At 69.7% G+C, this 57,671-nt stretch carries 52 protein-coding genes and 1 pseudogene (1 of these 53 running past the window's edge); 20 read left to right on the top strand and 33 right to left on the bottom strand.

Features of this window, described 5'->3' with window-relative positions; genetic code table 11:
- On the bottom strand, positions 1-70 hold the start of the coding sequence (gene dxr, locus MB1_RS20485) for a 1-deoxy-D-xylulose-5-phosphate reductoisomerase (protein ID WP_066912043.1). 1,169 nt of this gene lie to the left of the window's left edge; only the first 70 of its 1,239 coding nucleotides appear in the window; the start codon lies at positions 68-70; its stop codon lies off the left edge, out of view.
- A 174-nt stretch (positions 71-244) separates the two neighbouring features.
- On the opposite strand from dxr, the gene MB1_RS20480 reads away from it, so the two are divergent.
- From MB1_RS20480 to MB1_RS20465, 4 genes are all read left to right on the top strand, one after another.
- Positions 245-511: a DUF2631 domain-containing protein gene (locus MB1_RS20480; RefSeq protein WP_066911892.1), complete on the top strand. Its 267-nt coding sequence runs from the start codon at positions 245-247 to the stop codon at positions 509-511.
- A 206-nt stretch (positions 512-717) separates the two neighbouring features.
- Positions 718-1,938, top strand: a complete 1,221-nt coding sequence (locus MB1_RS20475; protein WP_066911889.1) for an inorganic phosphate transporter — start codon at positions 718-720, stop codon at positions 1,936-1,938.
- A gap of 14 nt (positions 1,939-1,952) precedes the next feature.
- A complete protein-coding gene (locus tag MB1_RS20470) occupies positions 1,953-2,252 on the top strand; it encodes a hypothetical protein (protein ID WP_066911885.1) in 300 nt (99 codons plus the stop codon).
- A 33-nt stretch (positions 2,253-2,285) separates the two neighbouring features.
- Positions 2,286-2,621, top strand: a complete 336-nt coding sequence (locus MB1_RS20465) for a DUF3349 domain-containing protein (RefSeq protein WP_066911880.1) — start codon at positions 2,286-2,288, stop codon at positions 2,619-2,621.
- Between the two features lie 91 nt (positions 2,622-2,712).
- Here the strand turns inward: MB1_RS20465 and rlmN are convergent, their stop codons facing one another.
- The 6 genes from rlmN to rpsB form a co-directional block, all read right to left on the bottom strand.
- Positions 2,713-3,894: a 23S rRNA (adenine(2503)-C(2))-methyltransferase RlmN gene (gene rlmN, locus MB1_RS20460; protein ID WP_066911875.1), complete on the bottom strand. Its 1,182-nt coding sequence runs from the start codon at positions 3,892-3,894 to the stop codon at positions 2,713-2,715.
- Positions 3,895-3,996: 102 nt separating this feature from the next.
- Positions 3,997-5,097, bottom strand: coding sequence for a phosphatidate cytidylyltransferase (locus MB1_RS20455; RefSeq protein WP_084352323.1), 1,101 nt, complete (start codon positions 5,095-5,097; stop codon positions 3,997-3,999).
- Positions 5,094-5,651, bottom strand: a complete 558-nt coding sequence (frr, locus tag MB1_RS20450; RefSeq protein WP_066912037.1) for a ribosome recycling factor — start codon at positions 5,649-5,651, stop codon at positions 5,094-5,096. Before frr ends, MB1_RS20455 begins: the two co-directional genes overlap by 4 nt.
- 115 nt (positions 5,652-5,766) lie before the next feature.
- Complete coding sequence (pyrH, locus tag MB1_RS20445) at positions 5,767-6,507, bottom strand: UMP kinase (RefSeq protein WP_066911873.1); 741 nt, start codon at positions 6,505-6,507, stop codon at positions 5,767-5,769.
- Positions 6,508-6,743: 236 nt separating this feature from the next.
- Positions 6,744-7,571, bottom strand: coding sequence for a translation elongation factor Ts (gene tsf / locus MB1_RS20440; protein WP_066911870.1), 828 nt, complete (start codon positions 7,569-7,571; stop codon positions 6,744-6,746).
- Between the two features lie 77 nt (positions 7,572-7,648).
- Positions 7,649-8,530, bottom strand: a complete 882-nt coding sequence (gene rpsB, locus MB1_RS20435; protein WP_066911867.1) for a 30S ribosomal protein S2 — start codon at positions 8,528-8,530, stop codon at positions 7,649-7,651.
- Positions 8,531-8,959: 429 nt separating this feature from the next.
- Here rpsB and MB1_RS20430 point away from each other — a divergent pair, with 429 nt between their 5' ends.
- The gene (locus tag MB1_RS20430; RefSeq protein WP_066912030.1) at positions 8,960-9,493 is read left to right on the top strand and encodes a M23 family metallopeptidase; all 534 of its coding nucleotides are present in this window, start codon (positions 8,960-8,962) and stop codon (positions 9,491-9,493) included.
- 103 nt (positions 9,494-9,596) lie between these two features.
- Here MB1_RS20430 and MB1_RS27055 read toward each other — a convergent pair whose 3' ends face one another.
- The 10 genes and pseudogenes from MB1_RS27055 to MB1_RS20385 all read right to left on the bottom strand — a co-directional run bounded on the left by MB1_RS27055 (position 9,597) and on the right by MB1_RS20385 (position 19,422).
- On the bottom strand, positions 9,597-10,235 hold the full coding sequence (locus MB1_RS27055; RefSeq protein WP_439646965.1) for a MinD/ParA family ATP-binding protein: 639 nt from the start codon (positions 10,233-10,235) through the stop codon (positions 9,597-9,599).
- A 61-nt stretch (positions 10,236-10,296) separates the two neighbouring features.
- Positions 10,297-10,509: pseudogene (locus MB1_RS27050) on the bottom strand (ParA family protein); the annotation flags it as partial.
- A gap of 946 nt (positions 10,510-11,455) precedes the next feature.
- Positions 11,456-12,367 (bottom strand): tyrosine recombinase XerC, encoded by a 912-nt coding sequence (locus MB1_RS20420; RefSeq protein ID WP_174531987.1) that lies wholly within the window; start codon positions 12,365-12,367, stop codon positions 11,456-11,458.
- Positions 12,368-12,591: 224 nt separating this feature from the next.
- Complete coding sequence (locus MB1_RS20415; protein WP_066911864.1) at positions 12,592-13,350, bottom strand: siderophore-interacting protein; 759 nt, start codon at positions 13,348-13,350, stop codon at positions 12,592-12,594.
- A 125-nt stretch (positions 13,351-13,475) separates the two neighbouring features.
- Complete coding sequence (locus MB1_RS20410; RefSeq protein ID WP_066911861.1) at positions 13,476-13,820, bottom strand: histone-like nucleoid-structuring protein Lsr2; 345 nt, start codon at positions 13,818-13,820, stop codon at positions 13,476-13,478.
- Between the two features lie 445 nt (positions 13,821-14,265).
- Complete coding sequence (dprA, locus tag MB1_RS20405) at positions 14,266-15,411, bottom strand: DNA-processing protein DprA (RefSeq protein WP_066911858.1); 1,146 nt, start codon at positions 15,409-15,411, stop codon at positions 14,266-14,268.
- Positions 15,404-16,906: a YifB family Mg chelatase-like AAA ATPase gene (locus MB1_RS20400; protein WP_066911855.1), complete on the bottom strand. Its 1,503-nt coding sequence runs from the start codon at positions 16,904-16,906 to the stop codon at positions 15,404-15,406. Before MB1_RS20400 ends, dprA begins: the two co-directional genes overlap by 8 nt.
- The gene (locus MB1_RS20395; RefSeq protein ID WP_245650289.1) at positions 16,906-17,319 is read right to left on the bottom strand and encodes a YraN family protein; all 414 of its coding nucleotides are present in this window, start codon (positions 17,317-17,319) and stop codon (positions 16,906-16,908) included. Before MB1_RS20395 ends, MB1_RS20400 begins: the two co-directional genes overlap by 1 nt.
- A 107-nt stretch (positions 17,320-17,426) precedes the next feature.
- Positions 17,427-18,635 (bottom strand): Nramp family divalent metal transporter, encoded by a 1,209-nt coding sequence (locus MB1_RS20390; protein WP_066911852.1) that lies wholly within the window; start codon positions 18,633-18,635, stop codon positions 17,427-17,429.
- A 67-nt stretch (positions 18,636-18,702) separates the two neighbouring features.
- Positions 18,703-19,422 (bottom strand): carbon-nitrogen hydrolase family protein, encoded by a 720-nt coding sequence (locus tag MB1_RS20385; RefSeq protein ID WP_066911850.1) that lies wholly within the window; start codon positions 19,420-19,422, stop codon positions 18,703-18,705.
- 309 nt (positions 19,423-19,731) lie between these two features.
- Between MB1_RS20385 and MB1_RS20380 the strand changes: the two genes are divergently transcribed.
- Positions 19,732-21,150, top strand: coding sequence for a DUF2252 domain-containing protein (locus MB1_RS20380; RefSeq protein ID WP_245650293.1), 1,419 nt, complete (start codon positions 19,732-19,734; stop codon positions 21,148-21,150).
- A 94-nt stretch (positions 21,151-21,244) separates the two neighbouring features.
- On the opposite strand, the gene MB1_RS20375 is transcribed toward MB1_RS20380, so the two are convergent.
- From MB1_RS20375 to rpsP, 9 genes are all read right to left on the bottom strand, one after another.
- Positions 21,245-21,550: a DUF2469 domain-containing protein gene (locus tag MB1_RS20375; protein WP_066912010.1), complete on the bottom strand. Its 306-nt coding sequence runs from the start codon at positions 21,548-21,550 to the stop codon at positions 21,245-21,247.
- Positions 21,547-22,329, bottom strand: a complete 783-nt coding sequence (locus tag MB1_RS20370) for a ribonuclease HII (RefSeq protein ID WP_084352320.1) — start codon at positions 22,327-22,329, stop codon at positions 21,547-21,549. The genes MB1_RS20375 and MB1_RS20370 overlap by 4 nt, the downstream gene beginning before the upstream one ends.
- 63 nt (positions 22,330-22,392) lie before the next feature.
- Entirely contained in the window at positions 22,393-23,163 is a 771-nt protein-coding gene (gene lepB / locus MB1_RS20365) for a signal peptidase I (RefSeq protein ID WP_066911842.1), read from the bottom strand.
- Positions 23,164-23,203: 40 nt separating this feature from the next.
- Entirely contained in the window at positions 23,204-23,545 is a 342-nt protein-coding gene (gene rplS / locus MB1_RS20360) for a 50S ribosomal protein L19 (RefSeq protein ID WP_066911839.1), read from the bottom strand.
- 231 nt (positions 23,546-23,776) lie between these two features.
- Positions 23,777-26,302 (bottom strand): Tex family protein, encoded by a 2,526-nt coding sequence (locus MB1_RS20355; RefSeq protein ID WP_066912007.1) that lies wholly within the window; start codon positions 26,300-26,302, stop codon positions 23,777-23,779.
- A 177-nt stretch (positions 26,303-26,479) separates the two neighbouring features.
- Positions 26,480-27,226, bottom strand: a complete 747-nt coding sequence (trmD, locus tag MB1_RS20350) for a tRNA (guanosine(37)-N1)-methyltransferase TrmD (RefSeq protein WP_084352339.1) — start codon at positions 27,224-27,226, stop codon at positions 26,480-26,482.
- An 11-nt stretch (positions 27,227-27,237) separates the two neighbouring features.
- Entirely contained in the window at positions 27,238-27,795 is a 558-nt protein-coding gene (gene rimM / locus MB1_RS20345) for a ribosome maturation factor RimM (RefSeq protein ID WP_066911836.1), read from the bottom strand.
- A gap of 11 nt (positions 27,796-27,806) precedes the next feature.
- Positions 27,807-28,049, bottom strand: coding sequence for an RNA-binding protein (locus MB1_RS20340; RefSeq protein WP_066911834.1), 243 nt, complete (start codon positions 28,047-28,049; stop codon positions 27,807-27,809).
- Positions 28,046-28,501 (bottom strand): 30S ribosomal protein S16, encoded by a 456-nt coding sequence (rpsP, locus tag MB1_RS20335; RefSeq protein ID WP_066911831.1) that lies wholly within the window; start codon positions 28,499-28,501, stop codon positions 28,046-28,048. Before rpsP ends, MB1_RS20340 begins: the two co-directional genes overlap by 4 nt.
- Positions 28,502-28,903: 402 nt before the next feature.
- Between rpsP and MB1_RS20330 the strand changes: the two genes are divergently transcribed.
- The 14 genes from MB1_RS20330 to MB1_RS20265 all read left to right on the top strand — a co-directional run bounded on the left by MB1_RS20330 (position 28,904) and on the right by MB1_RS20265 (position 47,522).
- Entirely contained in the window at positions 28,904-30,277 is a 1,374-nt protein-coding gene (locus MB1_RS20330; RefSeq protein WP_066911828.1) for a GntR family transcriptional regulator, read from the top strand.
- 14 nt (positions 30,278-30,291) lie between these two features.
- Complete coding sequence (locus MB1_RS20325; protein ID WP_218000288.1) at positions 30,292-32,175, top strand: ABC transporter ATP-binding protein; 1,884 nt, start codon at positions 30,292-30,294, stop codon at positions 32,173-32,175.
- The gene (locus tag MB1_RS20320) at positions 32,172-34,040 is read left to right on the top strand and encodes an ABC transporter ATP-binding protein (protein WP_084352314.1); all 1,869 of its coding nucleotides are present in this window, start codon (positions 32,172-32,174) and stop codon (positions 34,038-34,040) included. The genes MB1_RS20325 and MB1_RS20320 overlap by 4 nt, the downstream gene beginning before the upstream one ends.
- Positions 34,041-34,233: 193 nt before the next feature.
- The gene (locus MB1_RS20315; protein WP_066911825.1) at positions 34,234-35,292 is read left to right on the top strand and encodes an aldo/keto reductase; all 1,059 of its coding nucleotides are present in this window, start codon (positions 34,234-34,236) and stop codon (positions 35,290-35,292) included.
- 47 nt (positions 35,293-35,339) lie between these two features.
- Positions 35,340-36,656, top strand: coding sequence for an NtaA/DmoA family FMN-dependent monooxygenase (locus tag MB1_RS20310; RefSeq protein ID WP_066911822.1), 1,317 nt, complete (start codon positions 35,340-35,342; stop codon positions 36,654-36,656).
- Between the two features lie 90 nt (positions 36,657-36,746).
- Entirely contained in the window at positions 36,747-37,478 is a 732-nt protein-coding gene (locus MB1_RS20305; protein WP_066911819.1) for an NAD(P)H-binding protein, read from the top strand.
- On the top strand, positions 37,475-38,581 hold the full coding sequence (locus MB1_RS20300; protein WP_066911817.1) for a DUF7405 family protein: 1,107 nt from the start codon (positions 37,475-37,477) through the stop codon (positions 38,579-38,581). Before MB1_RS20305 ends, MB1_RS20300 begins: the two co-directional genes overlap by 4 nt.
- Positions 38,578-39,279 carry a hypothetical protein gene (locus MB1_RS20295; RefSeq protein ID WP_157084193.1) on the top strand — a complete coding sequence of 234 codons (702 nt, stop codon included), beginning with the start codon at positions 38,578-38,580 and terminating at the stop codon, positions 39,277-39,279. Before MB1_RS20300 ends, MB1_RS20295 begins: the two co-directional genes overlap by 4 nt.
- 159 nt (positions 39,280-39,438) lie before the next feature.
- Entirely contained in the window at positions 39,439-41,067 is a 1,629-nt protein-coding gene (locus MB1_RS20290; protein ID WP_066911812.1) for an ABC transporter substrate-binding protein, read from the top strand.
- 1 nt (position 41,068) lies between these two features.
- Positions 41,069-42,076, top strand: a complete 1,008-nt coding sequence (locus tag MB1_RS20285; RefSeq protein ID WP_066911809.1) for an ABC transporter permease — start codon at positions 41,069-41,071, stop codon at positions 42,074-42,076.
- Complete coding sequence (locus MB1_RS20280) at positions 42,073-43,020, top strand: ABC transporter permease (RefSeq protein WP_084352310.1); 948 nt, start codon at positions 42,073-42,075, stop codon at positions 43,018-43,020. The genes MB1_RS20285 and MB1_RS20280 overlap by 4 nt, the downstream gene beginning before the upstream one ends.
- Entirely contained in the window at positions 43,013-44,803 is a 1,791-nt protein-coding gene (locus MB1_RS20275; protein WP_084352308.1) for a dipeptide ABC transporter ATP-binding protein, read from the top strand. Before MB1_RS20280 ends, MB1_RS20275 begins: the two co-directional genes overlap by 8 nt.
- Before the next feature lie 125 nt (positions 44,804-44,928).
- Entirely contained in the window at positions 44,929-46,077 is a 1,149-nt protein-coding gene (locus MB1_RS20270) for an acyl-CoA dehydrogenase family protein (protein WP_066911995.1), read from the top strand.
- Between the two features lie 47 nt (positions 46,078-46,124).
- Positions 46,125-47,522, top strand: a complete 1,398-nt coding sequence (locus tag MB1_RS20265; protein WP_066911806.1) for an acyl-CoA dehydrogenase family protein — start codon at positions 46,125-46,127, stop codon at positions 47,520-47,522.
- Between the two features lie 2 nt (positions 47,523-47,524).
- Here MB1_RS20265 and MB1_RS20260 read toward each other — a convergent pair whose 3' ends face one another.
- The 7 genes from MB1_RS20260 to MB1_RS20230 all read right to left on the bottom strand — a co-directional run.
- Entirely contained in the window at positions 47,525-48,607 is a 1,083-nt protein-coding gene (locus tag MB1_RS20260; protein ID WP_245650288.1) for a metal-dependent hydrolase family protein, read from the bottom strand.
- A 7-nt stretch (positions 48,608-48,614) separates the two neighbouring features.
- Complete coding sequence (gene ffh / locus MB1_RS20255; RefSeq protein WP_066911803.1) at positions 48,615-50,171, bottom strand: signal recognition particle protein; 1,557 nt, start codon at positions 50,169-50,171, stop codon at positions 48,615-48,617.
- A 126-nt stretch (positions 50,172-50,297) separates the two neighbouring features.
- A complete protein-coding gene (locus MB1_RS20250; RefSeq protein ID WP_084352304.1) occupies positions 50,298-52,907 on the bottom strand; it encodes a [protein-PII] uridylyltransferase in 2,610 nt (869 codons plus the stop codon).
- Positions 52,897-53,235: a P-II family nitrogen regulator gene (locus tag MB1_RS20245; protein WP_066911797.1), complete on the bottom strand. Its 339-nt coding sequence runs from the start codon at positions 53,233-53,235 to the stop codon at positions 52,897-52,899. Before MB1_RS20245 ends, MB1_RS20250 begins: the two co-directional genes overlap by 11 nt.
- Positions 53,236-53,315: 80 nt before the next feature.
- Positions 53,316-54,572, bottom strand: coding sequence for an ammonium transporter (locus tag MB1_RS20240; RefSeq protein WP_066911794.1), 1,257 nt, complete (start codon positions 54,570-54,572; stop codon positions 53,316-53,318).
- A 198-nt stretch (positions 54,573-54,770) separates the two neighbouring features.
- Entirely contained in the window at positions 54,771-56,372 is a 1,602-nt protein-coding gene (gene ftsY / locus MB1_RS20235; RefSeq protein WP_066911791.1) for a signal recognition particle-docking protein FtsY, read from the bottom strand.
- 82 nt (positions 56,373-56,454) lie between these two features.
- The coding region (locus tag MB1_RS20230; protein WP_157084192.1) for an AAA family ATPase at positions 56,455-57,671 on the bottom strand (1,217 nt) is incomplete at its 5' end.

Here is a 57,671-nt window from a genome sequence, read left to right as displayed (position 1 = left end):
GGATCCGGTCCGTCGCACCGGCGTGCCGGGAGGTGCCGGCGTTCACATCGCCCACGTTCACATCGCCCATTGTGCAGGCCGACCCGCCCGCGGCGACCACGACCGGGCCCGGACGGGCCGCCGATGGCGCTCGGCACGCGCCGAATATCGCGCCGAGTCGTTACGACGCACTGTCGTATGCCACGATGGTCCCGACAGAACCTCGGCGGTGTCCGGCACCGCCCCGGCGACAGGAAGGTCCGCCATGTCCGGTGCAGACACCGAACCCCGGTCCCCGCGTCCCCTCGGCTGGAAGGCCGACGCCGCCGACGTGCCCTCCACCGAGTGGGGTTGGAGCGGCGAGAACCACACCTTCTTCCGCATCGCCGGATTCGTGACCGCGCTGTTCCTGCTCGTGATGATGATCGGCAATCACGAGAGCCGTATCGAGGATCTGTACCTGATCGGGTTCGCGCTCAGCATCGTCGGGTTCATCGGGATCGACTGGCTGCGTCGCCGCCGCAAGGGCTGACCCGCTCGCACGTTCCGCATCGACCCGCAGGCGCACGCCTGCGGGTCGGTTTGCGTTGGGACACATCCGAGTTGGGCGGCCGACATCGGGCAACCGGGACATACAGGATGATCCGACCGGACGGAAGTATCACCGGCTCGAATAGCTGGTGAACAGCGGGAGCCGACTCTATCGCGGGGTCCGGTATCGGGTGGAGCGTTGATCCCGTGAGTCCCGAATTCATCATTCTGGCGCTCGTGGTCGTGACCGCCTTGGGTTTCGATTTCACCAACGGCTTCCACGACACGGCCAATGCGATGGCGACCTCGATCGCCACCGGCGCCCTGAAACCGAAGGTCGCGGTGGCCCTGTCCGCGGTCCTGAACCTCGTGGGCGCGTTCCTGTCGGTCGAGGTGGCCCTGACGGTCACCAACGCCGTGATCAACATCCAGTCCTCCGACGGCAGCCCCCGGCCGGAACTGCTGGCCGACAACGGTTATGCGCTACTGCTGATCGTGCTGGCCGGGCTCTGCGGCGGTGTCACCTGGAATCTGTTGACCTGGTTGCTCGGCCTGCCGTCCAGTTCCTCGCATGCGCTCTTCGGCGGCCTGATCGGCGCCGCGATCGCCGCCATGGGCATCCACGGGGTCAACTGGAACGGCGACGGTACCCACCTCGACGGGGTGATCGGCAAGGTGATCCTGCCCGCCCTGGCCAGCCCGATCATCGCCGGCGTCGTCGCGATGGTCGGCACCTGGTTGGTGTACCGGATCACCGCCGGTGTCGCGGCACGCTTCACCGATACCGGTTTCCGGTGGGGGCAGATCGGTTCCGCTTCCCTGGTCTCCCTCGCACACGGCACCAACGACGCACAGAAGACGATGGGTGTGATCACCCTGGCCCTGATCGCGTCCGGCCACTGGAGCGACACCACCAACATCCCCGTCTGGGTGAAGGTTTGCTGCGCGACGGCGATCGCACTCGGCACCTATATCGGCGGCTGGCGTGTCATCCGCACCCTCGGCAAGGGACTGGTGGAGATCTCGCCGCCGCAGGGCATGGCGGCGGAATCGAGTTCGGCGGCGGTGATCCTCGCCTCGAGCCATCTGGGCTTCGCCCTGTCGACCACCCACGTCGCCACCGGATCGATCCTCGGTTCCGGGGTCGGTCGGCGCGGCGCCGAGGTCCGCTGGGGTGTGGCCCTGCGGATGGCGACCGCTTGGCTGATCACCCTGCCCGCCGCCGCCGTCGTCGGTGCGGCGATGTGGTGGCTCGGTCATCTGCTCGGCGGTCTTGCCGGAGCGATCGCCGTCTTCACCGTCCTGGTTCTCCTGGCGACGTACATCTACATGCGTTCGCGCATCAATCCCGTCAGCCACGAGAACGTCAACGACCACTGGGACGACACCACCCGGACCGAGTCGTCGTCCGACCCGGCGAACGTCTGAAAGGTCGCACCGATATGCACACTGTCGCACTCGCGCTCGACGGTTCCTGGCGCGTCCTGCTCGTGAGCCTGGTTCTGGGTGCCGGTCTACCGGCCCTGTTCGCACTCGGGGTTCGATCGCTCGCCTTCGGGATCGGCGGCTCGGCCGAAGCCGATATCGCCGCCCGGCCGCATCCGATCGGTCGCCTGCTCGCCGCCCTCTGCTTCGGCCTGGTGGTGCTCTTCGTCGCCCTCGGGATCACCGTGGTGGTCGCCTCCGGCTTCGGCAAGCAGGTCAGCTTCGAGCACGTATACCCGACGGTCGTCGACAAGTAGTCGGCGACCGGCAGACACGGAAGGACCCCGATCATGGCGACCACCGACAGTCGTTCGATCACCACCCGCGTGCTCGACTGGTTGCGGGCGGGCTATCCGGAGGGGGTGCCGCGCCAGGACTACCTCCCCCTGCTCGGTGTCCTGCGCCGCTCCCTGACCGAGGAGGACATCAGCGCGATCACCGACGATCTCGTCCTGGACACGGCCTCCGGCGACGACCCGATCTCCCGTGCGGAGATCGCTCGGATGATCCAGCGAACGGTGATTCAGTCGCCGTCGGCGGAGGACATCGCGCGGGTATCCGCGCGGCTGGCGGCCGGCGGCTGGCCGTTGGTCAGCTACGCACCGCACGAGGCGCCGTCCCTCTGATACCGGCCCGCGGACCCGGCCGTCCTCCCCCGCTCGGGGCGAGCGCGGCCGGGTCCCGCGTTATCGAGACGGCGCGATCACCGCGGCTCTGTCAGGTGCGCGCTTCGCCGGCGAGCTGACCGCACGCCGCCGCGATCTCCTGGCCGCGGGTATCGCGCACGGTGCACGCCACCCCGCCCTCGCGGACCAGTCGCACGAACTCCCGCTCGACCGGCTTGGGGCTGGCATCCCATTCGCTACCCGGTGTCGGGTTCAACGGGATCAGGTTGACGTGGACGCGGGACCCGAGATGCTGACGCAGCCGGCGGGCGAGCAGCTTGGCCCGCCACGGCTGGTCGTTGACGTCGCGGATCAGCGCGTATTCGATCGAGACGCGGCGACCGGAGGTATCGAGGTAGTAGCGGGCGGCGGAGAGCACCTCATCGATCGACCACCGGTTGTTGACCGGCACCAGGGTGTCGCGCAGTTCGTCGTCCGGGGTGTGCAGCGAGACCGCGAGCCGGACCGACATGTTCTCGTCCGCCAGCTTGCGGATCGCCGGGGCCAAGCCGACGGTCGAGACGGTGACCGATCGCTGGGAGATGCCGAAACCGCCGGGCGCGGGGTCGGTGATGCGGCGAATGGCGGTCACCAGACGCTTGTAGTTGGCCAGCGGCTCGCCCATGCCCATGAACACGATGTTGGAGAGCCGTCCGGGCTGCTGGTCGGTGGGCCCCTCGTCGTCGCCGTCCGGGTCGCCCGCCGAGTAGGCGGCGTCCGGGTGCGCGGGTTCCGGCAGATCGCCATCGCGCACCGTCGCCGCGGCCATGCGCACCTGCTCGACGATCTCCCCCGCCGACAGATTCCGATCCAGGCCGCCCTGTCCGGTCGCGCAGAAGGGGCACGCCATCCCGCAGCCGGCCTGACTCGAGACACACAGCGTGGTGCGACCCGAGTAGCGCATGAGCACCGATTCGATCAGCATGCCGTCGTGGGTGCGCAGCAGCGCCTTGCGGGTGGCACCGTCGTCGCAGGAGACCGCACGCAGCTCGGTCAGCAAGGTGGGCAGCAACGCCCCGGCGACCTGCTCGCGGACGGCGGCCGGCAGATCGGTCATCTCGGCCGGATCGGCGGTCAGCCGGGAGAAGTAGTGATGGGCGACCTGCTTGGCCCGGAAGGCCGGCTGGCCGAGGTCGCGCACGACGGCAGCCCGCTCCTCCGGGGACAGATCGGCCAGATGTGCGGGCGGCATTCCACGGCGCGGCGCGGAGAAAACGAGGTCGACGGCAGTCATGACCGGTCGATTGTCCCACGACCGGCCGGGTTGACCCGAATCGGCGCCGATCCCGCTCCGTCCGGCCCCCGCCGGCGCGGACGAGGCCGGCCCGATCGGGGCTCAGACCAGCGCCGCGAGGACCAACCAGGACACGAAGGCCGACGGCAGCACCGAGTCGAGCCGGTCCATCAGACCGCCGTGGCCCGGCAGCATGGTGCCCATATCCTTGATGCCCAGGTCGCGCTTGACCTGGGATTCGATCAGGTCGCCGAAGGTGGCGCTCAGGGCGACCACGGCGCCGAGCGCGATGCCGATGAAGGAGTGCACGCCGAGGATCAGGGTCACCGACAGGACGCTGCCGATGATGCACAGCAGCATCGAACCGGCCAGCCCCTCCCAGGACTTCTTGGGACTGATCGCCGGGGCCATCGGATGCCGGCCGAACAGGACACCCGAGACGTAGCCACCGACGTCGGAGCAGACCACCGCGATCAGGAAGACCAGCACACGCTGGGGTCCGAGCGGCTGGGTGACCATCAGCACCGCGAACGACGCCAACAGCGGAATCCACGCCAGCACGAAGATCGCGATCGACACATCGCGCAGGTAGTTCTGTGGCGGGTTCTCCAGACCTTCGGACACCAGTCGCCACAGCAGGGTGATCACCGCGGTGGCACCGAGCGCACCGACCGCACCGATCGCGCCGAATCGCCAGGCCATCCACAGGATCGCCTGGCCGCCGACCAGCAGCGGAATCCACGGCACGACCACCTGGGCCTGCCGCAGCCGCCGGATCACCTCGAGGGTCGCGATACCGATGGCCACCGACGCGACCGCCACGAAGACGATCGGCAGGAAGATCAGGCTCAGGATCATCATGACCCCGAGGCCGAGGCCGACACCGATCGCGGCGGGCAGGTCACGGCCGGCGCGCGAGGTCTTCACGCGGTCCTCGGGCGCCTCCTCGGCGTCCGGTTCGCCGGTGTCGTCGACGATGCGATCGTCGGCGATGCGATCGTCGAGGGGGCCGACCTCACGCGCGCCGGCGGTCTGGGCGGCCTGCTCGGCGTCCGAGGCGCCCTCGGTGGTCGCGTTCCCGTTCGTCGTCGGATTCCCGGCGCCGACCCGGTCGGGGTCGTGCTCGTCGGGGTTCTGCGCGGACGGCGATTCCGGTGGCAACGAGTCGGCAGGAGAGTTGCCCGGCGCGATATCGGAGGTCATACCTCCATCAATTCCGCTTCCTTGTGCTTCACAAGGTCATCGATCTGCGAGACGTAGCGGGCGGTGGTCTTGTCGAGCTCGGATTCCGCGCGACCGACCTCGTCCTCGCCCGCTTCGCCGTCCTTCTGGATGCGCTTGAGCTCGTCCATCGCCTTGCGACGGACGTTGCGGATGGCGATCTTCGCGTCCTCGCCCTTGGACTTGGCCTGCTTGACCAGGTCGCGCCGGCGTTCCTCGGTCAGCTGCGGGACCGCCACCCGGATCAGCGATCCGTCGTTGGTGGGGTTGACGCCCAGGTCGGAGTTGCGGATCGCGGTCTCGATGGCCCCCAGCTGGGAGCTCTCGTAGGGCTTGATCACCACGAGACGAGCCTCGGGGACGGTGATGCCGGCCAACTGCACGATCGGAGTCGGTGCCCCGTAGTACTCGATGGTGATCCGGGAGAACATGCCGGGATTCGCCCGGCCGGTGCGGATGGCGCCGAGATCGTCGCGCGACACGACGACGGCCTTCTCCATCTTCTCCTCGGCATCGAACAATGCCTCATCGATCACGGTTGCCACTCCTTGCAACAATTTGTGCCGTCCGGGCGGTGTCGGGTCGGCGTATTCTCCGGACGAGGCGAGCACATCGTAACCGTGCCCGACTCGTCCGATGGGCATTCGCCGGTCACGACATCACCAAGGTGCCTATCTTCTCACCGGACACCGCGCGGGCGATATTGCCCTCGACGAGCAGATTGAACACCACCATCGGCATGTCGTTGTCCATACACAAGCTGAAGGCGGTCGCATCGGCCACCTTCAATTCCTTTTCGAGGACCTCGCGGTGGGTCACTCGTTCGATCAGCTCCGCGGTGGGGTCGAGGCGCGGATCGGCGGTGTAGACCCCGTCGACCGCCTTGGCCATCAACACCACCTCGGCACCGATCTCCAGCGCGCGCTGTGCGGCGGTGGTGTCGGTGGAGAAGAACGGCATGCCGACGCCGGCGCCGAAGATCACCACGCGCCCCTTCTCCAGGTGTCGGCGCGCACGCAGCGGCAGATAGGGCTCGGCGACCTGACCCATGGTGATCGCGGTCTGGACGCGGGTGCTGATGCCCTGCTTCTCCAGGAAGTCCTGCAGCGCCAGGCAGTTCATGACCGTGCCGAGCATGCCCATGTAATCGGAACGCGCCCGATCCATACCGCGCTGCTGCAGTTCCGCGCCGCGGAAGAAGTTGCCACCACCGATGACGACGGCGACCTGAACCCCGGAACGCACAACGTCGGCGATCTCCTCGGCGACCTTCTCCACGACGTCCGGGTCGAGTCCCACCTGTCCTCCGCCGAACATTTCACCGCCCAGCTTGAGCAGCACGCGGTGGTAGCCGGGGGTATCGGCGGGCTTATCGGAGACGGGCTCGGTCATTTACGCTCCTCGACAAGTGCTTCGGCGACGGACTCCGGCGGGTGCCATCCTGCCCCGGGAACGCCACCGGATGCACATCCGGTCCCGTTACACCGCAGGCTGCACTCCGGATCCCGCCGAGACGCGGAAAAGACGTGTGCCGCCCGGCCGGATGATCCGACGGGCGGCACACGGCACGACCGGGGTGGACCCGACCCGAACCCACCATCGGGGTTCGGGTCATCGGGTCCGTGAGGTCAGGACGCGCCGACCTCGAGACGCGCGAAGCGGGTCACATTGACGCCCGCCTCGTCGAGAAGCGCCTTGACCGTCTTCTTCGAGTCCTGCACGGACGACTGCTCGAGCAGCACGACGTCCTTGAAGAACCCGTTGACGCGACCGTCGATGATCTTGGGCAGCGCCTGCTCGGGCTTGCCCTCCTCACGAGCGGTCTTCTCGGCGATGGTGCGCTCCTGCTCGACGATGTCGGCAGGCACGTCGTCGCGGGTCAGGTAGGTGGCCTTGAGGGCCGCCACCTGCATCGCGGCACCACGAGCGGCCTCGGCGGCACTGTCGCCGGCGCCCTCGTATTCGACGATCACGCCGACTGCCGGGGGCAGGTCGGAGCTACGCTTGTGCAGGTAGATCGCCACCGGACCGGTGAAGCTGACCAGGCGACGGATGACCAGCTTCTCGCCGATCTTCGCCGACAGCTCCTGCAGAGCGGTGCCGACGGTCTTGTCACCTTCGAAGGTCAGCGCCTCGAGCGCCTCGACATCCGCCGGCTTCTCGACCGCCGCGATATCGGCGACCTGCTGGGCGAAGGCCTGGAACTCCTCGTTCTTGGCGACGAAGTCCGTCTCGGAGTTGATCTCGACCAGGACGCCGTCCTTGGCCGCGATCAGACCCTCGGCGGTCGAACGCTCGGCACGCTTGCCGACGTCCTTCGCGCCCTTGATGCGCAGCTGCTCGACGGCCTTGTCGAAGTCGCCGTCGTTGTCCGCAAGAGCGTTCTTGCAGGCCAGCATGCCGGAGCCGGTCAGCTCCCGAAGCCGCTTGACGTCAGCGGCTGTGTAGTTCGCCATCCTCGGCGAGCCTCCTCGATGTCTACGCGATGAATGAACGAGCCACCGACCCGAGGGCCGGTGAGATCATGCGCCGCTCAGTGCGCGGCAACCTGCTCGGCCGGGACGGTGATCTCGGCTTCGACGCTCTCGGCACCATTGGTGGCCTCGGCCCCGTTGGTGGCCTCCGAACCGTTCGGGGTCGCGGCGGCGAGCTGCTCGAGTTCCCACTCGGCCAGCGGCTCACCGGCGGCAACCTCGCCCGGCTTCTCGTCGCCGGACGCCGACCGGCCGGCACGCGCCTGCAGGCCCTCGGCCACCGCGGAAGCGACGACCTTGGTCAGCAGAGCGGCGGAACGGATCGCGTCGTCGTTGCCCGGGATCGGGTAGTCGACGACGTCCGGGTCGCAGTTGGTATCCAGGATCGCGATGACCGGGATGTTCAGCTTGCGAGCCTCGCCGACGGCGATGTGCTCCTTGTTGGTGTCGACGACCCACACGGCCGAGGGCACCTTGGCCATGTCGCGGATACCGCCGAGGGTCCGGTCGAGCTTGGCCATCTCGCGGGTCAGCATCAAGATTTCCTTCTTGGTGCGACCCTCGAAGCCACCGGTCTGCTCCATCGCCTCGAGCTCCTTGAGGCGCTGCAGACGCTTGTGAACGGTGGAGAAGTTGGTGAGCATGCCGCCCAGCCACCGCTGGTTGACGTAGGGCATACCGACGCGGGTCGCCTCTTCGGCGATCGATTCCTGCGCCTGCTTCTTGGTTCCGACGAAGAGGATCGTGCCGCCGTGGGCCACGGTCTCCTTGACGAACTCGTACGCCTTGTCGATGTAGGTGAGCGTCTGCTGCAGATCGATGATGTAGATGCCGTTGCGGTCGGTGATGATGAACCGCTTCATCTTCGGGTTCCACCGTCGGGTCTGATGCCCGAAGTGGGTGCCGCTCTCGAGCAGCTGCTTCATTGTTACGACTGCCATCGCCGTACAACTCGCTTTCTGATGCCGGTTATTCGTTGAACACCGGGTTCGGTGCCAACCCTGGCGTCCGCCGGTCGTCGGACTCCCGGGCCCGGATCGGGGATCTCACCTCTGTCGAGGCGACAACACTGCCGATACGAGGCACCATGGAGACCAGCCGGCGACCTGTGGCGCTCGACCATCGGTCGAGCAGCGGACGCGCGAAGTCGGCTCGCGCACGCACGAGCCGCGTATCCAGTCTACAACCGCCGTTTCGACCCCGTCCTCGGGGTCGGAGGAATCCGCGCAGCGACGTTCGAGAAGCCGTACGGGACGGCCTGCCGGATATGGGTACAACGAACCGGCCGCCCCGGGGAGTTCCCCCGCTACCCGGCGAACCCGGGGATAACCCGATGCCCGCGCGCCGGGTCGGGAACGATGCTGGACGGCATGATCGATCCCCTTCGCCGACTCCGGCCGCGTCGCTCCCGGCTGCTGGTGGCGCTGGTCGTGGTGGCGTTTCCGACAATGGCGCTCTCGACGCTCGTCGGTATTCCGCCGGCCGGCGCGCGCGACGACTATCGGTGGCCCCTGGAGCCGCGGCCGGCCGTGGAGCGCGCCTTCGCTCCGGGCGCACACGACTGGCTACCGGGGCATCGCGGTGTCGACCTCGCGGGCAGCGACGGCGTCCCGGTCCGGGCGGTGGGCGCGGGGACCGTCGTGTTCGCCGGGCAGGTCGGCGGGAAGCCGGTGGTGAGCATCGAGCACGGCAACGGCCTGCGCAGCACCTACGAACCGGTGGTCGCCTCGGTCGAGCGGGGTCGCCTGGTGACCGCCGGTCAGATCGTCGGGGTCCTGCGGGTCGGGCACGAGGGCTGCGCGGTCGAGGCTTGTCTGCATCTCGGACTGCGCCGCGGACAGACCTACCTCGACCCACTGGGGCTGTTCGGCGGGCGACGGATCGTGCTGCGCCCCGACCCCTGACGCCTCGGACCCGACCGGCTCCGAGGAACCACCCCGTCCCCGACCCGACCCTCGGGATTCGCCCGATCGACTCGAGCGGGACCGGCGCGGCGGAAGGACCGAACTACCAGCCGCGGGGGTCGGCGCCGGAGACCGCGGCCGAGTGGCGGCCGGCGTTCTGCGGGAAGTCGTCGGCGACCATCGCGGCGAGGTCGACGAACGCCGCCCGCGTCCGCGGCCGCAGCCGGTCGATGTCGACGATGCCGCCCTCGGCGAGATGCTCGTCGAAGGGCACGACGACCATCGCGCGGCACCGGGCGAGGAAATGCCGTTGCAGCGCTTCCATGTTGATACCGAGCGGGCCCGGCCGCTGTGCGCTGACGACCACGACCGTCCGCTCCGCCAGGTGGGCGTAGCCGTGCAGTTGGAGCCATTCGAGCGTCGCCGCGGCGCTCGACGCACCGTCCACCGCCGGGGTGGTCACCAGGACCAGCGAGTGCGCGAGGCTGAGCACCCCGTTCATCGCCGAGTGCATCACCCCGGTGCCGCAGTCGGTGAGGATGAGGTTGTAGTGGACCCGCAGGATGTCGATGACGCCGCGGTAGTCCGCCTCGGTGAACGCCTCCGATGCCGCCGGATCGCGCTCGCCGGCGATCACCTCGAGCCGGCTGGTGGCCTGCGAGGAGTGCACGCGCACGTCGGAGTAGCGCCGGATCGACGGCAAGCAGGTCGCGGACGGTCGACTGGGTCTGCTGCGGGACACGTCCGCCCAGCGTGCCGAAGTCGGGGTTGGCGTCGACGGCGATGACATTGTCGCCGCGCACCGACGCGAAGATCGAGCCGAGACCGATCGTGGTGGTTGTCTTGCCGACGCCGCCCTTCAACGACAACAGCGCGATCCGATAGTCCGACCGAATCGGCTGACGAATGCGTTCGAGTTGCGCGTTGTAGCGGCGCTCGGCGGCCGACTCCGCGGGGTGCACCGCTCCCCCGGTCAGTCGGTAGATCCCGCGCCGCCATCCCGATCGGGGCGGCATCGCGTGGCGGGGGCGACTCGGGAAGGCGTCCGGCATCAGGTCGGCGGCGCCGTACTGCACGTCGAAGTCGTGGGCGATCTCGATTTCGCCGCCGGTGCGTCGGGCGGGCGGCCCCGCGGGCAGGGCTGCGGGCTCATCCGCTCGGTAGGGCTCTGCCGAGTCCTCACCGAGGGTGTCGTCCCGCGTCCGCGCGTCCGGCGAGGGATATCCCGACGGGTAGAAGTCCCCGGCCCGGCCCGCCGAATCCTCGGGATCGCGGTACCCGGCATCCCGGTAGGCGTCGGGACGGCGGTACCCGTCGACCGGGCCGGCGCCTCGCTGATACCCGTCGAAGGCATCCGGGCCGGCCTGCGGATCCACATGCTGGGCGCGGCGGTAGCCCTCCGGGAGATACCGGTCGTCGTCGCCGTACAGCCCCTCGCTGCCGTAGGCATCGGCCGACGGCTGCGGTACGACCGCGCCGCGCTGTTCGGGCACGACGGCGACCGAGCGGTTGCGCGTGTCGGGGACCGAGTAGACCTCGGGAGCGGCGGCCGCGGTACGGGCGGGGAGGGAGACGGGCTCGGCATCGCCGCGCGAGGGGTTCACCCGACGGTCGACGCCGTGCGCGGGGCCGGCGCCGTGCGCGGTGGCCCCGGTCTCGCCGTCACCACGACGCTCGCCGTTCGAGTAGCCGTCGAGGACCTGCCAGTCCCGAGCGGCGGACCGACGAGGGGTCTCCACACTCACCCAATCCGTGCGCCCCTGCCCGGACTGCGGCTCCAGCTCCCATGGGAGCGACCGGTCTTCCGCCTGCTCCGGAACCACGAGCCCCCCTCCCTGGCCGCGTCGAAAGAAAGACCATAAGCCGGAATATGGGCCCAACACCGAAGCCACATCCGCCTGCCGGCCGAACGATGGGTATGACGCTACCAAAAACACCCATATACGCGTACCCGTAGTTCGATTATTCGGCCCTGGGGTGCGCACGGTCATGCGCCGCCCGCAATCTCTGCATCGAAATATGGGTGTAGATCTGTGTGGTCGCCATCGAAGCATGCCCCAGCAGTTCCTGCACGACCCGCAGATCGGCTCCGCCATCGAGGACATGCGTCGCGGCGGTATGACGCAATCCGTGCGGGGCAATCGACGGAAGTTCACAGCCGGCGCCGATCACCCGGTGTACCGCGGTGCGGGCCTGACGCTGGTCGAGGCGCCCACCGCGGGCGCCCAGGAACAGCGCCGGCCCCGACCGCGGCCCGACCAGACTCGGGCGCCCCTCGGCCAACCAGCGCCGAACCGCCGTTTCGGCCGGACGGCCGAACGGAACCACCCGTTGTTTGTCGCCCTTGCCGAGGACCCGCAGCACCGACCGCTCGAAGTCGATGTCGTCGATATCGCTGCCGCAGAGTTCGGACACCCGCATCCCGGTGGCGTAGAGCAACTCGACTATCGCCTGGTCACGGACGGCGAGCGGGTCTCCGGCAGCCGCTTCGCGAGCGGCCTCGGCCAGCACCTCGCTCATCTGATCGGCCCGCAGGACCGTCGGCAGGGTCCGCAGGATGCGCGGCGCCGCGAGCGGCTCGGTCGGGTCGTCGTCGAGGACGCCCGTCCGCCGCAACCAGGCGGTGAACGATGCGATCGACGACAGGCGCCGGGCGGTGGTCGCCCGCGCGGCCGGCGACGCGGCGAGCCAGCCGCGGATCGCGCGCGTGGTGATCGGGGGGTCGGTCGGCGCGCCCTCGCCCCCGGCCGACCCGGCGGCGCCGGCGTGCGCGAGGAATCCACGAATGTCGCCGATATAGGCGCGCACGGTGGCGTCGGAATGATCAACGGCCAAATGCCGGCGATAGTCGTCCAGCAACGCAGCCGGCTTCACCACCGGTCCCGCGGCGATTGCCGTCGGCCCGGTGGTAGGCGCCGGGAAAACATGCCCGTCGTCGCCGACGGAGCGGGCCGGAATCCGGTCGGCAACGATCGCCCGGATATGGCGCGAATGGTCCCCGGATGTTCCCGGCGTGCTTTGACGCAATTTATCTCCGAAATCACAACGGACACGGATACCGGCGGCCGATCACATCGACCGACGCCGGCACCGGCAACCTACTGCTCGGCGACCGCCAGATCCCGCTTCCAGGCCCGGAAGCTCTCCTCATTGCGTCCGCGACGCCAGTACCCCGAGATCGACGCCCACTCGGCTCCGACCCCGCGGGTGCGTCGGATGTACGGACGGATCACGTGCATGACCGTCTGCGCCTCACCGTGCACGAAGGCGTGCACCTGCCCGGGCAGCCAGTCGCCGGCGAGGACCGCGCGCGACAACGGGGACTCGCCCGCCTCGCCGGTGCCATCCGCGCCCGCTCGGTGCACCCAGATCACGTCGACCTTGGGGCCGTGATCGATCGGCACCTCGTGTGCGGCATCCTCGATCTCGATGTACACCCGCGCGACCGCATCGGAATCGAGCGCCTCCACGGCGGCGGAGATCGCCGGGATCGCCGATTCGTCGCCGGCCAGCAGATGCCAGTCGGCGTCGGAGCGGGGACGGTAGGCGCCGCCGGGTCCGAGCATCGACAGCTGTTCGCCGGCCTCGGCGCGCGCGGCCCAGGGGCCCGCGACTCCCTCGTCGCCGTGCACCACGAAGTCGATCGCGATCTCGCGGCGATCGGGATCGACCGATCGCACGGTGTAGGTCCGCATGGTCGGCGCCTCGCTGTCACCCAACAGCAGCTTCACGTAGGCGTCGGTGAAGTCGTTGGGTTCGAACTCGCCGAACCCGGGATCGCCGAAGACCACTCGTACCAGGCTGGGTGACAACTGTTCTCGACGAGCCACCGTGAGCGTGGTGATACGTCGCGCCATCGCCAGTGCCTCCTTCGGACACGAACCCGACCGCCGTGCGGCCGGGTGGACTCGGCCGGATCGTTGTACCCGGCCATCCTGCCAACCTACCCGCCGGGCGACACCCAGCGGGGTTGCCTCTCGGATCAGTGCGCGGCGGCGTACGCCTCTTGAATCTCCGCGCTGATACGGCCGCGGGAACTCACCGCGTAACCGTTCTCCTTCGCCCACTGGCGAATGTCGCTCAAATTCGACGCCGGCGAGGCACCGACGGCCGCGGAGGCCTTCCGGCGCGAGCGGCGGCCGCCCACCTTTTTTGCATGTTCCACCCAGAATGCAAACTGATCGTAAAGCTCGTTTGCATGCTTGTTGGACAGATCGATCGAGTACTGGACTCCGCCGAGCGAAAACTCGACCGTCTCGCCCTGACCGTCCTTGATGACGGACCCGTCGACATCGTCGATCAATTGCACCGTCGTCCTGCGAGCCATTCCGTGCACCCTTCCACGTCGCATCTCGGTAAGCCTCGCCCTCAATATAACAGCACGCCTTTGAACGAGAGCCCGACGAGCCGATAACCCGGCGCGTTACGCGGCGGTGATACACCGGTCGGCACCCGCGTCGGGAAATTGCCCGGCGCCGGTTTTTCTGCGCAGATGACGCTGTCCGGCAACAGATTTGACGATAGGGCTGAATTTGGGACAAAACCGACCGGACCCGGCCGAGCGACAACAATCACCCACCCCAACGCGCCCGACGTTCGCGCGGCGCGAAAAACGTCGAGATCACTCCACCGATGGCCGTTTCGAATGGGAGTCGGCTACGGTTCACGATCGAAACCGGAGGCTAATCCGACCCGGCGGAATGTTACGGCGACGGACGGTAATTAGCCGCTGCCGGAGGCCCGGGATGTCGGCTATCGGTGGCGCCAGCCGGCTACGCCGAATTATTCCGAACACGGTACCAACCGTCATCATCCCGGGAAACCAACGACTCGAGTTCCAGACGCGCCAGCGCTCGGCGGACCTCGCCGGCCGGTAGCCCCGACAGAAATGCCAGGTTCTGTTCATCGTGCCGTCGATGTCCGTTGAATGCGTCGTAGACCATCAGCGCCGGACGCGGTAAAACATCGGCCGGCCGTGCCGGTCCGGTATCGGCGATCATCGGGGCGGCGCCGACCTCCGAGATCACCTCCGCGGCGCCGGTGACCAGCAATGCCTCGCCGCTGCGGATCATGTGATGGCACCCCACCGAGGCCGCCGACGTCGTCGGACCGGGACAGGCCATGGTGGGCCGCCCGAAGCGGCGCGCCCACGCGACGGTATTGCGCGCCCCGCTGCGCCGACCGGCCTCGGTGACAACCACACCCGCGGACAGCGCCGCCAGCAGGCGGTTACGGGCGAGGAAGCGATGCCGGGCGGGCCGCACCCCCGGCGCGTACTCGCTGATCACCACTCCCGCACCGTCCGCGATCGCACCGAACAGCCGCGCATGCCCGACCGGATACGGATTGTCGATACCGCCGGCGAGCACCGCGACCGTCGGCCGTCCGGTGGCCACCGCCGCGCGATGCGCCACCGCGTCGATGCCGTAGGCGCCGCCGGAGACGATCGTCCATCCCTCGCCCAGCAACCCGTCCGCCAGCTCGGCGGTGACCGTCTCTCCGTAGCCGGTGCACGCCCGGGTGCCGACCACCGCCACCGACCGGTCGACCAGGCGACCGAGCGGAGCGCTGCCGCGCACCCAGAGAGCCAGCGGCGGTGCGTGATCGGCGTTGTCGGACTCGACCGCGTCCAGGGGCAGCAATGGCCAGGACGGCCAGTCGTCGTCCTCCGGGATGCACAGCCGGCCACCGAGCGCGGCGATCCGCTCCAGATCGCGCGCCTCGCCGCCCAGCACGGCCCGCGCCTCGCTGCGCCGCAACACCCCGCCGGGTGCCGTCCCCCGCCGGATCGCGTCCGCCGCGGCCACCGGCCCCTCGGCGGCCACGAAGTCGGCGACCCCCCGCGACGGCCCGAGCACGACCGCCGACAGGTACGCGCGGGCGACCCGTTCCGGCGCGTGCACGTCACCGCTAGCCATGATTGCGAAAACTCAACGCGGACAGGACATCACCGTCGTCGGGGCGCGGCTTGTGGGCGAGGTCCGATACGGTCAGGGCAACGCGCATGGCACGGTCGGCGCCACGTGAGGTGATCAGTCCACGCCGCAGCGCAACCTCGATCGGAGCAAGGGCGGCGCGAGCATCCAGATACGACCGCCGCACGACCGGGCCCGGCACCTCGGCATTGGTCGTCCATCCACCCTCGCGCCAGCGATGGGCGGCTCGGGCCCGCGCCTCGACCACCCGTTCCCGGACCCGCTCGGTCGGCTCGCAGGCCGCGTCGAGCAGCACGCCGCCGGTGGGCGGTCGCAGGGCGATCCGCAGATCGACCCGGTCGAGCAGCGGTCCCGACAGCCGACCCAGGTAGCGACGCCGCGCCGCCGGCGGGCAGACGCAGTCCTCCGGTCGCGCCGGAGCGCAGGGACACGGGTTGGCCGCCAGGACCAGCTGGAAGCGCGCCGGATAGCGGGCCTCCCCCTTGGCACGGGTCACGCGAACCTCTCCTTCCTCCAACGGAGTCCGCAGCGCTTCGAGCGCGCGGATCGACATCTCGGGGCACTCGTCGATGAACAGCACGCCCCGATGCGCGCGGCTGACCGCACCGGGCAGCGCCATTCCGGAGCCGCCGCCGGTCAGCGACGTCGCCGTGCTGGTGTGGTGGGGCGCGACAAACGGCGGCCGCCGTACCAGGGGCCGGTCGACCGGCAGGATGCCCGCGACCGAGTGCACGGCGGTCACCTCCAGCGACTCCGCATCGGTCAGCTCCGGCAGCAGACCCGGAAGGCGCTGGGCCAGCATCGTCTTGCCGACGCCGGGCGGGCCGGTCAGCAGGATGTGGTGCGCCCCGGCGGCGGCGATCTCCAGAGCGGTGCGCGCGTGCTCCTGCCCGACCACATCGGCGAGGTCGGGGCCGCCGGGCGCCGGCTCCGGCGCGATCGGCGCGGGCGCCATCAGGTTGTCCGCCCCGCGCAGCCACGCGGTCACCTCCCGCAGATGATGTGCTCCGAGGACGTCGATGCCCGGCACCAGCCCGGCCTCGGGGAGCCCCGCCGCCGGTACGACCACCCGTTCGCGTCCGGCCCGCCGCGCTCCCAGCACCGCAGGCAGCAGACCGCGCACACTCTTGAGCCGACCGTCGAGCGCCAACTCCCCCAGGAAGGCGACGTTGTCCAGCCGGGTGCGCGGAACCGCCCGCGACGCATCGAGAACGGCGCAGGCCAGCGCCAGATCGTAGACCGATCCCACCTTGGGCAGGGACGCCGGCGACAGCGCCAGGACCACCTTCTGCCGCGGCCACTGCTCACCGCTGTTGACCACGGCGCTGCGGACCCGATCCCGGGATTCCTGCAGCGCGGCATCCGGCAGACCGACGACGTTGACCCCGGGCAAACCGCTGCGCACATCGGCCTCGATCTCGACGAGCACGCCGTCGATTCCGACCACCGCCACCGCGTAGACCCGCCCCAGGCCCATCAGAACGCATCCCGCAGATGGGTGACCGCCGGTGGCAGTCCCGGTTCGAGCATCACGCAGACGACGTCGAAACGCACCGACAGCCACGGCCCGTCCCGCTCGGCCAGCCACGCGGCCGCCAACCGACGAATACGGGCCTGCTTGCTCGGAGGCACCGCGGACCAGGGACCGCCGAAGCCGTATCCGGTGCGGGTCTTGACCTCGACGAAGACCACCAGGTCCGCGCCGCGGACGATCATGTCGATCTCGCCGTGTCGACACCGCCAATTGCGCGCGAGCACGTCATATCCGTGGTCGACCAGATACCTCGCCGCGCAATCCTCTCCCCGAGATCCCACCCGCTGCGCGTCCACCGTTTCCCCCGCTCGGTCACCCTGCGTCACCGGATCACCATCGCGGATCGCGGTGCTCACGCCCGGCGGTCGACCTGCGGATTCGCCCGACCCGGGGATAACCGCACCCCCGGGGACAACCTCGCCGGGACGGCGGCGGGCAGGGTCGTGAGAAAGTGGGACGGCCCTCAGAAGGCCAGGGCGATCAGCACGACGTTGAGGGCGATCACCACCGCGGCGCAGATGATCCCGGCGATCGTGGTGATCCGCCGATTCACGTACGGCCCCATCACCGTTCGGCTCGCGGTGAACTGCACCAGCGGCACCAGGGCGAAGGGGATGCCGAAGGACAGCACCACCTGGGAGAGCACCAGGGCGCGGGTCGGGTCGACCCCCGACGCCAGAATCGCCAGCGCGGGGGCCAGGGTGATCAGCCGGCGCACCACATCGGGGATCCGCCGCTGGATGAAGCCGTCCATCACCACCTGGCCCGCGAGGGTGCCGACGCTCGACGATGCCAATCCGGAGGCCAGCAGGGCCAGGGCGAACAGCAGGGCGGCGCCGGATCCGAGGGTCGCGGCGATCCCGGCGTGCGCCCCCTCGATGGTGTCGATTCCCCGGCCGGAGAGGGCGGCCGCCGCGATCACGAGCAGCAGCAGGTTCATCACCCCGGCGCCGGAGAGGGCCATCACGACGTAGACCCGCTGGATGCGCAATTGTGCCGCCGGATCGGCCTCCGGGCGGCGGTGCATCCCGGTCAGGCCGCCGTGCAGGTAGATCGCGTGGGGCATGACCGTCGCGCCGATCATCGCCACGGCCAACAGAACGCTGTTGGTGTCGGTGACCCGCGGGACGAGGCCGCCGAGGATCGCGGGCGGGTCGATCCCGGCCATCAGGGCGTCGACCACGAATCCGATCAGGATGATCGCGAGCAGGCCGACCACCACCGAGTCGAAGACCCGCACCCCGCGTCGACGCAGCGTCAGCATGCCGAAGGCGACGATCCCGGTGATCAACCCGCCCACCAGCAGCGGGAGATCGAACAGCAGATACAGCGCGATCGCCCCGCCGACGATCTCCGCGAGGTCGGTGGCGATGGCGACGATCTCGGCCTGGACCCACAGCAGACGTGCGGCGGTGCGCGGGTAGCGCTCCCGGCAGATCGCGGCCAGACCGACTCCGGTGACGATGCCGACCTTGGCCGAGAGGTACTGCACCAACATGGCGATCGCGCTGCTGGCGACGACGACCCACACCAGCAGGTAGCCGTACTGGGAACCGGCGGAGACGTTGGTGGCGAAGTTGCCCGGATCGACGTAGGCGACCGCACTGACCACCGCAGGGGCGAGAAGACCGATCGGTCTGGATGCTGTACGGGCGCTGCGCCGGGCGGCCATCACGCTCCCTTTCCGCCGATGGACGGCCGCCGATGTCCCGGTCCCGGCCTCGCTGGGGCGGCCACGCTCAGGCGAGGGTCGCGCGGACGACATCGTCCGGTTCGGCGTCCGCCTCCGCGAGCAGGTCGCCGTCCGCGGATCGGATGCTCGAATGACCGGCGGTCCGGTGGTACCCCTCGCCGGTCGGGCCGGCGCAACTCGCCATCGCCACCGGAGCACGACAGACCGCGGCGATCACCCGCGAGCGACGGTCCTGCTCGGCCCGTTCGTGATCGTGGTGGACCACCCCGCAGGCGAACAGGTCGATCCCGAGGTCGGCGGTCTGCTCGATATGTGCGGCGATGCCCGTATCCCGGCAGATCGCGAGGCCGACTCGTCGACCGGCGAACGTCATCGCGACCGCGCCGGGTCCGGCGGCGAAGCGGCGCCCCTCGTCGGCCCCGGGGTGCGCCTTGCGGTAGACGATCCGCGCGCCGTCGGCGTCGACGAGAAGCATCGCGATGTGATCGACGCCGTCCCATTCGATCGGCGCACCGACCAGCGCCGCGCTCCGGAGGTCCGCACAGGCCATGCGCAGGACCTCGATGGCAGCATCGTCTGGATCGATCACCGGCGCATCGAGGTGGTATCCGGTCAGCGACAGCTCCGGGAAGATCACCAATTGCGCCCCGGCCCGCCCGATCAGGTCCGCGTGCGCCGCCGCATTGGCGGCGAGATCCCCCACGACCGTGCGCGGCTGGGCGACGGCCACCGTCAACGGCTCGCGTACCCGTGGTCGATCGTGCACAACTCCCCCGCCCCTGGTCCCGGCGGCCCGGGCAGACCTGCCGGGCCGGTGGTACGAGGGTGATCCTCGTCCTCGATCGGGTCCGGCGCAGCCCGAACCGGCACCCGGCGGCGCGACACCTGCCGAAAAGGGACGAGGCGGGCGGCGCGGGCCTGATGTACTGGCGGGGTGAGTTCCCCCGCAACAGGTCCCGGCACCGCCGCCGATCCGAACGCTGCCGATCCGAACCGCGCAGATTCGAACGCTGCCGATCCGAACGGCGCAGATCCGCAGGCGCAGGCCGAGTCCGTCCCCCGGCCGGATACCCACGTGGTGCTCGCCACCGCGGATAGCTCCGCGTTCCGCACGCTGCGGCACAACCCGACCTCGCGGGCCGAACGATTCGCGCTCGGTCGCAGTCTGCGCGAGGACGTCCCGCGCGCCTCGATGGGCGACTGGACCCCGCCGGACGACCGGCCCGACCCGGTCGATCTGATCCGGGAATCCCACCGGGGACGGCTGGACTACCTGGTCCCGATCCGGGTCGGGCGGATGGTCGCCTCGCCCTACGGCTTCCTGCGCGGCACGGCGATCGTGATGGCGCACGACGTCGCCCGGTTGCCGGCGACCGGGATCATGCCGGTGGTCTGCGGAGATTCCCATCTGGGCAACTTCGGGTTCTACGCCTCGCCGGAGCGCGACCTCGTCCTCGACCTCAACGACTTCGACGAGGCCCACCCGGGCGCGTGGGAGTGGGATCTGCGACGGCTGGTCGCCAGCATCTGGGTCGCCGGTCGACACAACGGTTTCTCCGAGAACCAGTGCGAGACCGCGGTGACCGCCTGCGTCGCCGCCTACCGGGCGGAGTTGCGGCATCTGGCGAAGCAGCCGCTGATCGGCCGCAGCTACGAGCGGCTCGACGTCGACCGGCTCAAGCACACCACCACGAATCCGCAGCTCCGCGAGGAGATCCGCCGGGCCGCCAAGCGTGCCCGCAACCGCACCAGCGACCGCGCGCTACCCCGTTTCACCACCGAACACGACGGGGTCCGCCGCATCACCGCGGCGCCCCCGTTGATCACCCGCGTCACCGACGAGGAGTTCGAGCACATCGTCGTCGGCCTGGACGCCTACCTCGACACCGTCGCCGGACATTGGCGTCGGGTCCTCGGCGGCTACCGCATCGTCGACATCGCCCACAAGGTCGTCGGCGTCGGCAGCGTCGGGCTGCGCGCGTATGTGGTGCTGCTGGTGGGTTCGAGCCCCGAGGATGTGGTCTTCCTGCAGCTCAAGCAGGCCCGGCGCTCGGTCCTCGGGCCGTTCGTCCACGGTAAGTCGGCCTGGCACGCCCATCAGGGGCAACGTGTCGTCGAGTATCAGCAAGCCCTGCAGACCGTCAGCGATCCGCTGCTCGGGTGGACCACCATCGACGACCGGCAGTACTACGTGCGGCAGTTCCGCAATATGAAGGGCACGGTCCCGCTCGACGCGCTCGACCCGGAGGCGCTGTCGGACTACGTCAACGTCGTCGGACACCTTCTGGCCAAGGGGCACGCCCGCACCTCGGGCGCCTCGATGATCTCCGGCTACGTCGGGGGATCCGATCGGCTCGATATGGCCCTGGCCCGCTTCGCGCGTCACTACGCCGACCAGACCGAAGCGGATCACGCCCGGTTGGTCACCGCGGTGCGCAGCGGCCTGCTGCCCTGCGAGATGCCCGACTCCGGTACCGGCTTCCGCAATGGATGACCGGACCGCTGTGCAAGGGTCTTCCTCAGCGGCAGAGCGCGACGATTATCTCCTCGGCGACGCGCTGGGGAAGATGTACGCACACCGGCCGGGTTCAGTCGGGTAGCCGCAGGTCCGGCTTGTCGAGTTCCTCGACGTTCACGTCCTTGAAGGTGAGCACTTTGACGTGCTTGACGAAACGCGCGGGACGGTACATATCCCAGACCCAGGCGTCGGACATCCGCAGCTCGAAGTACACCTCACCGTCGGCATTGCGGGGCAGCACCTCCACCGAGTTGGCGAGGTAGAACCGCCGCTCGGTCTCGATCACGTAGGTGAACTGCCCGACGATGTCTCGGTACTCCCGGTAGAGCGTGAGCTCCATCTCGGTTTCGTACTTCTCGAGATCCTCGGCACTCATCGGACCTCCCACCCTCCTTCACTGCGGGCGCGCCTGACCCTGCGGTCGCCATGTCGACCATGGGCGCGCTGTCCATCATCACCCGGGCGCCCGGTGGCGACCAGTCGGGCCGCACCCACATTCGCATAGGAAAAGCGATGTTCGGGGCACGGTCCCAGCTCGGCGAGCCGCCGACTGTGCTCCGGGGTGCTGTATCCCTTGTGCTCGGCGAAGCCATAGCCGGCGTATTGCTCATCCATCTCGACCATCATGCGGTCGCGGGTCACCTTGGCCAGGACGCTCGCCGCGGCGATCGACGCGGCCGCCGCATCCCCACCGATGACCGGCAGCGACGGCACCGGCAGGCCCGGCACCCGGAAGCCGTCGGTCAGCACGTAGCCGGGTTCGCTGTCGAGACCGGCGATCGTCCGCCGCATGCCTTCGATATTGGCGACGTGGATGCCGATCCGGTCGATCTCCTCGGCCGGGAAGGTCACCACCGACCAGGCCACCGCGGAGCGCTTGATCCGTCCGAAGAGCGTCTCGCGCATCGCCGGCGTCAGCTTCTTCGAGTCGTCCAGGTCGATCAGCCCGCTGCGGGCCCGTTCGCCGAGCACGCAGGCGGCCACCACGAGCGGTCCGGCGCAGGCGCCGCGGCCGGCCTCGTCGACCCCGGCGACCGGTCCGAGGCCGCACCGGTAGAGCACCGATTCCATCGTCCGCAGACCCGCGGCACGGCGCACCACCACGCGGGGCGGCCACTGGGCGGCGCCCCGTCGTGGGCGGGCTTCGACCGACACGGGGCTACGCGGCCCGTCGAACTCGGTATCGACGGGCCCGAGCGGAGCGCCCCGCGCCGGCGATCACTGCGGAACGATCTGCGGATCCGAGATAACACCCCACCGCGACGGCGGCAGGATGATCAGGCGGGCCTTGCCCACGACGTTGTCGACCGGGATGGTGCCCTCGTTCTCGTCGCCGACGTGTACCCGCGAGTCCGCGGAATTGCTGCGATTGTCGCCCATCATCCACAGCCGCCCCTCCGGCACCGTGACCGGTCCGAAGCATCGTCCGGACGACGGCACGGTGGTGCAGTCGAGCACGCCGGGCTCGAAGGGGAAGTCGAACTGGATGTACGGCTCGTCGATCGCGACGCCGTTGACCATGACCCGGCCCTGCGCGTCGCAGCACTCGACGGTCTGCCCACCGACCGCGATGACGCGCTTGACCAGGTCGTTCTCGTCGGGCGCGACCAGGCCGACCATCGAGCCGACCTCCTGCAGACCACGTACGACGACGTTGTCCGAGCGGGTCGAGGTGTAGCCGATCGACCACGAGTCGGGCCCCTTGAAGACCAGCACGTCACCCGGCCGCGGTTCTCCGAAGCGGTAGGTGATCTTGTCGACCAGAATCCGGTCACCCGTGCAGCCGTTGCAGCCGTGCAACGTCGGCTCCATCGACTCGGACGGGATCAGGAAGACCCGCGCGACGAAGGTCTGCAACAGGATGCTCAGCACCAACGCCGTCACGATCAGAATCGGCAGTTCCTTCCAGAACGGCCGCTTCTTCTTCTCGTTCTCGCGATCGGCGTCGGTGCGGAAGGTGAACCCCCGCTTGTCCGAGCGTGCGTTCATATGGTCGACCGCCGGCCGGCTCCCCTTTCGGGGAACTCGATCAGCGCTTCTCCTTGATCTTGGCGGCCTTGCCGCGCAGATCGCGCAGGTAGTAGAGCTTGGCGCGACGGACGTCACCGCGGGTGACGACCTCGATGCTCGCGAGGTTCGGGCTGTGCACCGGGAAGGTGCGCTCGACGCCGACGCCGAACGATACCTTGCGCACGGTGAAGGTCTCGCGGATGCCGCCGCCCTGGCGCCGGATCACCGCGCCCTTGAAGACCTGCACGCGCTCCTTGCTGCCCTCGATGACCTTGACGTGCACGTTGACCGTGTCGCCGGGGCCGAACTCGGGGATGTCGGTGCGCAGCGACTGCTTCTCGACGAGGTCCAGGGTGTTCATTGACTGTCCGTCCTTGGTGTTTCGACGCATGAGCAGAGGAACGTGGCGCCGGACCGGCCGCGGGCTGTGCCCGGCGACGATCACGGATTCCCACCCGTTCGTACTCCGTGTAAGGGTTGTCGACCGCACGCGTATCGGCGCCGGCAACCGATTCATGATGCCAGAAGCGGCGGATGCGGTGGTAATCGACCCGCGCGAACGGCCGGGTCGAACCGGCGACCGGGGGTTGGCTCAGGAACCGAAACCCGCCCGCCGCAGCGCATCGGCCATCGAGCCGGTCGGCTGGGACCGCCGATCGTTGCCGCCCTTGTGACGACGGTCACCGCCGGAGGCCCCCTGGTCGCCGCGCCCGCGGTCGCCGGCGTTGCCGCTGCGGTCGCCGCGACCGCGCGAGGCGTTGGCATCGGCCGCCTGCCGCCCGTCGGAACGACCGCGGGACGGCGCCTCGGAGCGGCCGCCGCGCGACTGGCCGTCGGACCGCCCCCCACGGGCCTGCCCGTCGGAACGTCCCCCACGCGATTGCCCGTCGGACCGCCCGCCGCGGGCCTGCCCGTCGGGACGCCCGCCGCGCGACTGATCGGAGCGCCCACCGCGACCGCCTTCGGCGCGTCCGCCGCGAGCGCGGACGTCGGCCTCGTCGTCGAGTCGCAGGGTCAGCCCGATCCGCTTGCGTTCGGTGTCGACCTCGGTGACCTTGACCTTGACCACCTGGCCGCTGCGCACCACGTCGCGCGGGTCCTTGACGAAGGTGTGCGACATCGCCGAGACGTGGACCAGACCGTCCTGGTGGACGCCGATGTCGACGAAGGCACCGAACGCGGCGACGTTGGTGACCACGCCCTCGAGGACCATCCCCGGGGTGAGGTCGCCGATCTTCTCGACGCCGGCCGCGAAGGTGGCGGTCTCGAACTGCGGCCGCGGGTCACGACCGGGCTTGTCGAGCTCGCCGAGGATGTCGACGACGGTCGGCAGGCCGAAGCGCTCGTCGACGAAGTCCGCCGCCCGCACCGAGCCGAGGACGGCCGAGTTGCCGATGACCTCGGCGACCGGCAGACCGCTGCGTTCGGCGATCCGGCGGACCACCGGATAGGCCTCCGGGTGCACGGCGCTCGCGTCGAGCGGGTCGTCGCCGCCGCGGATCCGCATGAAGCCGGCGCACTGTTCGTAAGCCTTGGGCCCCAACCGCGCGACATCGGTCAGCTGCTCGCGCGAGCGGAACGCGCCGCGGTTGTCGCGGTGCGCGACGATCGCCTCGGCGAGCGAGCGGGTGATGCCGGAGACGCGGGACAGCAGCGGGACCGAGGCGGTGTTGACGTCGACGCCGACCGCGTTGACCGCGTCCTCGACCACCGCGCCGAGCGAGCGGGCGAGCAGCGATTCGGAAACGTCGTGCTGGTACTGGCCGACGCCGATCGACTTCGGGTCGATCTTGACCAGTTCGGCGAGCGGGTCCTGCAGGCGCCGGGCGATCGAGACGGCGCCGCGGATGGTGACGTCGAGGTCGGGCAGCTCACCGGCGGCGTACTCCGACGCCGAGTAGACCGAGGCGCCGGCCTCGGAGACGACGACCTTGGTCAGGCTCGGGTGGGCGGAGACCAGGGTCGCGGCGAGCCGGTCGGTCTCGCGCGAAGCGGTGCCGTTGCCGATCGCCACCAGTTCGACGCCGTGCTCGCGGGTCAACCGGTCGAGGGTGGCGAGGGCCTGCTCGACACGGTTGTGCGGCTGATGCGGGTAGATCGTGTCGTGGGCGAGGACCTTGCCGGTCGCGTCGACCACGGCGACCTTGGTGCCGGTGCGGAAGCCGGGATCGAGGCCCATGGTGACCCGACCGCCGGCGGGCGCGGCCAGCAGCAGGTCGCGCAGGTTGTTGGCGAAGACGGCGACCGCGTCCGTTTCGGCGGCCTGCCGCAGCCGCATGCGCACGTCGAGCGCCGAGGAGACCAGCAGCCGGGTCCGCCAGGCCCAGCGGACGGTGTCCGCGAGCCAACGGTCGGCGGGCCGTCCCAGATCGGCGATGCCGAAGCGGGCCGCGATCATCGTCCGGTAGCGCTCGCCCTCCTCGTCGCCGGGCTCCGGGTCGAAGGTCAGGCTCAGCACGTCCTCCTTCTCGCCGCGCAGCACGGCCAGGACGCGGTGCGAGGGCAGCGAGGTGAAGTCCTCGGCGAATTCGAAGTAGTCGGAGAACTTGGCGCCGTCGGCCTGCTTGCCGTCGCGCACCTTCGAGGCGAGCGCGCCGTGGCTCCACATCGTCTCGCGCAGCGACCCGACCAGGTCGGCGTCCTCGGCGAAGCGTTCGACCAGGATCGCGCGGGCGCCGTCGAGCTGTTCGGCGGTGTACCCGGCCGGATCGGTCGTCGGATCGGACAGCAGGGCGTCGGCGACCGGCTCGTGCCCGGCTTCGCGGGCGATCTGGGCCTTGGTGCGACGCTTCGGCTTGTACGGCAGGTAGATGTCCTCGAGGCGGGCCTTGGTGTCGGCGGCCACGATGCGGGCTTCGAGCTCCTCGTCGAGCTTGCCCTGCTCCCGGATCGACTCGAGGATCACCCCGCGCCGGTCCTCGAGCTCGCGCAGATAGGTCAGGCGCTCCTCGAGGGTGCGCAGCTGGGTGTCGTCGAGACCGCCGGTGACCTCCTTGCGGTACCGGGCGATGAACGGCACGGTCGAGCCGCCGTCGAGCAGCTCGATCGCGGCGCGCACACTGCCGCGCCCCACACCCAGTTCCTCGGCGATCCGCCGATCGATATCGGTGGTCCCGATCCGCCGATCGGCCGGCCCCGACGTCGTGGTCGCGGCGGCGTCGGGTGTGGGTGCTTCGTTGATGCTCTGGTCGGTCACGGGCCGCGAGCCTACCGAAGTCGGCTGCGGGCGCGGTCGCGCCGTCCCGAGACCCGCCGCTTTTCGACCCCGGGCGTCCACGGCTGCCCGCGGCGGCGATCAGCGCGGATTCGTCCCGGGACCGGCGGATTCGCCGGCGCGCTCCGCCCCGGCGGATACCGGCGGATCGATCAGATCCGGTCGCCGGTCCGCGGTGCGTTCGAGCCCCTGTTCGCGGCGCCACCGGGCGATCCGCGCGTGGTCTCCGGACAGCAGGATCGGCGGCACCTCGAGGTCGCGCCAGACCCGCGGACGGGTATAGGCGGGGCCCTCGAGCATGCCGTCGGAGAAGGAGTCCTCCTGATGGGAGCGCTGATTGCCCAGCACCCCGGGGATGAGACGGATCACCGCCTCGCAGATGACCAGCACCGCGGCCTCGCCCCCGACGAGGACGTAGTCACCGATCGAGACCTGCTCGACCCGGACCCGACGGCCGGCGTCGATCATCACCCGTTCGTCGATCCCCTCGTACCGCCCGCAGGCGAAGACGAGCGCGGATTCGCGCGACCAGCGCTGGGCGGTCTCCTGGGTGAAGGGGCGACCGGCCGGGGTCGGCACGATCAGGATGGGATCGTCGTGACGGGCGAGCACGTCGTCGAGCGCCTCGCCCCAGACCTGCGGCTTCATCAGCATGCCGGGGCCGCCGCCGTAGGGCGCGTCATCGACGGCGCGGTGCACGTCGTGCGTCCAGTCGCGCAGATCGTGCACCCCCACCGACACCAGTCCGGCGTCGATCGCCTTGCCGACCAAGGCTTCCCGCAGCGGCGACAGATAGCCCGGAAAGATGGTCAGCACGTCGACCGCCAGCGACGGCGAGGTCACGGCTCGTCGCCGTCGGGCATCAATCCCTCGGGCGGGTCGATTTCGAGGTAGCTCTCGCCGAGATCGATGTGGGGAACAAATTCCGAGATGAAGGGCACGAGCACCTCTCCCGCCTCGGGGAGGTCGACCGCCAGCAGATCGCCACCGGCGGTGTGCAATACCTCGCGCACGATCCCGATCGCGCGGGGCGAGGACCCCTCGGCCCGCAACCGCACCTCGAGGCCTTCGAGTTCGTGATCGTAGAACTCGTCCGGATCGTCGCGGGCGGGCAGCTCCGACGAGTCGATCACCAGCAGGGTCCCGCGCAGGGCCTCCGCCGCAGTGCGATCGGCGACGCCCTCGATCGTCACCAACATCCGCCCCGAATGACTGCGAGCGCCGGTGACGGTCAGCCGCGGCAACTTCTTGTACGGGGTGGTGTCACGCATCCGCGGCCGGGCCCGAAGAACGGACCCGGCCGCGAAGCGTTGGTCGGGGTCGTCGGTGCGCACCTCGACCACCAGTTCACCTTTGACGCCGTGTGGCTTGGCCACTCGACCGACGACCAGCTCCATGGTCGATCGGATCAGCGGTCGGTGTCGACGACGTCCACGCGGATCCCGCGGCCACCGATACCGGTGACCAGGGTCCGCAGCGCGGTCGCGGTACGTCCGCCGCGGCCGATCACCTTGCCGAGATCGTCCGGGTTGACGTGGATCTCGATCGTCCGACCGCGGCGTCCGGTGACCACCGAGACCTGAACGTCATCGGGGTTGGCCACGATGCCGCGAACCAGATGCTCGACGGCGTCGGCGATGACCGTGCTCACTGCGCGGCGTCTGCTTCGGCGGGGGCGTCCCCTTCGGTGGCGGCCGCGTCGTCGTCGGCCTTGGCCGGCTTCTTCTTCTTGGCGGTGGTGGCCTCGGCGATCGGCTCCGAATCGGCCTGCGCGAGGGCGGCCTGGAACAGCTCGAGCTTGGTCGGCTTCGGCTCCGCCTTCTTCAGCGTGCCCTCGGCGCCCGGCAGGCCCTTGTGCTTCTGCCAGTCACCGGTGATCTTCAGCAGGGCCTCGACCGGCTCGGTCGGCTGCGCGCCCACCGACAGCCAGTACTGCGCACGCTCGCTGTTGATCTCGATCAGGCTGGGCTCTTCCTTCGGGTGGTACTTCCCGATCGTCTCGATCGCACGGCCACCGCGGCGGGTGCGGGCGTCGGCGACGACCACCCGGTACTGCGGGTTGCGGATCTTGCCCAGACGGGTCAGCTTGATACGAACGGCCATCGTATGGCCCCTTTCAACGGGTTGGTCACGACGCAATTCAGCGATGCACCCGGTCGGTGCACCCGGTTTTGCGGATATGGGGTGTTGTGACCGCCGGCCGGCCGTAGCCGGTGACGGGCGAACAGCCGTTCATTGTGCCAGAACACGAACCGCCTCCCCAACCCCGCCCCACCACGCACCCGGTCTCCCCGTCGCCGCGGTTGCCGTACCCGCCGCCGTCATGGCAAACATATTCTGAACATATTTTCGGCAGACGGGTCGCTCGGCCGCCGATATCCGACGCAATGTTCCGATATGCCCGGATGGGTTATGGTTGACAGCGGCCCATACCTGGACGAATGCCACACAATCACCCTGCGGATGCGAGATAAATATGTTTGCCGATATGTTTGCCCGCCGCGGATGACGGACAGCGAAGTATCCGCGGCCTGGTTGGCGACGCGGCTCACCGATCGCATCACCGCCTCACCCGGCGGCGGAGGCGCCGCGATCGAGGTGGGCATTCGGGCCCTGATCGACTCGGGTGAACTCGCCGACGGCACGAAGCTGCCCACCATCCGATCGCTGGCCGACCACCTCGACCTGAAGGTCAGCGCGGTCACGGACGCCTGGGTGCGGCTGCGCCGCGAACGGTTGGTCGATACGCGGCGCCGCGGCGGCACCTTCGTCACCCGGACCGCTCCCGCCACCCCGCAGCCGGCGGATTTCGACGGCTGGGGCAGCGTCGAACTCGTCCAGGCCCTCCCCGAGCCCGCCCTGGTCCCGTCGACCGTTCCGGCGTTCGCGGCGTCGATCGACCCCGGCCGCCCGCTGACCCATACCCATCTGGACGCCAAGCTGATCGACCGGCTCCAGCAGCAGTGGCCCTTCGGTCCCGCGACGTTCACCCTGCTGCCGACCGGGCTGGCGGCCCTGCGGATGATCCTCGACGCCGTCACCGCGATCGCCGACGGAGCGATCGCGGCGGAGAGCCCCGGCATGCTGCGCACGAACGACCTCACCTCGCGCATCGTCGACCACGCGACGGTCGCGGTCGACCTCGACGCGGCGGGCCCGATACCGGACTCGCTGGCCGCCGCCCTGGACGCGGGGGCGGGCACCTTCGTCTTCCAGCCCACCGGGCAGATTCCGTTGGGCTCGACGATGACCCCGCAGCGGCGGGACGCCCTGGTCGCGACCATCGAACGGCACGGATCGACGCCCTGGATCGTCGAGGACGACGCGTCGGCCGGACTCTTTCCGGCGATCAGCCTCGGTGGCGCCTTCCCCGAGCACACCGTGCGCATCAGCCAGTACTGGCGGGCCTTCGGCACCGACCTCGCCCTGTCGGTGGTCGGCGGGTCGGGTCGCATCGTCGGCACGATTCTCGATCGGCAACGCGCCGACGGCATTCGGGTATCGGGCCTGCTGCAGCGGGTTCTGACGATCCTGCTCGGCGACCGGGAGGCACTGGCGCGGGCCCGATCCGCCCGCGGGGTCTACGACCGGCTGAACGTCGCCCTGACCGCCGCGCTGGAACGCCATGGCCTGCGGGTGGACTCGCACGGCGGCCTCTTCGTCTGGATACCGGTCCCCGACGAGCACCGGGTCCTGCGGCAACTGGCCGGCGCCGGGATTCGCGCGCAGGGCGGCCGCGACGCCTTCATCACCGCGGCGCCGAGCGACTACCTGCGGCTCTCGGTCACCCGACTGCCCCTTGATCCCGCGCTGCTCGACGACCTGGCGGCCCTGCTGGCCGCCGCCGTCACCGGCAGCACCCTCCTGGACGTCGAATGAGAACGGGGCCCCGCGTGCCTGACCACCCGAGCATCACCCCACCGGGCATCACCCCACCGGTCGAACCACCGCCGCGGTCCTTCGGTTCCGCGATGGCCCGACTGATGCCGCACGCGCGGCCCTATGCCCCGCGCTTCGCGGCCGGCATCGTCGCCGCCGTTGGCGCGGCGGCGCTCGGCCTCGCGATTCCCCAAGCCCTGCAATACATCGTCAACACCTCCCTCGACGGAGGCGGCTATCGGGAACTGTGGATCGGGGTCGCGGTCGTGCTGGTCCTCGGCATCGGCGAGGCGGCGTTGACCATCGCCCGCCGGCGGCTGATCACCACGCCGGGAACGACGTTCGAGTCCGACCTGCGCATCCTGATCTACCGGCACCTCGCCGACCTGCCGCCGTCGGTGCACGATCGCTACAGCGGCGGCCAACTGCTCAGCCGCAGCATCAGCGATGTCCGGCGCTTCCGCCGGTGGTTGACCTTCGGTATCAGCCAAACGGTGGTCAACACGTTCACGATCGGCGCCGGCCTGGCCCTGATCACCCTGGTCGACCCGATCCTCGGGTTGATCTACTTCATCGGCTGCGTCCCCGCCGTGGCGGTCAGCTTCCGGGCCCGCAGCCGCTACCACGATCTCGCGCGGGTCAGTCAGGACCAGATCGGTGATCTGGGTGCGACGGTCGAGCAGTCGGTGCACGGCATCCGGGTGCTCAAGGCGTTCGGCCGCGAGGATCACGCGGTCGCGGACTACATCGAACAGGCCGGCGAGCTGCGCTCGACCGAACTGCGCAAGGCGGATCAGAAGGCGCTGATCGCCTTTGCGATGTCGGCGATCCCGGACGCGCTGCTCGGGGTGCTGCTGGTGGTCGGGTTGCTGCGGGTGGTCGACGGTCACCTGACGATCGGCGGCCTGCTGGCGGTGTTCACCACCGCCGCGATCATGGGCGGCCCGCTGGAGCGGATCAGCGAGCAGTTCACGATGACGATGGACGCCAAGGCGGCGCTGAGCCGCTTCGGCGAGCTGCTCGACCAGCTCAACACCGTCTCCGATCCCCCGGACCCGCGGCCGCTGCCCGAGGGGCCGGGCCGGGTCGAGTTCGACGGGGTGGACTTCTCCTACGACGGCTCGACGACGGTGCTCGAGGATCTGAATCTGGTGATCGAACCCGGTGAGACGCTCGCGTTGATCGGATTGACCGGCAGCGGCAAGACCGCGATCGGCCAATTGGTCGGCAGATTCCGGGATGTCGACGCCGGCAGCGTCCGGGTCGACGGGACCGATGTGCGCGAGGTGACCCGCCACGACCTGCGCGCCCTGGTCTCGGTGGTCTTCGACGAGCCGCTGCTGTTCTCCTCGACGATCGCCGAGAACGTCGCGCTCGGCGCCCCGGACGCGACCGACGAGGAGTTGGCGACCGCGCTGCGGGTCGCGAAGGCGGACTTCGTCGACCGGCTGCCCGACGGGATCCACACCCGTATCGGGGAGGAGGGATTGACGTTGTCCGGCGGTCAGCGGCAACGGCTGTCGCTGGCCCGGGCGATCGCCGCGCGCCCGCGGGTCCTGGTGCTCGACGACCCGCTCTCCGCGCTCGACGTGCACACCGAGCGGGTGGTGGCCGATCGGCTGCGCGCACATCTGGCCGATACGACCACCCTGCTGATCGCCAGCCGCCCGTCGACGGTCACGATCGCCGACCGGGTCGCCGTCGTCCACGAGGGGCGCATCGTCGCGATCGGCACCCACGCCGAATTGCGCGCCTCCAGTGCGCTCTATCGCGCGATCGTCGGCGATACGACACCGCCGCCCGCACCGACGGTCGACGCGTCCACCCGCGATCCGATCGGCCGGGCGCAGTCCGCGGCGATCGAGACCACCCGCGAGGCGATCGAGGCCCACCGATGACCCGAAGCACCACCGAGTCGACCGCTCCCGCCGCGCCGGATCCCACCGGCGTCGGGATCGAGGACCGCGTCCACCTCGACCGCGACACCAATCGGTTCGTCCGACGCCGCTCCGCGCACCTGCTGCGGCTGCTGCTGTGGCCGATGCGCGGCCGGGTGCTGCTGTTGTTCGCGCTGATCGTCGCCGCCCAGGCCGCCCGCGCGGCCGGCCCGCTACTGATCGCGATCGGCGTCAACACCGCGCTGCCCCGCCTGCGCGACGGCGACCTGTCGACCGCCCTGTGGTTCGGGGGCGCGCTGGTGGCGATCGGGCTGGCCGGTGGCGCCCTCAACTGGTGGTCGGTGCGGCTGACCTCGCAGATCAGCCAGGAGGTGATGCTCGACCTGCGCAGCCGGGTATTCAATCACGTCCAACGGCTGAGCCTGGACTTCCACGAGGAGTACACCTCGGGGCGCGTGATCGCCCGCCAGACCAGCGATCTCGACGATATCCGCGAACTGCTGGACGCCGGCGTCAACCAGTTGCTGTCCGCGTTCTGCTACATGGCGATCGTCTCGGTGTTGATGTTCACCCTGGATCCGGCGAGCGGGCTGATCTTCATCGTCGCGTCCGTGCCGGTGCTGTGGTTGACCCGCTGGTTCCACCGGGTCTCCCAGGTCGAGTACCGCTCCTCGCGGGTGGCGTCGGCGAATCTGATCGGCCAGTTCGTCGAGACGATGACCGGAATGCGCGCGGTACAGGCCTTCCGCCGGGAACCGAACGTCACGGCCGATCAGCGTCGGGTCTCGCGGGAGTACCGCAATACCGATCTGCGGGCGATGTCGCTGTTCGGTGTCTACGATCCCGCCCTGATCCTGATCGGCAACATCACGGTTGCCGTGCTGCTCGCGATCGACGGATACCGGATGCTGTCGGGCGAACTGAGCATCGGCACGCTGATCGCCGCGGTGCTGTACGCCAAGCGGTTCTTCCAACCGCTCGAGCAGATGGCCCGCTTCTACAACGCCCTGCAGGCGGCGATGGCGTCGCTGGAGAAGATCTCGGGTCTGCTCGAGGAGGCGCCGAACCTGGCCGAACCCGCACCGCCGCAGCCCCTGACGTCCGCCACCGGGGAGATCCGGCTCGACGGTGTCGATTTCGGATATCGCAATGGCAAACCGGTGATCGCCCATCTCGATCTGCACATCCCCGCGGGCCAGACGGTCGCGCTGGTCGGCGGCACCGGGGCGGGCAAGTCGACGATCGCCAAACTGATCGCCCGCTTCTACGACGTCGGTTCCGGGGCGGTGACCCTGGACGGTATCGATGTGCGGCAGTTGTCCTTCGCCGATCTGCGTCGGCATATCGTCGTGGTCACCCAGGAGAGCTACCTGTTCGGCGGCACGATCGCCGACAACATCCGGCTCGGCCGTCCCGACGCGACCGACGACCAGGTGCGGGACGCGGCACGCGCGGTCGGCGCGGATCGCTTCATCGAGACCCTCCCCTTCGGCTTCGACACCGACGTCAACCATCGCGGCGGCCGCCTCTCGGCGGGACAGAAGCAATTGGTGTCGTTCGCGCGGGCGTTCATCGCCGACCCGAGTGTGCTGATCCTCGACGAGGCGACCAGTTCCCTCGACCTGCCGAGCGAGGCGCTGGTGCAGGACGCCCTCGAACGGCTGCTGGCCGGCCGTACGGCGGTGATCATCGCCCACCGCCTCTCGACGGTCGGCATCGCCGATCGCATCGTCGTGCTCGACGGGGGCGCCGTGGTCGAAGACGGCACGCCGGCCGAACTGCGCGGCGGCGAGGGACACTTCGCGCAATTATCACAACATTGGAATGCGAGTATGGCTCCGCTTCACGGAGATTCTTATTCCTAGCCGACCGCGGGTGTAATTCACCCATTTGCGCTTAACAATTCCGGTAGCTGAGCAATATTGTTTGTCGGCCCCGGCCGAACGATTCTGATGGAACCGACGCGTCCTGCCCTGCCGCAGGCGCGCCGGGCATCCGCGGACAATCGCGTTGTCCGAGAGACGGGTGCGGGACTGCCGCCAACAGATCGGACCGAACATGAGCTACCGCACGCTGGGGAAAACCGGAGTCAAGGTCAGCCCGCTGACCCTGGGGGCGATGAATTTCGGCGAGCGCGCCAACGGTGATCACGCCGACGCCATCTCGATCATCCATCGCGCGCTCGACGCCGGGATCAACATTATCGACACCGCCGATTCTTATTCCCAAGGGGAAAGCGAGATCATCGTCGGCAAGGCGATTCAGGGACGCCGGGACGACGTGATCGTCGCCACGAAATTCCACAGCCAATGGTCCGACGGCATCAATACCCGCGGCAGCTCGCGGCGCTGGATCTTCGCCGAGGTCGAGAATTCGCTGCGCCGGCTCGGCACCGATTACATCGACCTGTACCAGCAGCACAAGCCCGATCCCGAGGTCGACATCGAGGAGACCGTCGGCGCCCTCGACGATCTGGTGCGCCAGGGCAAGATTCGGTACTACGGCACCACCACCAACGAGGCCCACCTGCTGGTCGAGGCCCAGTGGGCGGCGGCCCGCACCGGCCGCAGCAAGCCCGCGACCGAGCAGGCGCCGTACTCGATCCTGGCGCGCGGAGCCGAACGGGCGGTCTTCCCGGTGGCGCAGAAGTTCGCCCTGGGCGTGCTGACCTGGAGCCCTCTGGCCGGTGGGTGGCTCTCCGGCCGCCATGTCGCCGGCAGCGAGGCGCCGCCCTCGGCGCGCGCGGCGCGCATCCCGGCCCGCCACGATCCGACGCTTCCGATCAACCGGACCAAGCGCGAGTTGGCGATCCGCCTGGCCGACGTGGCCGCCGAGGCCGGGCTGACCCTGCCCGAGCTGGCGGTGGCCTTCGTCCTGCGGCATCCGGCGGTCAGCAGCGTGCTGGTCGGTCCGCGCACATACCAGCACCTCGAATCGCTTCTGCACGTGCCGGATATCCACCTCGAGGATTCCGTGCTGGACGCGATCGACGAGATCGTGCCGCCCGGCGTGACGATCAACCGTGCCGACGAGGGCTGGTTGCCGCCGTGGCTCGACAGCCGCGACCCGGCCGGCCGTCGCCGCCCCGCCCCCCGGCGGGCCGCGGTCGACGCCTGACCGCATCCGACCGAATACGCCGGACGAGACCCTCACGGAGCGTCGACATGAGCCAACAGCCAGGGCTGCATCTGGGCATCAATTGCCCGGGACTGGGTGCGTACCGTCACGCGTGGCGACGGGACGGAATCGATCCGCTGGGCACCGCGAACCCCGAGTTCTACGTGCGGGTGGCCCGTACCGCGGAGCGGGGCCTCTTCGACGCCGTCTTCACCGCCGACGTGCCGGCCCTGCAACCCCAGTGGGCCGAACAGCCGCAACGCAATACCCTCGATCCGCTGTTGGCGTTGACCGTCGCCGCCCGTGAGACCGAGCGGGTGGGGCTGGTGGCGACGGTGTCGACGTCGTGGCTGCAGCCGTTCGAGTTGGCGCGGTCGATCGCCACCCTCGACCGGATCTCGCGGGGGCGGGCCGGCTGGAACATCGTCACCAGCTACGACCCGCTGGTCGGGCTGCATCACGGCGGCGGACCGTTGCCGGACAAGCAGGATCGGTACCGGCGGGCCGACGAGTTCACCGGCGTGGTCGAGTCCCTGTGGCGGACCTGGGCACCCGACGCGATCGTCGCGGACAAGGTCGGCGGCCGGTACACCCGACCGGGCGGCGTGCGGACCTTCGAGCATCGCGGCGAGTTCTTCGCGATCACCGGTGGCGGGGTTGTCCCCCCATCGGAGCAGGCGTTGCCGGTGGTCTTCCAGGCCGGCGGCTCGGCCGATGGGCTCAACCTCGCCGCCCGGTACGCGGACGCGACGTTCGTCTCGGCGGCGACGGTCGACGCGGCCCGCGACTATCGACGGCGCCTCGACGCGGCGAGCCGCGAGCACCGGGCCCCGGGCCGGGATCCGGTGCTCGCGTTGCCCGGTCTGACGGTCACCCTCGGATCGACCGACGAGGAGGCCGAACGCCGTCACGACGAATTGTCGGACAGCGACAACGACGCGACCGTGCTGGCGATGATCGCCCAGCGCCTCGGGGTCGATCCGCGGGATATCGATCCGGACGCTCCCCTGCCGGTCGACCGCGCGCGGTTCGAACTGCAGCGGTCGCAGACCTCCGAGGGCTTCCTGCGGTCATTGGTGTCGATGGCCGAGTCGGGCCGCACCGCCCGCGATCTCGTCCGCTCCGGCGGGGTCGGCCATCTCGGCGTGGTCGGTGGCCCGAAGAAGGTCGCCGACCTGATCGAACAGTGGTACTCCACCGGGCTGGTCGACGGTTTCAACCTGATGTTCGACGTCATCGACGAGGCGTTCGACCCCTTCGTCGACGAGGTGGTGCCGATCCTCCAGGAGCGTGGCCTCTTTCGGCGGCGGTACGAGGGCGCCACCCTGCGCGCCCATCTCGGATTGCCGGTGCCCACCTGGTGAGCGCCGTCGACCGATCCCCGACCCCATCCGAGTCGACTCCCCTTCGTTTCATCGAGCGGTCCACGGCCGCCGTCCCTTCGAGGAGACACCGTGTCACATATCGTTGAGCTCAGCCCGGCCCTGAACGAGGCCGGACGAACGGATTTCACCGTCGTCCACGGCATCTGGAATGCCAGTGACAGCGCGGCGAGCCTCGCCGCCGAGCGCGGCCACCGGTACATCCGACCCGACCACATCGGACTGACCGACCGCGACATCGACGACCTGCTGATCGATGCCGACGCCCTGGTGCTGGCCCCGACGGTCGCCACCCCCACCGGCATGTGGTTGCCCGTCGAGGGTGAGACCGCCGGGCGCACCCTCGGGCACCGCCTGCTCGACCGGATCGCCGAATCCCGCCCCGACCTGCACATCGTGCTGGTCTCGCATTTCCTGGTCGGACACGGTGTCGCGCACCGCAATGCCCGCACCTCCACCTGGAGCCTGCGCGCCCTCGAGGCGCATCTGCGCGGTGGTCCGAACCCCTGGACGATCCTGCGCCCCACCTGGGTGTCGACCATTCACGACGAGTCGTACCGGACCCGACTGACCCGCGACGCGAACGCCGACGGCCTGGTCAGCACCGCCGCCGTCGCCGATACGGTCCTCACGGCGATCGAGAACCCCGCGGTGGCCGCAGGTCGCACCGCCGCGGTCTACAACCTGAGCATTCCCGAGACCGGCACCACCGATCTGATCGCCGAGTTCTCGGCCCTGGAGGCCGATCTCGAAGCCGGCCTGGGCGTCGCCACCCAGCCACTGGTGGGGGTGGAGCGCCGATGAGCCTGCCGGAGCGTCAACATGCCTGGGAGGAGACCTTCGGGACCGACGACCTCGGTCGTCCGGTCGCTCCGCGCCACCAGAGTCTGGTGTTCACCGACCTGGTGACGCCGCCGAACTCCGACGGGCCGCGGGGCGGCGGAGCCGCAACGCATCTGGAGCGAGCCGCCGCGCACCTCGAGTACGCGCTGTCGGCGGTGGAGGACAAGTACGCCTACGGGCCCGACGGCCTGCTGACCACCGTCGGCTGGGGCGTCGAGTGGTTCGACCGGTATACCGACCACGACCGCCTGATCAACCCGCCGGCGCGGATGTCGCGGTGGGAGGACCCCGCGCTCGATATCCCGATCGCGGTCTTCCACCTGGCGAGCGACCACGCGGAGATTCTCGACGAGGTCCGCGAGGTGCTCTTCGGCGACGGGCCGCTCGGCCAGGGCGACTACCTGCGGGTGACCGAGGTGCGCAACGGTTTTGTCGGCGCGGGGCTGCCCGCGCGGGCGCTGCCGGAGCTCGACCTGCCCGAATCGGCGCCGCTGCTGTTCGGATTCCATTCGATCCACAAGGGCAGCCAAGCCCCCGAGGACGCGATCACGATCACCGAGGGCCCGCTGACCGGTGGCACGACCGCGCACATCAGCCGCATCGAGTTGGCGGTCGACCGGTGGCAACAGCTCGACCGCGACCGCCAGGCGGCGCTGCTCTACGCGCCGACGATCTCCGCGCACCAGGCCGAGCGGCTGGTCGAGGACTCCCCCAGCGACTACGAGCGATACGAGACGACGGTGCGCGAGCACGGCGTCGTCGGACATGCGCAGGCCGCCGCGCGCGCCCGGGTCAACAACGTGCCGGTGATCAACCGCCGCGACTTCGCGACAATCGACGGCGGGCGACCGGGGACCCACTTCGTATCCCTGCAGCGAGAACTGCGTGATTTCAACAACACTCGGGCGACGATGAACGCCGCGGACGGGTCGGACCATCACCGCAGTGTCGGTGCCCGCCGGCGCAACGGCATCAACGCCTTCTTCGACGTCACCCACCGGGCGACCCTCGGAATTCCCGCCCGCGCCCACCGCGCCTACCCGCATGCGAGAGGTTCCCGATGACCGTGCTGCCCGCCTCCACCGCCGCCGGGCTCGACGCCGACGCGATCACCGTGCTGCGGGAGATCTTCGCCGAGCCCTCGCTCCCGGTCGGCACCACCGCGGCGATCCCGGAGGGCGAGACGATCACGGTGCTGCGCGAGGCTCTCGACCATCTGACGACGGTGCGCGCCGCGGCGGTCGCCGTGACCTCGCCGGCGGTCGGGCGCGACCTGCTGGCCGCGGCCGCCGGGATCGACCCGCACCTCGCGGCGGTCCTCGGCGCCCATATCGCCCTGGGCCCGCTGCTGGCCGACGCCCCGCCGAGCCGGGCGCGCAATGCGCTGCTCGGCGACATCGATCGCGGCGATATCGCGGCGCTCGTCGAGGCCGTCGCGCTCGACTGGGGTGTCGACGGCGCCCCCACCGATGCGCAGCCGCTCGGCCGCCTCGACGGACAATTGCGTGTCGCGCACTATCCGGGTCTGTACGCCTCCCTGGTCGCCCCCGACCTCGCCACCGGCGTCACAACCGATGTGGCCACGGATCGGCTGATCGTGCTGCCGACCCATCGGGATCGCGTCACCTGGGAACGCGCCGATCCCGCGACCGGACAGGGATGGACGGTGCGCCTGAACCGGGTGATCGTGCACCGCGACGAGCTGGTCGACCTCGGCCGCCGCTCGGCTGCGGCGCCCTCGGATGCCGACTGTCGCAGCTAGAGAAGCATCCGCGGCGGGATGAACCTTCCGTTCTCCCCGCATGATTCACCCCCTCGATCCACTCGCCCGATCCCCCCGTGCCCGATTTCTCGTGCACGATTCCCCGCGCACGATTCCTCGTGCGTGATTCCCCGCGCACGTTTCCTCAAGGAGAGCTCCATGTTTGCGTTCCGACGACGCCTCACCGGCGCCGTAGCCACCGCGACCCTCGCGGCGGTGCTCGTCGCCTGCGGCGGCGGTGATTCCTCCGGCGGGGCCGCCGCGGGGCCGACCGGCGAACCGAGCAGCGGTGGCGACATCGTGTTCCTGGAGAGCGGCGAGTTCACCAGCTTTGCGCAGCAGAGCCTGCGCCTGTGGCAGAACTCCTCGGTATCGGTGAATCTGTTCGAGCAGTTGGTCTTCCTCGATCCGGAGACCGGTGAGGTCGAGCCCTGGTTGGCGACGCAGTGGCGCGTCAGCGATGACCTCACCGAGGTCGAACTGGACCTGCGCGACGACGTGACCTTCAGCGACGGCACCCCCTTCACCCCCGAGGTCGCGATCGCCAATCTCGATCGGTTCGCGACCGGCGACGAATCGCGCGGCATCACCCCGTCGGTGCCGCAGTTCTCCGCCTACGATCGCGCCGAGGTCGTCGACGGCGACACCATCCGGATCTATCTGAGCCGCCCGGACAGTGGGTTCCTCAACAACCTGTCCGATCTGCGTCATTCGATCGTCGCACCGTCGACTCTCGATCTGAGCCTCGAAGAGGCGTCCGATATCGCCAACGCCATCGGCACCGGACCGTTCGTCTTCGACTCGGGCAACAAGACCACCGAGATCAAGATCGTCAAGCGCGACGACTACGACTGGGCGCCCGGCGGAGCCGACCACAGCGGTCCCGCCTACCTCGACTCGATCACCTACCTGGTGTCCTCGGAGGGCTCGGCCCGCACCGGGCAGCTGCTGTCGAATCAGGCGCAGGCGGCCCGCGACATCCTGATCAGCGACGAGCAGACCCTGATCAACCAGGGTCTGGGATACCACGGCGCCCGCCCCTTCGGCGGCGCCCGCACCCTGGAGTTCGCGCTGACCGCCGGCGAGCCGGTGACCGATCTGCGGGTGCGTCAGGCCTTCCAGTTCGGCATCGACCGCGACGAGCTGATCGAGACGGTCTACAACGACAACTGGGCCCGCGCCCGCGGACTCGTGCAGTCCAATACCCCCGGTTTCGTCGATCTGTCCGAGACCTTCGCCTTCGATCCGCAGCGGGCCGAGCAGCTGCTCGACGAGGCCGGTTGGACCGAGCGTGGTTCCGACGGCATCCGCATCAAGGACGGCCAACCCCTGTCGATTCGGGTCTACAACGAGCCGAACTGGGTCGTCTCGATCCCCGACGCGGAGCTGATCTCGATCCAGTTGGCGCGCATCGGTATCGACTTCGACCTGCAGAAGGTCGACGCCGCCACCTACAACGCGCAGATCGCCAAGCCGGAGACCGCCTTCAGCTGGGGCCACCAGACCGCCGCGGACGTCAGCATCCTCTGGGCGCCCTACCGGTCCGGCGGCACCCGCGGCCTCAACGACCCGCAGTTCGACGCGGCGCTCGACGAGATCAAGCTGCATCCGGTCGGCCCGGAGCGGGACGCGGCGGTCGAGGCGGCGCAGAGCTACCTGATCGACAACGCGCTGATCGTGCCGCTGCAGGAGACCCAGCAGGCCTTCGTGACGGCCGCGAATCTGCACGGATTCCGCACCGAAACGCTCGGCCGGGCCTACTTCTACGACGCCTGGCTGGACGACTGACATGAGCCGATCCGCCAGGTACTACCGGTCGTTCGTCCTGCGACGGATCGGTCAGGGCCTCATCGTGCTGGCGCTGTCCTATGTCATCGTCTTCACCCTGCTGTTCTTCCTGCCGGGTGATCCGATTCGGGCGCGGCTCAACGATCCCGAGGTGACCTATTCGCCGGAACAGGTCGAGCAATTGCTGGCCTACTACGGTCTGGACGAACCGATCTGGGTGCAGTTCTGGCATTCGGTCAGCCGCCTCCTCCAGGGCGATCTGGGCTACTCGCTGATCTCGGTCGAGCCGGTCTCCGATCGGCTGGTCGCGGCGCTGCCGTCGACGATCCAGTTGACGGTGCTGACCGCCGTCTTCGCGATCGTCATCTCGTTCGTGGTCTCCACCGCCGCGGTCGCCGCCCCCTCGGAGAAGATCCGTCGGTTGGCGGCCGCGGTGCCGGCCGCGATGCTGTCGGTCCCGACCTTCGTCATCGGATTGGCCGTCCTGCAGGTGTTCTCGTACTCGCTGGGCTGGTTCAGCACCCTGCAGGCCAACGGCTGGGTCGGCGCGATTCCGGCGGCGGCCGTGCTGGCGCTGCCGGTCTCGGCGCCGTTCACCCGGGTGATCATCGAGAACGCCCGCGAGGTCGAGGCCGAGCCCTTCGTGACCTTCGGCCGCTCGAAGGGGCTGACCAATGGGCGGGTGCTGCTCGCCCACGTCGCCCGGCCGGCGGCGTTGCCCGGCGTGACGATGCTCGGCATCGCCGTGGCGGAGTTGATCACCGGTTCGGTGATCGTCGAGGCGATCTTCAATCGCCACGGCATCGGGTCGGTCATCTCCTCGGCGGTCTCCGGGCAGGACTCGCCGGTCCTGCTCGGGGTGATCGTGCTGGCCGCCGGCGCCGTCGTCCTGGTCAATCTGATTGTCGACCTGTTGTATCCGTTGCTCGATCCCCGACTGCGCACGCAGTCGACCGCTCCGGCCGGCGCGACGCCGGCCGGGGCCCCGGTCGCGGAGGTGACCTCATGAGCGTCCACAAGTTGCCGCCGCCCGCCCGCACCGAGTCGACGGACGTCACCGTATCGCCGGACGTCACCGACGACCCGCGAGCGTCGATACCCGCCGCGGGCGATACCGGCGGGCTCGGCACCTGGCGCACCGCGGTTTCGCGCCGGCTGACCCCCGGCGCGATCGTCGCCCTCGGATTCATCCTGTTGATCCTGCTGGCGAGCGTGGCCCCCGGCCTGCTCAGCCCGCACGATCCATACCAGGAGCGCACCACCGAGGTGCTGCTGGCCCCGTCGAGCAGCTACTGGTTCGGGACCGACTACCTCGGGCGGGACATCTTCTCGCGGGTGATCCACGGCACGACGATGTCGGTGTCGAGTGCGCTGCTCGCGGTCTCGATCGGCCTGGTTGTCGGCTCGGCGATCGGACTGATCTCCGGCCACTACGCCGGCCGCGCCGTCGAGAGCGCGCTGATGCGTTTCATCGACACCCTGATCGCGATCCCCGGCCTGCTGCTGTCGATGGCCATCGTTGTCGCGCTCGGCTTCTCGACGGTCAACGCGGCGATCGCGGTCGGGGTCTCGGCGATCGCGGTCTTCGCCCGGTTGATGCGGTCGGAGGTCCTGAGGATCAGCAACCTGCCGTATCTCGAAGCCGCCCAGTTGATCGGGGCCCGCACGCCGGCGTTGATCTTCTCGCATGTGCTGCGCAATTCGTGGTCGTCCGTTCTGGCCCTGTCGATCCTGCAGTTCGGTGTCGCGATCCTGGCGATCGCCTCGCTCGCCTTCCTCGGCTACGGCGACTCGCCGCCCTCGCCCGAGTGGGGTGTCCAGGTCGCCGAGGGGCAGAACTACGTCTTCGCCGCGCCGTGGATGGTCATCTTTCCGAGTCTCGCGATCGTCATCGCCGTCCTGTCCTTCAACCGATTGAGCGCCTTCATCAAAGAGGTGAATTCCGATGACTGACACCACCCTGGCCACCCCCGACACCCGTACCGATCCCGTCCCGCCCGGCGCCGGCCTCGGCGCCGCGCATACCGCGGCGCGCCCGACCGCCACGGCTGCCGGCGATATCCGCGGCGCGGGCGCGCATGCGAACATTCTCGAGGTTTCCGATCTGACCGTCGGCTACCGGCGCTTCGGCCGGGTGCGCCGGACCGTGCACGACGTGTCGTTCACGGTGCCCACCGGATCGGTGGTCGCGCTGGTCGGGGAATCCGGATCCGGCAAGTCGACGATCGCCAATGTCGTGCTGAATCTCGCACCGCCCCAGGCGGTTGTCCAGTCCGGCACGATCACCTACCGCGGCGAGGATCTGCTGACCGCCGGCTCCCGGCGACTGCGCGCGCTGCGCGGCAACCAGATCGCCTACGTCCCGCAGGATCCCGCCAACTCCCTCAACCCCGTGCGCACGATCGGCAACCAGCTGATCGAGACGCTGCGCGTCACCGGAACCGGACCCGCCGAGGGACACCGGGATCGAGTGGTCGAGCTACTGACGCAGGTCGGCATCCAACGTCCCGCCGATGTCACCCGCCGGTATCCGCATCAGCTGTCCGGCGGCATGTTGCAGCGCGTGCTGATCGCCTCGGCGATCTCGGCGGGGCCGGCGCTGCTGGTCGCCGACGAGCCGACCTCGGCGCTCGACGTCACCGTGCAGCGCCGGGTGCTCGACCTGATCGAGGATCTGCGCGACGAACTGCAGCTCAGTCTGCTGTTGATCACCCACGACCTCGCGCTCGCCCGCGAACGCACCGACCACCTCGTCGTGCTCGAACAGGGCAGCGTCCGGGAGCACGGCACCACCGGCGCCGTGCTGAGCGCACCGACCAGCAGCTATACCCGGCGACTGTTGTCCGACGTGCCGGCGCTCAACGCCGACAAGTTCGGCAAGCTGCACCGGCCGGTCGCCGAGGAATCGGCGGCGCAGCCCGCGGTGGGCCGGCCCGCCGTACAGCTGCGGGCGGTCACCAAACTGTTCGAACGGCCCGAAACCGCCGAGCCGCTCGTCGCGCTCGACCGCGTCGACGTGACGGTCACCACGGGGTCGACCCACGCGATCGTCGGCGAGTCGGGCTCGGGCAAGACGACGATCGCGCGTCTGATCCTCGGTCTGGATGCCCCGACCGAGGGTGAGGTGTTGGTGGCCGGCACGCCGATCGAATTCGGCGATCCCGCCGCCCTGCGGCATCGACGCAAGACGCTGCAGTTGGTGTACCAGAACCCGTTCGTCTCCCTCGATCCGACGTACACCGCGCTCGACTCGGTCATCGAACCGCTCAAGCGCCACGGGTTGGGTTCGCGGGCCGAGCGCACCGCCCGCGCCCGCGAGTTGCTGCACCTGGTCGGGCTGTCGCCGCATACCCACGACGCCCTGCCGAAGCGCCTGTCCGGCGGGCAGCGGCAGCGCGTCGCGATCGCCCGGGCGCTGGCCCTGCGACCGGATGTGCTGATCCTCGACGAGCCGACCAGCGCGCTCGATGTCAGTGTGCAGGCACAGATCCTGGAACTGCTGATCGACCTGCAGGCCGAGTTCGCGTCGACCTACGTGCTGATCTCCCACGATCTCGGTGTCGTGCGACAGGTCGCCGACGACGTGACGGTCCTGCGGCACGGCGTCGTCGTCGAATCCGGCCCGGCGGCACGCATCTTCACCGATCCCGCCGACGCGTACACCCGCGACCTGATCGAGTCGGTGCCCGGCTGGGAGCGGTCGACGGCGGCCGTCGGTGCGGCGGTGGCCCGGTGACCGACACCCTCGACACCGGACATCTCGAGACCGGGCGAGTCGACACCACCGCCCGCGACGCCGCATCCGGTGGTACCACCGACGTTCGCCCGCCGGCTCCCGGATCGGCCGAACGGGCGACCGTCATCGCCCGGATCGCCGAGGATGCCCGTCGACGCGGCTACGACGGCAAGCCGCTGGCGGCCCTGGAGCTGGCCCGCGAGTACCGCCTCGGGGCGGTCCGGGTGCCCGTCGCGCTCGGCGGGGCGGGCTACTCGCTGCGCGACCTGCTCGAACTGGTGATCGAGCTCGGCGCGGCCGACCCGGACGTACCGCATATCCTGCGCGCCCATTGGGGTTTCGTCGAGGAGCGGCTGACCCGGCTCGACGACCCGCGCGACCGGGGGTGGCTCGAGCAGGTGGTGGGCGGCACCCTCTTCGGTGGCGCCGGCGCCGAGCGCAGCAGCCGCGCCGTGGGGACCTACGTCTTCGACACCACCCTGCTGCCCGACGGGGATGCCTTCCGGCTCAACGGACGCAAGTACTACAGCACCGGGTCGCAGTACTCCGATGTCCTGCGGATCTCCGCCAACGACGCGGACGGCGAGCAGCTGAGCGTCCTGATCCCCGCCGACCGCGACGGGGTGATCCACGCCGACGACTGGAACGGGATCGGCCAACGCCAGACCGGCAGCGGAACAACGATTCTCGACAACGTCGTCGTCTACCCCGAGGAGGTCCTCGACTTCCGGGGGTGGACCGATGCGCAGACCCGGCGCCGCCAGCCGCTGCCGCATCTGCTGCTGCACGCGGTGGCGGCGGGCATCCTGCGGTCGGTCACCGCCGACGCCGCCGAGCTGATCCGGTCGCGTCCGCGTCCCTACGCCTGGGCGCCGACGTCGATACCGGCCGAGGATCCGCAACTGTTGCAGGTGGTCGGCGAATTGTCCTCGGCGGCCTTCGTCGTCGAGGGTGCGGTGCTGCGGGCGGCCGAATTCCTCGACCGCGCCGCCGATCACCTGCTGACCCGCGGCAGCGTCGATCCCGATCTGGAACTGGCCGCCTCGCTGGCGACCTCGAAGGTGAAGGTCGGCGTCGAGGACATCGCCCTGCGTGCGGCCGGCCAGTTGTTCGCCGCCGGTGGGGCATCGGCGGTCGACGCCGCGCACCACCTCGACCGGCATTGGCGCAATCTGCGCACGCTGTTCTCCCACAACCCCACCGTCTACAAGGCTCGGGTGGTCGGCGACGTCGTCGTCAACGATGCGGCCCTCCCGCCCGTCGGCTTCTTCTAGACCCGACCGCCCGTCGGCCTCCTGCCACCCGGACCGAAAGCGAAGCGATGTCCCTCTCCTGGACCACCGATCTCGACCGCACCACCCCGCTGACCGACGACGAACTGCTCGATCGGTTCCGGCCGATCTTCGAGCGGATCGCCGAGGGCACCATCGCCCGCGAACAGGACCGCACCCTGGCCCTCGAACAGGCCGAGTGGCTGCGGGAGCAGGGCTTCGGCGCGCTGCGCGTCCCGACCGAGCTCGGTGGGTTCGGGGTGAGCCTGCGCCAGTTGCTGCTGCTGTTCATCGAATTGGCCGCCGCGGATTCCAATTTGGTGCAGGCGCTGCGGGTGCACTTCCGGTTCGGCGAGGACCGCTGGGTGGAGCAGGACACCGACCGCGGCCGGGAGTGGTTGCGCCGGATCGGGGCCGGCGCGATCATCGGCAACGCCAGCAGCGAGCTGACCGGGAAGCTGCGCGGGGTCACCGGCACCACGGTGGTCGCCGACGGCGAACGACTGCTGCTCAACGGCCGCAAGTACTACAGCACCGGCAGCCTCTTCGCGGACTACATCTCGGTCGCGGTGACCGATGAGACGCGACGCTCCTCGGTGATCGTGCCCCGGCACGCCCCGGGAGTCGAATTGCTGGACGACTACTCCGGTTTCGGCCAACGCGGCAGCGCCAGTGGGACATCGGTGTTCACGAATGTCGATGTGACCGACCTGGAGATCATCCCGTCCGAGGAGCGCGCCGCCGGCCAGTGGGCCATCCTGCAGCTGACCCATCTGGCGACCCTCGCGGGCATCGCGCGGCAGGCGGCGGACGAGGCGGCCGCCTTCGTGCGCCGGCGGCAGCGCACCCACGGTCAGGCGCTCGCAGACCTGCCGAGCGCGGATCCGCTGGTGCAGTCGGTGCTCGGCCGGGTCGACGCCGCCGCCCACGCGGCCCGCCAGATCGTGTTGAGCACCGGAGCCATCCTCGACGCCGTGGTCGACGAACGGCTCGCGTGGCGGACCGGACCGAGCAGTCGGCGCACCGCCCGGGCGCTCGAGGAGCTCGAGAGGCGGGAGGAGGCCGCCGATATCGCGGTGCACCGGGCACAGATCACCGTGATCGATCTGGTGCTGACCGCGACGACGGCGATCTTCGAAGTGGGCGGTTCCTCGGCGCTCGACGCCCGGTTCGCCCTCGACCGGCATTGGCGCAACGCCCGGACGATCGCCTCGCACAATCCGGCGATCTACCGCGAGCGGGAGGTCGGCGCCTATCTGCTGCGCGCCGGAATCACCGAGTCGGACGCCGGGGACGGCAACGACGGGGCGCCCACAGACACGCCCACCGGGGGCGATTCCGCACCGGCCGCCGATACCGCGGACCGGACCGGCCGTTCGGAGCAGCGCTTGGCGGTCGTCCCGCCGAGCGGCGACCCGAACCCCGGCCGTCCCGACGAGGCGCCCTGAGGTCAGGGGCGAAAGACGTGACGGCCGACCACGGTGAGATCCGGATGGTCCGGTACCCCGGCCGGGGTGCGCGGGTCCTCGCGGTAGACCACCAGGTCGGCGCGCTGCCCCGGCTCGAGCCCCGGCCGACCGAGCCATTCGCGGGCATCCCAGCTCGCGGCGCCGAGGGCCTCGAGCGGGGAGAGGCCGACACCGATCAGCGCGGCGATCTCGTCGGCGATCCGGCCGTGCCGGATGCTGCCGCCGGCGTCGGTGCCGGCGAAGATCCGGATCCCGGCATCGTGGGCCCGGCCGATGGTGTCGGCTACGCGGCGATGCAGGTCGCGCATGTGGTCGGCGTAGCGGGGGAACTTCCCCGCACCGTCGGCGATCTGCGGGAAGGTCTCGATATTTATCAGGGTGGGCACCAGAGCGGTGTCGTGTTCGACCATCATCTCGATCGTCTCGTCGGTCAGCCCGGTGCCGTGTTCGATGCAGTCGATGCCCGCGCCGACCAGGTCGACCAGGGCCTGCTCGCCGAAGACGTGCGCGGTCACCCGCGCTCCCTCGGCGTGGGCGGCGTCGATCGCGGCCTTCAGGATCTCCGGCGACCAGAGCGGCGCGAGGTCGCCGACCTCCCGGTCGATCCAGTCCCCCACCAGCTTGACCCAGCCGTCGCCGGCGCGGGCCTGTTCGGCGACCGCATCCGGCAGCCGCTCCGGATCGGCGAGGTCGATCGACAGGTCGCGGATATAGCGCTTGGGTCGGGCGAGGTGGCGGCCGGCGCGGATGATGCGCGGTAGATCCTCGTATGCGTCGAGGATGCGGGTGTCGACGGGCGAACCGGCGTCCCGCAGCAACAGCACGCCGGCCTCACGTTCGACGCGGGCGTCGGCGACCATCTCGTCGTGATCGGTGTGGCCGCCGCCGAATCTGATGCCGACGTGGCAGTGCGCGTCGACCAGCCCGGGCAGGATCCACCCGGACTCGCAGATCGTGGTCGCGTCGGCGACCGGTTCGGTGTGCAGGATGCCGTCGACCACCCACAACTGCACCGGCTGATCGTCCGGCAGGGTTCGGCCGATCAGGTGCAGCGCCCCGGTCACGGTGGGGCTACTTCTTCGGGAACTTCAGCTGCGAGAGGTCGAAGCCCTCGAGACCGGGCGGCATCTGGTCGAGCCCGGCGGGCATCCCGGACAGGCCGGGAGGAAGGCCGGGCATCCCGGGCATCGCGCCGTTGTTGCGTGCCGGGGTCGCCTTGCGCTTGCTGTTGTTCTTCTTGTTCTTGCGGCTGTTCTTGGCGTTGCGGCGGTTGCCGCCCGCGCCCGGCATGCCCATGCGACCGGCCATCGACGCCATCATCTTGCGGGCGTCGAAGAACCGGTCGACCAGCTGGTTGACCTCGGTCACGGTGACGCCGGAGCCGTTGGCGATGCGCAGCCGTCGGGAGGCGTTGATGATCTTGGGGTTCTCCCGCTCCGCCGGGGTCATACCGCGGATGATCGCCTGCACCCGGTCGAGTTGCTTGTCGTCGACCTGCGAGAGGGCGTCCTTCATATTGCCGGCCCCCGGCAGCATGCCGAGCAGGTTGCCGATGGGCCCCATCTTGCGGATCGCCATCATCTGCTCGAGGAAGTCCTCGAGGGTGAGCTGGCCGGAGCCGATCTTGGTGGCGGTCTCCTGGGCCTGCTTCTCGTCGAAGACCTGTTCGGCCTGCTCGATGAGGCTCAGCAGGTCGCCCATGCCCAGGATGCGGCTCGCCATCCGGTCCGGGTGGAAGACATCGAAGTCCTCGAGCTTCTCACCGGTCGAGGCGAACATGATCGGCTTGCCGGTGACCTCTCGGACGCTCAGCGCCGCACCGCCGCGGGCATCGCCGTCGAGCTTGGTCAGCACGACACCGGTGAACCCGACGCCGGAGCCGAAGGCGTCGGCGGTCGCTACGGCGTCCTGGCCGATCATCGCGTCGAGGACGAAGAGCACCTCGTCCGGATCGATCGCATCGCGGATACCCGCGGCCTGCGCCATCAGCTCGGAGTCGATGCCGAGGCGGCCGGCGGTATCGACGATCACCACGTCGTACTGCTTGGTGCGGGCCTGCTCGACACCGGCACGGGCGACCTCGATCGGATCGCCGGCGCTGATGCCGAGCGGGTTCTCCGAGGTACCGACCGAGGTACCGGGATGCGGGGCGAAGACCGCGGCGCCGGCCCGCTCGCCGACGATGCGCAGCTGGTCGACCGCGCCGGGGCGTTGCAGGTCGCAGGCCACCAGCAGCGGGGTATGCCCCTGCCCGGTCAGCCACTTGGCGAGCTTTCCGGCCAGGGTGGTCTTACCGGAGCCCTGCAGGCCGGCGAGCATGATGACCGTCGGCGGCGTCTTGGCGAATTCGAGCCGCCGGGTCTGGCCACCGAGGATCTCGACGAGCTGCTCGTTGACGATCTTGACGACCTGCTGCGCCGGATTGAGCGCGGCCGAGACCTCGGCGCCCTTGGCGCGTTCCTTGATCGAGGAGATGAACGACCGGACGACGGGCAGCGCGACGTCGGCCTCGAGCAGCGCGAGACGGATCTCCCGGCAGACCACATCGATGTCGTGGTTGGTCAGCCGTCCCTTGCCGCGCAGATCGGCGAGACTGCCGGTGAGGCGGTCGGAGAGAGATTCGAACACGTGCCGCTGCTCCTTTGGATCTCGCTCACGGCCCCACCGGAGCGGGGTCGACTTCGCTCGCACCCCGTCGGGTGCTCCCACCAGCCTAATCGGTCATCGGAATTCACCGCCGCCGCCCGCCGATGGTCACCTCCCGGCATTCTCCTCCGGCGGTGGCGGTGGCGCCGCCGGCACCACCGCGAGCAGCGCTTGTTCGATCGTCTCGCGCCGTTCGCGTTCGGAGGTCCCCTCGTCGGTGGGTCCGAGTTTCACGCAGAAGGCGTCGACGACCGAGTTGCCGAGCGTCTCGACGCGCGCCCAGCAGATATCCGCCCCCTGCGCGTGCAGAGCACCGGCCACCCGGGCGAGGAGCCCGGGGCGGTCCTCGGCCCGCAGCTCGAGGATCACCCGCGAGTTGTCGCCGTCGGCGGGAGCGAACCAGAGCAGCCGCGGCGGCGCCTGGGCGCTGTCGGGTGTCGTCGAGGCGCCCGTCGACTGCAACTCGCGGTCGCGACGCGCGGAGACCTCGGCCACCGGATCGAGACGACCGTCGAGGGCCCGGATGACGTCCTGCCGGATCAGTTCCGCCGGCGGCGGGTCACCGAAGTGGGGTGAGACGACGAAGGTGTCGATCGCGTAGGAATCGTCGCCACCGACCGACGCCGACACCACCCGCAGCGAGTGCATCGCCAGGACCCCGGCGGCCGCGGTCAGCGCGCCGCGCCGGTCGGGGGCGACCACGCGGACCAGGAACGAATAGTTCTCGTCGAGCGGCTTGACGTCGACGTGGATCTCGCCGCGTTCGGCCAGCGCGACCAGTTCCGGATCGAGCGGTTCGGGCTCCGGCAGCGGTTCGCCGACCATGACCAGCCGGCAGCGGCGGACCAGCTCGGCGATCAGGCTGGCCTTCCACTCCCCCCAGACCCCGGGACCGGTGCCGATCGAGTCGGCCTCGGCCAGGGCGTGCAGCAGTTCGAGGACGACGATGTCCCCACCGATCGCGTCGACCACCGACTGCACGGTGGCGACGTCGTCGAGGTCACGCCGGGTCGCCACCTGGGGCAGCAGCAGGTGCTGGCGCACCACGGCGACCACCACGTCGATATCGGAGGGCCACAGACCCATGCGGGTGGCGATCCGTTCGGCGAGTTCGGCGCCGATCACGCTGTGATCGCCGCCGCGCCCCTTGCCGATGTCGTGCAGGATCGCGCTGAGCACCAACAGATCCGGTCGGGATACCCGGGTGGCGAAGGTACCGGCGATCGACGCGACCTCCATCAGATGGCGGTCGACGGTCCAGGTGTGGATCGCATCGCGCGGCGGCAGATCGCGGACCGCGCCCCATTCCGGGATCAGCCTGCCCCACAGACCGGTTCGATCGAGAGCCTCGATCACCGGGATCGCCCGCGGGCCGCTGCCGAGGACGACCAGCAGGTCCTTGAGGGCTCCCCGCGGCCAGGGGGTACGCAGTTCGGGGGCGGTATCGGCCAGCCGGACGAGGGTGGCCGCACCGATGGGCAGGCCGGTTCGCGCGGCGGCGGCGGCGACCCGCAGGACCAGCCCCGGGTCGCGGCTCGGCTGCGCGTCACGCGCCAGGACGATCTCGCCGGCGTGGTTGACCACGCCCTCGTCGAGGGGGCGACGCAGCGGTACCGCCCGCAGGCGTGCCAATCCGCGTCGGGGAATGCTGTTGCCCGCGTTGCGCAGTCCGGCGTCGACCGCGTAGCTGACCGTCCGGGCGGAATCGCTCAGCGAACGGGCCAGATCGAAGCGGTCGCCGAGCCGCAGGGCCGCGGCGATCTCGTCGGCGTCCTGGACGCGCACCTGATCGCGGGCCCGGCGGGCCACGCGGTGCAGTTCGGTCCGCACGTCGAGCAGCCGGGCATGGGCGGCGGCGACCCCGCCACCGGTCTGCGCGCCGGGATCGATCGCGGGATCGGTCAATTGGGCCACCGCGAGCGCGTCGATCAGTTGGATATCGCGCAGGCCGCCGTGGCCGTTCTTGGTATCGGGTTCGGCGCGCTGGGCGACATCGCCGCTGCGCTGCCAGCGCTGCCGGGTCAGCTCGATCAGTTCGTCGAGCCGTGAGCGCACGCCGATCCGCCATTGCCGCCGCACCTCGGCGACGAGCACCGCGGTCAGGTCGGCGTCGCCGGCGATATGCCGGGCGTCGAGCAGGCCGAGCGCGGCGGTCATATCCGACGCGGCGACCTGCAGAGCCTCGGCGACGGTGCGGACGCTGTGGTCGAGCTTGATGTGCGCGTCCCACAACGGGTACCAGAGCCGTTCGGCGATCCCGCCGATACGCTCGAGGTCGCTGCCGTCATGCAGGAGGATCAGGTCGAGATCGGAATACGGCAGCATCTCGCCGCGTGCGAGTCCACCGACCGCGACGATCGCGCAACCGCTTTCGGGTCCGATCCCCAATTCGCTCGCCGTGCCGGTCAACCACAACTCGTGCAGATCGACCAGTGCCTGCCGCAGCGAGGGGGCATCGAGCCGGCGCGCCTGCGACAGACCGAGCAGCTGTTCGCGGGCCCGCACCAGGTCGATCGCCGCCGGTCCTCCCGATTCGGTCCGGGAACCATTGGCTCCCTTGCCTTTACGGTTGTCCCCGGAAGGGCCGGACGGCCCCGCCGAAGCGGGGCCGTCCGGGTTGCCGTCTCGACGTTTCGGATTCACCGACGCCGGTCCATGACGGTCGCTGCCTCCATGACGGCCATTGTTGTTGTCGGACCCAGTCGGGTCAGAGCGCATCGCCGCCGCGCTCGCCGGTGCGGACCCGCACGACGGTCTCGACCGGGGTGACCCAGACCTTGCCGTCGCCGATCTTGCCGGTGTGTGCAGCCTCGACGATCACCTCGACGACCTTGTCGACCGACGCGTCATCGGTGACAACCTCGACCCGTACCTTCGGCACGAAGTCGACCGAGTACTCCGCACCGCGGTAGACCTCGGTGTGACCCTTCTGCCGACCGTAGCCCTGAACCTCGCTGACGGTCATGCCGAAAACGCCGGCCTGTTCGAGGGCGGCCTTCACGTCCTCGAGGGTGAACGGCTTAACAATCGCCGTTATGAGCTTCATCTTGTTCCTTTCGAACAGTTGATCTGTGGCACCCGACGGGTGGATACCTCTTACCCACCAGTGTCGCAAGAATTACTGGTTCAGCTCAGTTCGTACGCGGTTTCCGCATGCTCCGCACCGTCGATGCCGCTCTCCTCGGCCTCGGTGTCGACCCGCCAGCCCAGCGGCTTGAGAGCGAACGCGATGACCGCGGTCAGGACGCCGGTGTAGATCAGGGCGACGAGGGCGATGACGATCTGGACGATCAGCTGGTCGATACCGCCGCCGTAGAACAGGCCGGTCTCGGTGCCGAGGAAACCGATCGCGACCGTGCCCCAGAGGCCGGACACCAGGTGGACGCCGACGACGTCGAGCGAGTCGTCGTAACCGAAGCGGAACTTCAGGCCGACCGCGAGGGCCGACAGCGCGCCGGCGATGACGCCGAGAATCATTGCGCCGATGGGGCTGAGCGCACCTGCGGCCGGGGTGATCGCAACCAGACCGGCGACGATGCCCGATGCGGCACCGAGGCTGGTGGCGTGTCCGTCGCGGATCTTCTCCACGATCAACCAGCCGGCGATCGCGGCGGCGGTGGCGGCGGTGGTGTTGACCCAGGCCAGGCCGGCGACGCCGTCGGCGGCGAAGGCGGAACCGGCGTTGAAGCCGAACCAACCGAACCACAGCAGAGCGGCACCCAGCATGACGAAGGGCAGGTTGTGCGGGCGGTAGGCGGTCTTGCCGAAGCCGACGCGCTTGCCGATGATCAGGGCGAGCACCAGGCCGGCCATACCGGCATTGATGTGAACGACGGTGCCACCGGCGAAGTCGATCGGGTGCACGGCGGCGGAGATGTCGCCGCCGTCATCGACGGTGCCGAAGATCCACGAGGCGAAGCTGTTCTCGGCGCCCGAGAGCAGGCCGCCACCCCACACCATGTGCGAGAGCGGGAAGTAGACGAGGGTCGCCCAGACACCGGCGAAGACCAACCAGGTGGTGAACTTGACGCGCTCGGCCAGTGAGCCGCTGATCAGCGCGACGGTGATGATCGCGAAGGTCACCTGGAAGGCGATATCGATGACATTCGGATATCCGAATGCGCCGGCGATGTAGTTGCCGTCCGCATCGGTGATCGAGTCACGAAGTCCGAAGAACTCGAAGGGATTGGCGAAGATCCCCGCGATGTCCTGCGTGCCGTACGCCATCGACCAGCCCCACAGGAAGTAGATGATCGTGACGACCGTCATGGCGCCGAACGACATCATCATCATGTTGAGGACGGACTTGCTGCGGGACATGCCGCCGTAGAAAAACGCCAGGCCCGGCGTCATCAGCAGCACCAACGAGGCCGCCATCAGCATCCAGGCTGAATTGCCTGACTGCGCCAATACTTCTTCGGAACTCACTGCTTCCTCCTTAGAGCGCGCATCACCCGCGCGACGTTCGGAGATAGCCTCGGTGGCCCACGTTTCCGCTCTGACACGCCCTTGTTTCAGGCGTGTGAACGGATGCGTCCAAAGGATAACGAAGCGAACCGAAGGGGACGTTCCCCGTCGAAATTATCCGAGAAGCGCGTCGACAAAAGCGCCCGGTTCGAATGGAGCAAGATCATCGGCGCCCTCCCCCAGGCCGACCAGCTTCACGGGGACCTTCAACTCCCGCTGCACCTGGAAAACGATGCCGCCCTTGGCAGTACCGTCCAGTTTGGTCAGCGCGACACCGGTGATGTCGACCACATCGGCAAAGACCCGCGCTTGGGTCAAACCGTTCTGACCGATCGTCGCATCCAATACGAGAATCACGTCGTCGACGAGGGCCTTCTTTTCCACGACGCGTTTCACCTTGCCCAATTCGTCCATCAGGCCGGTCTTGGTGTGCAGGCGCCCGGCGGTATCGATCAGGACCGCGTCGGCGCCATTGTCGATGCCGTGGACGACGGCGTCGAAGGCGACCGATGCCGGATCAGCGCCCTCCTTGCCGCGCACCACCTCGGCCCCGACCCGCTGCGCCCAGGTCTGCAGCTGATCGGCGGCGGCGGCGCGGAAGGTATCGGCGGCGCCGAGCACCACGCGCCGGCCGTCGGCGACCAGCACGCGCGCGAGCTTGCCGGTCGTGGTGGTCTTGCCGGTTCCGTTGACCCCGACCACCAACAGCACCGAGGGACGACCGTCGTGCGGCAGGGCGCGGATCGAGCGGTCCATGCCGGGGTCGAGGGTGTCGACGAGAACCTCGCGCAGCACGGCGCGGGCCTGCTCCTCGTTGCGGACGCCGCGGATCGCCATCTCCGAGCGCAGCCGCTCGACGATCTCCGCGGTGGTCGCCGGGCCGAGGTCGGCCATGATCAGGGTGTCCTCGACCTCCTCCCAGGCGTCCTCGTCCAGGTCGCCGCCACCGAGCAGGCCGAGCAGGCTCCTGCCCATCGCGTTTTGCGACCGCGCCAGGCGCCCACGCAAGCGGACCAGGCGTCCGGCGGTCGGCTCGATCGTGTCCAGCACCGGCGCGGGCGCCGCCGGGGCGGTTTCGGCCGCCGGCGGGGTGATCTCGGCGGGGGTCGCCGGGATGGTCTCTGCGGCCGCGACCGGTTCGACGTCGGCACCCGCCGGGGCGGGAACGACCTCCGTGGCGACCGGCGGAACCGATTCCGCAGCGACGGGCGGAACCGATTCCGGGGCGGGGGTGCCGGTCGGGGTCGGCTCGGCGGGGGTGGCGTCGCCGGCGGGGGCGTCGGCAGATGTCGAGCTGTCCGATGCGCCCGCGGGCGTACCGGCGGCTTCGTCGGTGACCGGGTTGGGGACCACGTCCGGCAGGCTGACGTCGGAAATCGTCTGGCGGGGAGCATCCCGCGGGATCGACGCGTCGTCGCCGACTCCGGGTTGGCCGTCGACGTCGACCCGCTCGATCGGCGCCGGCTCGGGCATCCGGGCGCGGGGCTGCGGCGTGGCCGCCGCCTCGGTGCCGGTGCTGAAGGTGAAGCCGCCGCCGGCCTGGTATCCGCCGCGCCCCTCGACCGCCTTGGTATCGGTGGTCGTATCGGTGACCGCGGTGGTGTCGGTGGTGCCGAAGGACACCTTCCGCCGCCGGTAGAGCAGCAGCCCGATCAACAGTGCGATCAGGACGAGTACGGCAACGGCGGCGACGGCAAGCCAGGCTTCGGTGGTCACCCAACCATCCTGACAGCCCCGATGGGGTAGGGGGTTATCAGGTCCGGCCGGGTGTCGTGCCGACCGGCCCGCGACCGGCCCGCTACGGGGTGGTCTCGGCCGATGGTGACGCGGGCTCGACCTGCGGTGACGCCGCAGCCGGGGCGGCCGGTGGGTCGACGTCACCCACCGATATCGCGACATCGCGACCGCGCAACCGCTGCGAGATCACCGTCGTGATGCCGTCGCCGCGCATCGAGACGCCGTAGAGGGCGTCCGCGACCTCCATCGTCGCCTTCTGGTGGGTGATGACGATCAGCTGGGAGCGCTCCCGCAGCTGCTCGAACAGCGAGATCAGCCGGCGCAGGTTCGTATCGTCGAGGGCCGCCTCGACCTCGTCCATCACATAGAACGGGGACGGCCGAGCCCGGAAGATCGCCACCAACATCGCGACCGCGGTCAACGACTTCTCGCCACCGGAGAGCAGCGACAGCCGCTTGACCTTCTTACCGGGCGGCCGCGCCTCGACCTCGACGCCGGTGGTCAGCATGTCGGACGGGTCGGTCAGTATCAGTCGGCCCTCGCCGCCGGGGAAGAGCGTCGCGAAGACCTGAACGAATTCCCGCTCGACGTCGGCATAGGCGTCGGCGAAGACCTGCAGGATGCGGGCGTCGACGTCGTCGATCACCGCCAACAGGTCCTTGCGGGCCGCCTTGACGTCCTCGAGCTGGGTCGACAGGAAGTTGTAGCGCTCCTCGAGCGCGGCGAACTCCTCGAGCGCCAGGGGGTTGACCCGCCCCAACGCCTTGAGGTCCTTCTCCGCGCGGGCGAGGCGGCGCTGCTGGGTGGCGCGGTCGTACGGGATCGCCGCCGGGCGGCTGACCGCCTCGCCGCGCTCCTTGGCCTGCTCGTACTCCGCGATCTCCAGCTCCGACGGTGGCAGCGTGACGTCGGGTCCGTACTCGGCGATCAGGTCGTCGGCGGTCATCGCGAACTGTTCGAGTGCGGCGTTCTCCAGTTGCTCGTACCGCAGGGCGGCCTCGGCGCGGGCCACCTCGTCCCGATGCAGCGAATCGGTCAGCGCGGTCACCCGTTCGCGGGCCTTGCGCATCTCCTCCCGGCCGGCGTCCACCCGGCGGGAGAGGTCGCCGCGGACGGCTTCGAGCCGATCGCGGTGCGCGGCGGCAACGGTGACGGCCCGGTCGACCCGGTCGGCCAGCTCCCGTCCGACCGCCTCGACCTCGCCGGCCGCGACCGCCGCCCGACGGCGCTCCTCCGCCGCCCGCGCCGCCCGCGACCGCGCCTCGCGCTCGGCCCGGG

Source organism: Millisia brevis NBRC 105863 (genome assembly GCF_001552615.1).
GTDB lineage: Bacteria > Actinomycetota > Actinomycetes > Mycobacteriales > Mycobacteriaceae > Millisia > Millisia brevis.
The sequence above is the reverse complement of the archived record's forward strand: the minus strand, read 5'-3'. Positions and strand labels throughout refer to the sequence as shown.

Excerpts from the sequence above, each read along its gene's own strand:
- MB1_RS20265 (WP_066911806.1), top strand. The coding sequence starts at position 46,125 with ATGTCCCTCTCCTGGACCACCGATCTCGACCGCACCACCCCGCTGACC.
- rimM (WP_066911836.1), bottom strand. The coding sequence starts at position 27,795 with ATGGAGCTGGTCGTCGGTCGAGTGGCCAAGCCACACGGCGTCAAAGGT.
- MB1_RS20400 (WP_066911855.1), bottom strand. The coding sequence starts at position 16,906 with ATGGGCCTGGGGCGGGTCTACGCGGTGGCGGTGGTCGGAATCGACGGC.
- MB1_RS20280 (WP_084352310.1), top strand. The coding sequence starts at position 42,073 with ATGAGCGTCCACAAGTTGCCGCCGCCCGCCCGCACCGAGTCGACGGAC.
- MB1_RS20310 (WP_066911822.1), top strand. The coding sequence starts at position 35,340 with ATGAGCCAACAGCCAGGGCTGCATCTGGGCATCAATTGCCCGGGACTG.
- MB1_RS20330 (WP_066911828.1), top strand. The coding sequence starts at position 28,904 with ATGACGGACAGCGAAGTATCCGCGGCCTGGTTGGCGACGCGGCTCACC.
- rplS (WP_066911839.1), bottom strand. The coding sequence starts at position 23,545 with ATGAACACCCTGGACCTCGTCGAGAAGCAGTCGCTGCGCACCGACATC.
- dprA (WP_066911858.1), bottom strand. The coding sequence starts at position 15,411 with ATGGCTAGCGGTGACGTGCACGCGCCGGAACGGGTCGCCCGCGCGTAC.
- MB1_RS20250 (WP_084352304.1), bottom strand. The coding sequence starts at position 52,907 with ATGCGCTCTGACCCGACTGGGTCCGACAACAACAATGGCCGTCATGGA.
- MB1_RS20465 (WP_066911880.1), top strand. The coding sequence starts at position 2,286 with ATGGCGACCACCGACAGTCGTTCGATCACCACCCGCGTGCTCGACTGG.
- MB1_RS20430 (WP_066912030.1), top strand. The coding sequence starts at position 8,960 with ATGATCGATCCCCTTCGCCGACTCCGGCCGCGTCGCTCCCGGCTGCTG.
- MB1_RS20295 (WP_157084193.1), top strand. The coding sequence starts at position 38,578 with ATGACCGTGCTGCCCGCCTCCACCGCCGCCGGGCTCGACGCCGACGCG.
- MB1_RS20285 (WP_066911809.1), top strand. The coding sequence starts at position 41,069 with ATGAGCCGATCCGCCAGGTACTACCGGTCGTTCGTCCTGCGACGGATC.
- MB1_RS20245 (WP_066911797.1), bottom strand. The coding sequence starts at position 53,235 with ATGAAGCTCATAACGGCGATTGTTAAGCCGTTCACCCTCGAGGACGTG.
- MB1_RS20480 (WP_066911892.1), top strand. The coding sequence starts at position 245 with ATGTCCGGTGCAGACACCGAACCCCGGTCCCCGCGTCCCCTCGGCTGG.
- rpsP (WP_066911831.1), bottom strand. The coding sequence starts at position 28,501 with ATGGCCGTTCGTATCAAGCTGACCCGTCTGGGCAAGATCCGCAACCCG.
- MB1_RS20275 (WP_084352308.1), top strand. The coding sequence starts at position 43,013 with ATGACTGACACCACCCTGGCCACCCCCGACACCCGTACCGATCCCGTC.
- pyrH (WP_066911873.1), bottom strand. The coding sequence starts at position 6,507 with ATGACCGAGCCCGTCTCCGATAAGCCCGCCGATACCCCCGGCTACCAC.
- MB1_RS20470 (WP_066911885.1), top strand. The coding sequence starts at position 1,953 with ATGCACACTGTCGCACTCGCGCTCGACGGTTCCTGGCGCGTCCTGCTC.
- MB1_RS20410 (WP_066911861.1), bottom strand. The coding sequence starts at position 13,820 with ATGGCTCGCAGGACGACGGTGCAATTGATCGACGATGTCGACGGGTCC.
- rlmN (WP_066911875.1), bottom strand. The coding sequence starts at position 3,894 with ATGACTGCCGTCGACCTCGTTTTCTCCGCGCCGCGCCGTGGAATGCCG.
- MB1_RS20315 (WP_066911825.1), top strand. The coding sequence starts at position 34,234 with ATGAGCTACCGCACGCTGGGGAAAACCGGAGTCAAGGTCAGCCCGCTG.
- MB1_RS20390 (WP_066911852.1), bottom strand. The coding sequence starts at position 18,635 with ATGGCCGCCCGGCGCAGCGCCCGTACAGCATCCAGACCGATCGGTCTT.
- MB1_RS20320 (WP_084352314.1), top strand. The coding sequence starts at position 32,172 with ATGACCCGAAGCACCACCGAGTCGACCGCTCCCGCCGCGCCGGATCCC.
- MB1_RS20240 (WP_066911794.1), bottom strand. The coding sequence starts at position 54,572 with ATGCTGATGGCGGCCTCGTTGGTGCTGCTGATGACGCCGGGCCTGGCG.
- MB1_RS20300 (WP_066911817.1), top strand. The coding sequence starts at position 37,475 with ATGAGCCTGCCGGAGCGTCAACATGCCTGGGAGGAGACCTTCGGGACC.
- MB1_RS20455 (WP_084352323.1), bottom strand. The coding sequence starts at position 5,097 with ATGACCTCCGATATCGCGCCGGGCAACTCTCCTGCCGACTCGTTGCCA.
- MB1_RS20415 (WP_066911864.1), bottom strand. The coding sequence starts at position 13,350 with ATGGCGCGACGTATCACCACGCTCACGGTGGCTCGTCGAGAACAGTTG.
- MB1_RS20375 (WP_066912010.1), bottom strand. The coding sequence starts at position 21,550 with ATGAGTGCCGAGGATCTCGAGAAGTACGAAACCGAGATGGAGCTCACG.
- lepB (WP_066911842.1), bottom strand. The coding sequence starts at position 23,163 with ATGAACGCACGCTCGGACAAGCGGGGGTTCACCTTCCGCACCGACGCC.
- rpsB (WP_066911867.1), bottom strand. The coding sequence starts at position 8,530 with ATGGCAGTCGTAACAATGAAGCAGCTGCTCGAGAGCGGCACCCACTTC.
- tsf (WP_066911870.1), bottom strand. The coding sequence starts at position 7,571 with ATGGCGAACTACACAGCCGCTGACGTCAAGCGGCTTCGGGAGCTGACC.
- MB1_RS20290 (WP_066911812.1), top strand. The coding sequence starts at position 39,439 with ATGTTTGCGTTCCGACGACGCCTCACCGGCGCCGTAGCCACCGCGACC.